This window comes from Hydrogenophaga sp. RWCD_12, assembly GCF_046604225.1.
GTDB lineage: Bacteria > Pseudomonadota > Gammaproteobacteria > Burkholderiales > Burkholderiaceae_C > Hydrogenophaga.
This window is the reverse complement of the sequence record NZ_JBKIXC010000004.1, coordinates 107,249-161,727: the sequence shown is the minus strand read 5'-3', so window position 1 is coordinate 161,727 and position 54,479 is coordinate 107,249. Positions and strand designations below refer to the sequence as shown.

The following is a 54,479-nucleotide window of genomic DNA, read 5'->3' as shown; positions in this document are numbered from 1 at the left end:
CAAGGCTGTGCTGATCACCATCGTGTGGTCTGGCGTGGTCTCCGTGATCGCCTACAAGATCGTCGACCTGACCATCGGCCTGCGTGTGACCGAAGAGCAGGAACGCGAAGGTCTGGACATCAGCAGCCACGGCGAAACCGCCTACAACCGCTGATCGGTCTACTGGTTCCCCGCGGCGTGATTCACTGAAACCATTCGCGAATCACGCCGCCGTTTTCGAGAGTCTCCTTTGGATGTTCGACCCGCGTGCCGCAAGGCCGCGGGTCTTTTTTCGTTTTGGTGAATGGATCACTGACAGGATTTCCCGCGTTGGCGAACATCCTCTCCGTCACACACCGGGGAGAAATTCATGTCTGTCCACACACGCACAGGCCCGATGCGGGTAGCGCTGATCCTGCTGGCCCTGGCCACTGCCGGGCTGGCCAACGCCGCGCAAGCCAGCACAGCCAAGCCCGGCAAGAAAGCGCCGTCGACCTCGGTCAGGTTCATCGACGCGCCTTCGTCCGAAAGCCCGGCCGCGCGGGAGAAGCGGCTGCGGCGCGAGTGCCAGGGCCGTGCCAACGCCGGCGCCTGTCTGGGCTACACGCGCTGACCGCCGTGCGGGCCAGGCGCCCGCCAGGATTGCAGGCGCCCGTGCAAAAAATTCAAAGTGCCCGGCGGGGCCGCCGCTACCATGGCGGCCATGCCAATCAGCCCCACCAACGACACCCCGACGGCCCTGATCGACCGGGTCCGGTCGGCCGCCGAATCTCGCACGCCGCTGCACATCCGTGGCGGTGACACCAAGGCCTTCTATGGCGAACCGGTGGGGGGGCAGCCGCTGGACATGCGCGACTGGCGTGGCATCGTGGCCCACGAACCCAGCGAGCTCGTGATCACCGTGCGCGCTGGCACCCCGCTGGCCGAAGTCGAGGCCGCACTCGCCGAGAAGGGGCAGCACCTGCCGTTTGACCCGCCGCATTTTGGTGACAGCGCCACCATTGGTGGTGTCGTGGCCGCCGGCCTGGCGGGCCCGGCGCGGGCCACCGCAGGCGGCGTGCGCGACTACGTGCTCGGTGCCCAATTCATCAACGGCAAAGGAGAGTGGCTGACCTTCGGCGGGCAGGTCATGAAGAACGTGGCTGGCTACGACGTCAGCCGCGCGCTTGCCGGCTCCATGGGCACGCTCGGCGTCATCACGCACCTCTCGCTCAAGGTCCTGCCGGTCGCGCCGGCCGAGGCCACCCTGGTGTTCCAACTGGGCCAGCACGGTGCGCTGGAGCAGCTGCACCGCTGGGGCGGCCAGCCCTTGCCACTGAACGCGAGTTGCTGGGTGAAAGACACAACCTCGCCCGACGCGCCTGAGTTGCTGTTCGTGCGCCTGCGCGGCGCCGTCGCGGCGGTCGAGTCGGCCTGTGATCGCATGGCGCGCGAGGCCGGCGGCCAACGCATGGACAACGCCCAGGCCGGTCCCGACTGGGCCGCCTGCCGCGACCAGACCCTGCCGTTTTTCGCGCCCCCGTCGGCAGACCATGGCCTGTGGCGTCTTTCGCTGCCGCAAACCGCGCCAGTGATCGACCTGCCGCACGCCCAGTTGATCGAGTGGCAGGGCGCGCAGCGCTGGCTGTGGGCGCCAGCGTCGGCGGCAGCGCAGATCCGCGCCGCCGCTGCTACGGTGCAGGGCCATGCGACCCTGTTCCGCGCCAGTGCCGACAGCGCACCGGGCGTGCGCCGCTTCGACGCCGAAAGCCCGGCGCTGCAAACCATCACCCGCCGCCTGCGCGAAGCGTTTGACCCGCACGGCATCTTCAATCCGGGACGGATGGGTTAAGCCATGCAGACCAACCTCTCCCCCGAATACCGGAACACCCTCGACGGCCAGGCCGCCGAGGCCATCCTGCGCAAGTGCGTGCACTGTGGTTTCTGCACCGCCACCTGCCCGACCTACCAGCTGCTGGGCGACGAGCTGGACGGCCCGCGTGGCCGCATCTATCTGATGAAGCAGGTGCTCGAGGGCGCCGAGCCCACGCGCGCCACGCAGATGCACCTGGACCGCTGCCTGACTTGCCGCAACTGTGAAAGCACCTGCCCCAGCGGCGTGGACTACGGCCACCTGGTCGACATCGGCCGCAAGATCGTCGACGCGAAAGTGCCGCGACCGGCCAGTGAAAAGGCGGTGCGCTGGTTGCTCAAGGAAGGGCTGACCTCACCGGCCTTCGGCCCCGCCATGAAGCTGGGCCAGCTGGTGCGCGACTTGCTGCCCGAGTCGCTGAAGAACAAGGTGCCGGCGAAGCAGGACGCCGGACTTTGGCCAACCGCGACCCATGCACGCAAGGTGCTGATGCTGGCGGGCTGCGTGCAGCCGGCCATGATGCCCAACATCAACAGCGCCACCGCGCGTGTGCTGGACGCCGCCGGCATCCAGACCGTGGTCGCGCCCGAGGCGGGCTGCTGCGGCGCGGTGAAGTTCCACCTCAACGACCAGGACGGTGGCACCGCCCAGATGCGCGGCAACATCGACGCCTGGTGGCCGCATGTCGAGGCGGGCGTGGAAGCGATCGTGATGAACGCATCGGGCTGCGGCGTCACGGTCAAGGAATACGGCCACATCCTGCAGCACGATCTGGCCTACGCCGCCAAGGCCGCGCGCATCAGCGCGCTCACGAAAGACCTGAGCGAGCTGCTGCCTGCGCTGGTGCCGGTGCTGCAGCCCAAACTCGCCGTGAAGCCCGACGCAAAGAAGGTCATCGGCTTCCACCCGCCCTGCACGCTGCAGCACGGACAGAAGCTCAAGGGCGGCGTCGAGACGCACCTCGCGGAACTCGGTTTCACGCTGCAGGTGGCAAAGAACGAGGCCCACCTGTGTTGTGGCTCGGCGGGCACGTATTCGGTGCTCAATCCCGAGCTGTCGTACCAGCTGCGCGACCGCAAGCTCGGACACCTGAACGAGCTGCAGCCGGCAGTGATCGCCAGCGCCAACATCGGTTGCATCACGCACCTGCAGAGCGGTACCGCGACGCCGGTGCGGCACTGGATCGAGTTGCTGGACGAGGCATTGGCCTGACACCAGCGGGCATTTCCGCACAGGCAGCGCGCCGGGCACCCCTGGCTTGGTACAAATAGGTAACGCTTTTGTCGTCAGGGGGCGCTAAGCTGGGGTCTCGGTGCCACCAGCGTCTGGCGCCGTGCCTTTTTGTTCATGACGCCATTGGAGATTTGACATGGGTTTCTTCAGCAACATCCTGGAAAAGTTGGGTATGAAAGAGGCCGCTGCTGCGCCCGTCATCACGCCGCCCCCGGTGGCAGCAGCCCCTGCCGCTGCGTCCACCCCCGTGGCAGCGGCTCCGGCCGCGCCGGTGGTCAACTCCATCTCCATGGTCGACGTGGTGGCCCTGTTGACGGAGAAGGCCGCCAACCACCCGGAAAAACTCAACTGGAAGACCTCCATCGTCGACCTGCTCAAGCTGCTGGGCCTGGACAGCAGCCTGGCCGCGCGCAAGGAACTGGCCAAGGAGCTGTATTGCCCCGACGAACTGATGGCCGACTCGGCCAAGATGAACATGTGGCTGCACAAGAACGTGCTGGGCCACATCGCGGCCAATGGCGGCAACATCCCCGAAGAGCTGCTCTGATGCGTTGACGCCACCACTGCCAGCCTGCTGACAACACGCTGGCAGGAGGGGGTCCGCAGACTCCAGGTTCTGTTCAACCACCACCTGGAGTTTTTTCATGGCACACACCCTCAACTGGTTCGAGATCCCCGTCACCGACATGGACCGCGCCGTCCGCTTTTACGAGGCGCTGACTCACCAGTCCCTCAAGCGCGAAGCCTTCGGCGGCCCCGGCCAGGAACTGGCCGTGTTTCCCGCCGAGCACGACACGGATGTGCACGGAGCCCTGTTCAAGAGCCCGGCCATGCAACCGTCCGCGCAGGGCACGCTGGTCTACCTCAACGCCGGCGAAACCCTCGAACCCTGGCTCTCGCGCGTCGAAGCTGCCGGCGGTCGCCTGGCGCTGCCCAAGGTGACCCTGCCCGACGGCATGGGCTGCTTTGCGCACATCATCGACAGCGAAGGCAACCGCGTGGGCATCCACGCAATGGCATGAGCGCTGCCACCGCCCCCACACCCCGGTGCTGGATCGCGGTGGCCTGCGCCGAACACGCGCAGCGCGGCCGCGACCACGCGCCGGTGGGGTTCATGCAGGTCTGCCACGGCAAGGGCGGGCCGCTGCGGCGGCTGACTCCTGGCGACGTGGTCGTCTACTACGCGCCCTCGACCACGATGGGCGGCAAGGACCGGCTGCAGAGCTTCGTCAGCCTGGGCGTGGTGCAGCCGGGCAGCCCTTATCAGGCCGACATGGGCGGCGGTTTCGTGCCCTTCCGGCGCGATGTGCGCTACGTGGCCGCCGAGCCGGCGCCGATCGCACCGCTGCTGGACGCGCTGGACTTCGTCGAAGACCGTTCGCACTGGGGTTACAAGTTCCGCTATGGCCTGTTCGAGGTGTCAGCGGGTGACATGGCGCTGATTGCGCAGGCGATGTGCGCTGAGCCGCAAGCGCTGGGGCTTGCGCCTGTCGCGATGACCGCACAATAGATTCCCACGTTTTCAGGGAACCTCTATGACCGTCGACACCCATCCCCTGCGCTGCCGTTGCGGGGCGCTGCAAGGCCAGATCGCGCTGGGCGGACCGACCAGCCGCATGGTGTGCTACTGCAAGGACTGTCAGGCGTTCGCCCGGTATCTCGGTCCGGCCGAGCGTGTGCTGGACGCGCAGGGCGGTTCGGATGTGGTGCAGCTGGCGCCGCACCGCATCCGGATCACCCAGGGCCAGGAGCATCTGGCGGTGATGCGCCTGTCGTCCAAGGGCATGCTGCGCTGGTACGCCGCGTGCTGCCGCACCCCGGTGGGCAACACCATGACCAGCCGCAACATGCCGTTCACCGGCCTGCTCGTGCAATGCCTGGACAGCGCTGCGGTGGAGCCGGCCTTCGGTCCCGTGCTGGCGACCGCCAACACGCAGAGTGCGCTGGGCGAGCCGAAGCCGAGAGCGTTCGGCCTGCCAGCGGCCTTGCTCCGGATTCTGCGGATCGTCGCGGGCAGCCGGTTGTCGGGCCAATACAAGACCAACCCCTTTTTCACCGCAGCGGGTGTTCCGGTGGCCCAACCCACGGTGCTGGCGGCGGACGAACGCGCCCGTCTCGACGCGGTGTCGGCGACGGCCTGACGCATTGCCATGCGCCGGGCAGACCGTCTCTTTGCACTGGTTCAGCTGATCCGTGGCCGCCGGCTTTCCACGGCGGCCTGGCTGGCCGAGCGGCTGGAGGTGTCGCTGCGCACGGTCTACCGCGACGTGGCCGACCTGCAGCTGCAGGGCGTGCCGATCGAGGGCGAGGCGGGCGTGGGTTACCGGCTGGGCCGGGGCTTCGAGCTGCCGCCGCTGATGTTCACCGTCGAAGAAGCGCGTGCGATGGCCCTGGCCATCCGGCTGGCGCAGCAGTGGCTTGACCCGGCGATGGCGCTGGCGGCGGCCGACGCGATGTCGCGGGTGATGTCGGTGCTGCCGTCGGGCGTTCGCGCCGAGGTCGAGAGCCAGCAGTTGCTGGTGGCGCCGGTGGGGCTGGAGCCCGCACTGGGCCGGCGCCTGCAGGTGCTGCGGGAGGCGGCGCAGGCACGTCGCTGGGTCGACCTGCGGTACCGGGACCTGAGCGAACGCCAGTCCGAGCGGCAGGTGCGCCCGCTGGGCTGCTTCTACTGGGGCAAGGTCTGGACGCTGGCGGCCTGGTGCGAGCAGCGCCAGGATTTCCGCAACTTCCGGCTCGACCGCATGGAGGCCGTGCAGGTGGGCGAGGCGGTGTTTCCCGCCGAACCGGGCAAGACCCTGGCCGACCTGCTGCGCCGCGAGACCGGACGCAGCTCGTTGGCCTGAAGGCCGGGACTTTGAATCCCGGCGGGCGTGCTCAGGCCAGCGCGACCTCGATGTCCTTGGCCAGCTTTTCCGGTGCGTCCTGCGGCGCGTAGCGCCGGATCACGCTGCCATCCTTGCCGATCAGGAACTTGGTGAAGTTCCACTTGATGCCTTTGCTGCCCAGCAGTCCGGGTGCTTCGGCGGTCAGCCAGCGGTACAGCGGGTGCGCATCGGCGCCGTTGACGTCGATCTTGCTCATCATCGGGAAGCTGACGCCGTAATTGCGCTGGCAAAAGGTCGCTATTTCTTCGTTGCTGCCCGGGTCCTGGCTGCCAAACTGGTTGCACGGGAAACCCAGCACGACCAGGCCGCGGTCGCCGTACGTCTCGTGCAGTTTCTCCAGGCCGGCAAACTGGGGGGTGAACCCGCAGGCGCTGGCGGTGTTCACGATCAGGATGGGGTGTCCCTGATACCGCGAAAGCGGTACGGACTTTCCCTCAATGGACTGGGCCTCGAAATCGTAGATGCTGGGCACTGTCGGTTCTCCTGGCTGGTAGGGAGCGGAGTATGTGGCGAATTTGTGGTGGAAACCACCGCAGCTGGCACTGTGTCACGGACACGCGATCCGTACGCGGATGGGAGAAGAGACCTTACGTATCCGAACGGGCATACTCGTTGCCCGAAGAAGACCTTTGTACTCAATTGGAGTGGTAGATGGCAGGCGCGTATTCGTTGGCACTGGTCGGTTTTGCTGAGAACGAGTCCGCAACGTTCGAATCGTTTTTCCGCATGGCGGCCCGCCGTCCGCCGTCCTACGCGGTGCAGGACGAGGTGATTGACGCCCAGGTCCTGGTGGTCAACGCCGACAACGCGCAGGCGGTCCATCTGGTGCGCTATGCCGAATTGCCCGGCAAGGTGCTGCTCATCGGGCACACCGACCAGGGCCTGTCCTGGCCTTTGCTGCGCAAGCCGATCAAGCTGGTCAACGTCCTGGCGGCACTGGACCAGCTGGTGGGTGCGAGCGTCAGTGCGCCGACCCAGCACAAGCCGCCGGTGACCCCCAAGAAGGGGGGGGACCCCAGCTTCGCAGCGACCGAGCCGCTGACCAGCGCCGCGATGCAGCTGATGAAGCCGGCGGTTCCCAAGCGCCGCAGCAGCCCCGACACCGAGTTCCCCCCGACCCGCCCCATGACCCGGGACGATGCGCTGCCCCGTGCCGCGCCGCCAGTTCTCAAGCAGGTTGCCATGCCGCCGCCGGCGGCCGCTGCGGCACCTGCACAGCGCGTGGGCGTCATGCGGGTGACGGATTTCGGCGCGCTGGAGGCCTTGCCCTCTCCGCCGCCGCCACCGTCCCGCGCGCCGGCTTCGCGCTCGCCGCGCTCGAAGCCGGCCCGGTCCGGCCATCCCTTGCCCGAGGTGCAGCGCGGCGAAGTCCTGCTCGTGGCAGAGAGTCTGGTCGAGGGGCGCATCCTGCACAAGCGGTTCAAGCGCTACGGTCTGAGCATCGACTGGTCGCGCGAGGCCCCGCAGGCCCTGGCGATGCTCAAGGCCCATCCCTACCGGCTGGTGGCGATCGACCGCCTCAAGGGCGAGCCCGACGCCTATTCGGTCTGCCGCAGCTCCAAACAGCGCAAGCTGCCCAACGGCAGTGCTCCGGTGGTGATGATGTTCGCGCCCACCGCCGGCAGCATGGACCGGATCAAGGCCGGTCTGGCCGGCTGCGACGCCTATCTCTCTCGCTCCGTGGCCGAGGCCGACTTCTACAAGGTGCTGGCGCAGCACCGCCTGGTCAGCCTCGACGGGTTTGAAAAGACCAATGTGAGTTTTTGACCCCCCCCGCGCCGCCCGCGGCGTAGGGGTGGGCTACCCGTGCAAATCGTCGCGGCGCGCGATCTCCAGCAGGCGGTCCAGCTCCACCTTGTGGTGCTCCTGGTTGTACCGGTGCCATTTCATGATCAGCCACATGAAGCCGGCCACGATGAGGCCGAAAGCGGTGATGGCCGCCACGGCGGGCAGGCCCAGTCCGGTGGAGAAGCTATAGAGCGCGCCCAGGCCCAGGATGCAGGCCTGTTCGTTGAAGTTCTGCACCGCGATCGAGCGGCCGGCGCCCATCAGGTTGTGGCCTCGGTGCTGCAGCAGGGCGTTCATCGGCACGACCAGGAAGCCGCCCAGGCCGCCCAGCAGCACCAGGAAGGGCGCTGCGACCCAGACGTTGTCGATGAAGTTCATGAAGATCACCAGCACGCCCATGCCGATGCCCAGCGGCATCACGCGCGTGGCCTGGTCAAGCTTCATGCGCATTGAGGCGACCACGGCGCCGACAGCCGTGCCCAGGGCGACCACGCCGACCAGGCTGGAAGCCTGCGAGGTGCTGTACCCCAGCGCCGCACCGGCCCAGGCCAGCACGATGTAGCGCAGGTTCCCGCTGACGCCCCAGAACAGCGTGGTGGTGGACAGCGAGATCTGGCCCAGGTGGTCTTTCCAGAGCCGCGCGTTGCAGCGCCAGAAGTCGGGCAGCAGCTGCAGCGGATTGCTGGGCATCGGGCGCGGGGTGACGCCGGTCAGCGGAATGCGCAGGTTGAAGCCGGAGGCGATCGCGTAGATGGCGACCAGCACCGCGATCGCGGCTTCGGCGGGGCGATCGATGCCGGTGGTGAGGCCGGGGAAGTCGAAGGCCAGCAACCGGTGCGACAGGTAAGGCGCGACCAGCTGGCCACCCAGCAGCACGCCCAGGATGATGGATGCAATGGTCAGACCTTCGATCCAGCCGTTGGCCTTGACCAGCTGGGAGGGTGGCAGCAGCTCGGTGAGGATGCCGTATTTGGCGGGCGAGTAGGCCGCGGCGCCCAGGCCGACCAGGGTGTAGGCCAGCAGCGGGTGCACACCCAGCAGCATCAGCAGGCAGCCGCCGACCTTGATCGCGTTGCTGATGAACATGACCGCGCCCTTGGGCCGCGCGTCGGCAAAGGCCCCCACGAACGGGGCCAGCACCACATAGAACAGGGCAAACAGCGGGACCAGTGCCGCGCTCTGCCATTCGGGAGCATGGCGGCTGCGCAGCAGCTCGATGGCGGCCACAAACAGCGCGTTGTCAGCTAGGGAGCTGAAGAACTGCGCCGTCATGATGGTGTAGAAGCCGCGCTTCATCGGTTGTCTTGTTGTGCCGGCGGTCGGGGTCCGGAAGGTAGGCGGCGGGGCGGATACCCCAGGCTGTCTCCAACGATGCGGGGTTATAGCACGCCACCCCGGACCGCCTGTCCGGTTGCCACAGCCAGTGTTGCGGGCAGTGGCATCGCGCGGTCGCCGGGTGCGAAAAAGGCCGCAGGGTGTGTCAGTTTGGCGCAAGAAAGGGCTGGAACGGCTCTTGCGGCCGGTCGCCGGCCGGCGACGCAAGCGCCAGGCACCGTGGCCAGACCACCTACAACGACGAGGAGACCACCCACATGATCAGCATCGACAAGGCACTGCTGCGGCAACTACTGTTGATAGAGCGCCCCTGGGAAGTTCGCGAGTACCGCCTGGACGTGCGCCGGCGCCGCTGCGATGTCTGGGTGTCCCAGGAGCCCGAGCGCGGCTGGTTCGGACGGGCCAAGCCGGCGCCGGCCGGGGAGACGGCGGTCTGGCAGCACCTGGCGATCGGGCCGGTGCGTTTCCACCTGCATGTGACCCTGCCGCTGGGTTTCGAGTCCAAGGGTGTCGGCTGGATGGGAGAGACCGGCATGCCGTTCACCCGGGCGCTGGCGGCGCGGGTGTTCGCGCTGTTCGGTGAGGGCGTGTCGCTGCAGTCGGTCTGCACCCTGCTGGACCTGAGCCTGCAGGACGTCTGGCGCTACCGCTACGCGCTGGACACGGGCCGCACGGGCGGCGGAGAGCCCGAGGCGTCGAACCGGCCGGCGGCGCAGGCTCCGGCCGCGCCCACCGCTGACCCGGTCCCTGTCAGCGTGCTGGTGCCCGACGTGACTGACCCGGTCTGGCTGCGCCTGCTGGACGGCGACATGAGCCTGGACATCAAGGTGCTCAGCCTCAAGCTGATGCTGACCCGGCTGCGTTCGCAGCTGGACCTGATCCACGACGAAGAGGTGCGCATGCTCAAGCTCAAGGAGCTGCACCGCTACTTCGTCAAGAACGAACGTGTCCTCACCCACGAACTGGACCAGCTGCGGCTGGGCTGAGCCTTCATGAACGAATCCCGATTTCCGACTCCCGGCCCGCTCAGCGGACAGCTGACCGACCTGCAGGGCGCGCTGACGGCGATCCGCAGCGGCGCCTTCCTGTCCATCGCGGCCGACGAATCGCTGCTGCGGCGCCTGCCCCCGGGCAACTGGATCGCCGGCAGCATTCCCTATTTCATGGCGCAGGACGGCGGCGAGACCTCGCGCGAGAAGCTGTTCCTGACCGAGCTCCCGACGCACGGCGGGCAGCTGCACCTGCGCTGGTACGACACCGGCAACCTGCACAAGGTGGCGCTGGAAGCGCCGGCGCACGGCCTGACGGTGCTGATCGTGCCAGCGTTCTCCGAGGTGCACTCGCTGTTTGCGCGTGAGGCGCCGGCCTTCGAAGACCTCTACATGAAGCCGTTGGTGGGCTGGATTGCGGGTGTGCACCTGGACGATCTGGGCAAGGCCGCGCCGGTGGTGGCCAACGGCCAGTCGCTGGTGTTCAGTGCCGACCGCGCGCTGGCTGTGCACATTCCGCTGCCCGAGTCGATCTACCCGCGCATCGAGATCCTCAACCTGTTCCGGCCCGGACCGGGCGACGTGATCCGCTTCCCGTCGACCGGCTTTTCCGCGCACGAGTGTTACGTCAATGGCGAGCTGGTGAACCTGGCGCAGTACCTGGGCGCCAAGGGCATCGACACCCGCCTGCCGCTGGTGGCCGACTACTCGGGCGCGATGATCAACGTCTCGTTCAAGGCGGTGGACGCCGCAGCGGGGCAGGTCGATTTCTACGCGCCGGTGTTCGACGACGTCGAATACCGCATCGCCGAGCCGGTGCCCGACTACGGCCAGGCCTTTGCCAAGGCGCTGCCCGGCGATGCGTTGGGCGCGCGCTGGAGCTGCAACTGCATCCTCAACTACCTCTACGGTGAGCTCGAAGGCCAGCGCACCGGTCCGATCACCGGCCCGATGACCTTCGGCGAGATCGCCTTCCAGCTGCTCAACCAGACCATGGTCTACGTCAACCTGGAGAAGCTCTAGAAGCGGCGCTGCAGGCACATGAATCGGCCTGCGGGGCGGCCCGGCGGAGGCAGGCTTTGTGCGACAGTCGGGCCTGCGTCCGTTCACAGCGCCACCCCGCCATGCCCCGTCCCATCCTCGCCACCGTCCACCCCGCCGCCCTCGAACACAACCTGAACCAGGCCCGCGTGCGGGCGCCCGACGCCCGCGTCTGGGCGGTGGTCAAGGCCAATGCCTACGGCCACGGCATCGAGCGCGTGTTCGACGCGCTGCGCGGCGCCGACGGTTTTGCGCTGATCGACCTGGCCGAGGCCCAGCGCGTGCGCGCGCTCGACTGGCGCGGCCCGATCCTGCTTCTGGAAGGTGTGTTCGAGCCGCGCGACCTGGAGCTCTGTTCGCGCCTGCACCTGTGGCACGCGGTGCATTGCACCGAGCAGATCGACTGGCTGGCCGCGCACAAGACCCAGGTTCCGCACCGCGTCTTCCTCAAGCTCAACAGCGGCATGAACCGGCTGGGCTTCCGGCCGGAGGCCTTCCGCGCCGCCTGGGCGCGGCTGAACGCGCTGCCGCAGGTCGACGAGATTTCGCTCATGACCCACTTCTCCGACGCCGACGGCCCGCGCGGCATCGCGCACCAGGTCGCCGTGTTCGAGGCCGCCACCGCTGACCTGCCCGGCGAGCGCACCCTGTGCAACAGCGCCGCCATCCTGCGCCACGCTCAGAGCCCATTGCGCGGCGAGGGCGTGAGCACGCTGGCGGCCGACTGGGTGCGCGAAGGCATCGCGCTCTACGGCGGCGCTCCCGACCACCCCGAACACACGGCCGCCGGCTGGGGGCTGCAGCCCACCATGAGCCTGACGACCAGGGTCATCGGCGTGCAGAGCCTGCAGCCGGGAGACACCGTGGGCTATGGCTCCAGCTTCACCGCCGACCGGCCCATGCGCATCGGCGTCATCGCCTGCGGCTACGCCGACGGCTATCCGCGCCACGCACCGTCGGGCACGCCGGTGCTGGTCAACGGCGTGAAGACCTGCACCGTCGGCCGCGTGAGCATGGACATGATCACTGTCGACCTGTCGCCGCTGGACGCGGCGGGCGTGCCGGCCGGCATTGGCAGCGAGGTGGTGCTCTGGGGTGTCTCGCCTTCGACCGGCGCGCAGCTGCCGGTGGACGAGGTGGCGCGTTCGGCCGGCACCATCAGCTACGAGCTGCTCTGCGCGGTGGCGCCCCGAGTTCCTTTCGCCGAACCGGTCCAGTAACCGGTTACCAGACGGGTTCATTTGCCGGGAAGTCCGTCAAACGGGGCAATAGTCGTCGGACAATCGATTGCATTCACGCGAACGATCCTTCGAAAGCCCGACTTGAATCCTGTCCCCGCCCTGCTGGCTGCGCCACTGAAAACCCTGCGCGGCCTGCCGTATGTCGCCTGGATCATCCTGTACTGCGCCCTGACCTGGGGCATCTTCGGCGCGCTGCTGGGGGCGGTGACGCCCAACCTGCGGGCACAGATGAACGTGTCGTTCCAGCAGATGGGCTGGCTGATGGCGATCTGGAGCGCCGGCGGCGCGGTCGGTTCGCTGCTGGGCGGCGCGATCGCCAAGCGGTTCCCGCCGCGGCGCCTGCTGCGCGCTTACACCGCCGCGGTCGTGGTTGCCTTGGCGGGCGTGCTGCTGGCACCCAGCTTCAGCTGGCTGGCCTTCTTCATGGTCACCATCGCCACCTTCGAGACCGCACTGTTCACCGTCGGCCATGGCCTGCTGGCCGAAATGAGCGACGACCCCGAGCAGCGGACCCGGATCATCAGCCTGGTCGACGTGGGCTACAGCCTGGGCACCATGTTCTCGCCGCTGATGGCTGCGGCGGTGCTGGCGGCGAACCCGAACTGGCGCGGCCCCTACGTGGTGTTCGGCCTGATGGCGCTGATGATGCTGGCGTTGACCCTGCAACGGCGCTACCTGCGGGAGGTGGCGTTCAAGACCCACCACGCGGGCGAGACGGGTGTCGCCCAGCCGCGCCAGCCACTGGACTATGGTGGCCTGCTGCGCCAGCCGGTGGTGCGATGGGTACTGTTCGCCGGCGTGTGCAGTGGCCTGTGTGAGTGGGGACAGTACTTCTGGTTCGTCAGCTTTGCGACCGAGGCGCTGGGCGAACATGAGCAGACCGCCCGCATGGCACTGGGTTTCCTGATGGCGGGCATGGTCACCGGCCGCATCTGGCAGGCCTTCGTGCACAGCCGCTGGGCGATGGAGCAGAAGATCCAGGGCCTGGGTGCGCTGGCGGCGCTGGCGATCACCGCAGTCTGGCTGACGCCAGCCGACGCGCCCTTTGTCTGGCTGGCGCTGTGCAACTACCTGACCGGGCTGGGCGTGTCGGTCGGCTTCCCGATCCTGCTGGGCATCGCGCTGCGCGGCTTTCCGCAGGAAGCGCCGCGCCTGTCGGCGCTGCTGATGATCGCCTTCACTGTTGGCGCCCAGATTGCGGCGCTGCTGATGGGCGAACTGGCGGAGAACTTCGGCCTGCGCGCGGCCTACGCCGTGCTGGTGGTTGCGGCCCTGGCGTTCTTTGGCGCTGCCTGGGTGCTGGGGCGCCGCCGACGCTGAGCTTCCGGAACCCGCCTGCGGGTGGAAAAGCCCCTGTTCTTTGTACTCCTGGGGGTATGTAGGTATACTTGGTCCGGTATAGGAGATTTCCATGCCCGACCGTCTGCCGTTCCCCCGTTGTTCCCATCTTTCGCCGATCCGGCCCCTGGCTGCGCTGCTGCTGGCGGGCCTGCTGGGCGCGGGTGTTGCCGTGGCGGCCGAACCCGCACCCGGGCCGCAGGTGCCCGTGGTCTCGCTGGGTTCGCAGACGGTGGGCGAGGGGGCCGAGTTCGACGGCAGCCTGCAGGCGGTGCGCCAGAGCGTGCTCTCGGCGCAGGCCAGCGGCCGCATCGCCTCCCTGTCGGTCAAGGCCGGTGACCGGGTCAAGGCCGGGCAGGTGCTGGCGGTGATCGACGACCGCGCTACGCAGGCGGGCGTGGCGCAGGCGCAGGCGGGCGTGGCCCAGGCCGATGCCCAGCTGGCCAACGCCAAGGCGGCCTACGAGCGCACCCGCGACCTGCGCGCCCAGGGCTTCATTGCCCAGGCGGCGCTGGACACTGCACTGGCGCAATACAAGGCCGCCCAGGCCGGCACTGCCGCCGCACGCGCCGGCCAGACGCAGGCGTCGGTGGCCCAGGGCTTCACGCGGCTGACCGCGCCGTGGGACGGCTGGGTGCTGGCCACGCACGCCGAAGCCGGCGCGCTGGCCATGCCCGGCGCACCCATCCTCACCGTCTACGCGCCCCAGCCCATCCGCGCCGTGGTGCATGTGCCCGCCTCGCAGCAGGCGCTGGCGCAGTCGGCGAAGAAAATCGAGGTGCAGCTGCCGGGAACCGGCAAGTGGGTGGTGCCCGCATCGACCTCGACCGTGCCCGCGGCCGATCCGGTGTCGCAGACGGTCGAATGGCGGCTGAACCTGAGCGAGTCCGATGGTGCAGGCCAGGTGCCGGGCCGACAGGTCAAGGTGCGCTTCGCCGGGGCCCCCGCCGCGAGCGACGGCCAGCGCCTGGTGGTGCCGGCGTCGGCCTTGCTGCGCCGCGGCGAGCTGACCGGTGTCTATGTCGTGATCGCCAAGGGGGACAGCGGCAAAGGCTTCGCGCTGCGCGCGGTGCGCACGGGCGCCTCGCACGGCGACGGCGTGGAAGTGCTGGCTGGCCTGAAGGCCGGTGACCAGGTCGCGCTGGACCCGGTGCGCGCTGGCCTCTCGGGCGCTCAACCCGCCGCGAAGTAAGGCGCCGCCATGAGCCAACCACACGATTCGTCCACACCCGAGAAGCTGGGCTTCTCCGGCTCCGTGGCGCGGGCCTTCCAGGCCAACGCCATCACGCCGCTGCTGGCGCTGGTCGCGCTGCTGCTGGGCCTGTTCGCCGTGCTGGTCACGCCGCGCGAGGAAGAGCCGCAGATCAACGTGACGATGGCCAACGTGATCATCCCGTTCCCGGGGGCGTCCAGCGCCGACGTGGAAAAGATGGTCGCGTCGCCGGCCGAACACGTGCTCTCGCAGATCCAGGGCATCGAACACAGCTATTCGGTCGCGCGCCCCGGTGTGGCGGTGCTGACGGTGCAGTTCAAGGTCGGCGTGCCACGCACCGAGGCGCTGGTGCGCCTGTACGACGTGCTCAACGCCAACCAGGACTGGCTGCCCCAGGGCCTGGGCGTGATGACGCCCATCGTCAAACCCAAGGGCATCGACGACGTGCCGGTGCTCGCCGCCACGCTGTGGACGAACGACGCCCAGAGCGCCCACGACCTCGAGCGCGTGGCCCATGCGGTGGAGACCGAGCTCAAGCGCGTGCCCGGCACGCGCGAGGTGGTGACCATCGGCGGCCCCGGCCGCGCGGTGCATGTGTGGCTCGATCCGGCGAAGCTGCGCGAGCGTGGCTTGAGCGTGCAGCAATTGCAGGGCGCGGTGGCGGCGGCCAACCAGGCGATGCCGTCGGGTTCGGTGGTCAACCCGAACCCGGCCAAGGGCGAACCCGGCATGCTGTCGGTCGAGACCGGCGAGTTCCTGCAGAACGCGCAGGACGTGGGCGACATCGTGGTGGCTGTCAGCGGCGGGCGGCCGGTCTACCTGCGCGAAGTGGCGCGGGTGGAAGCTGGCGCGCAGCTGCCTCAGCGCTATGTCTGGTTCACGCCCGGCGCTGCCGATGCGCAGCACGCCGGCCAGTCGGGCCAGAACCACCCGGCCGTGACCATCACCGTGACCAAGAAGCCCGGCGAGAACGCGGTCGACGTGGCGCGCGGTGCCGCCGAGCGGCTGGAGAACCTGAAGAACTCGGTGATTCCCGACGACGTGCAGGTCAGCATCACGCGCGACTACGGCGAGACCGCCGCCGCCAAGGCCAACAAGCTGATCCAGAAGCTGATCTTCGCCACCGCCAGCGTCATCGTGCTGGTGGGTCTGGCGCTGGGCCGGCGCGAGGCGGTCATCGTCGGCACGGCGGTGATCCTCACGCTCACGGCCACGCTGTTCGCCAGCTGGGCCTGGGGCTTCACGCTCAACCGGGTCTCGCTGTTCGCGCTGATCTTCTCGATCGGCATCCTGGTGGACGACGCGATCGTGGTGGTGGAAAACATCCACCGCCACCGCATGCTCACGCCCGACGAGCCGCTGTCGGTGATCATCCCGCGCGCGGTCGACGAGGTCGGCGGGCCGACCATCCTGGCCACCTTCACCGTGATCGCGGCCCTGCTGCCCATGGCCTTCGTCACCGGCCTGATGGGTCCGTACATGAGCCCGATCCCGATCAACGCCAGCATGGGCATGGCGATCTCGCTGGCGATTGCCTTCACGGTCACGCCCTGGCTCGCGCTGAAGCTGACCAAGACCGGCGATGGCCACGCCGCGCACGGTCCGGGCAAGATCACGCGCACGTTGCAGAACGTGTTCACCCGCACCCTCACACCGTTGCTGGAGAGCGCCAAGAAACGATGGCTGCTCGCTGCCGGCATCGGCGCGGCGCTGCTGCTCTCGGTGAGTCTGGCACTGGTGCCCAACTCATTCCTGGGCGTGGTGCTGAAGATGCTGCCGTTCGACAACAAGAGCGAATACCAGGTGGTGGTCGACATGCCGGCCGGCACGCCGCTCGAAGGCACCACCGCCGTGCTGCAGGACATGACGGCCTTCCTCGCGCAGCAGCCCGAAGTCATCAACGTGCAGGGCTACGCCGGCACCGCCAGTCCCATCACCTTCAATGGCCTGGTGCGCCAGTACTACCTGCGCGCCGAGGCCGAAGGCGGCGACCTGCAGGTCAACCTGATCGGCGCGCACGACCGCCACGAGAAGAGCCACGCCATCGCGCAGCGCCACCGCCCGGCGCTGGAAAAGATCGCGGCCGCACACGGCGCGCGCGTCAAGGTGGTGGAAGTGCCGCCCGGCCCGCCGGTGATGTCGCCCATCGTGGCCGAGGTCTACGGGCCTGACCAGGCCGGCCGCGCCGAACTGGCTCAGCGCGTGGCCAAGGCGTTCGCCGGCACGCCCGACATCGTGGGTGTCGACACTTCGCTCAAGGAGGCTGCGCCGCGTGCCTTTCTGCGCATCCAGCGCCAGCGCGCCGAGTCGCTGGGCATTCCGGTGCAGGTGATCGCGCAGACGGTACACGCCGCGCTCTCGGGCGCCGACGCTGCCTGGCTGCACGACGGCAATGCCAAGTTCGCGGTGCCGGTGCGCCTGCAACTGCCGCTCGACCTGCAGGTCGGTCTCGATGCGCTGCTGGCACTGCCCTTGAAGGCGGCCAATGGCGCCATGGTGCCGCTGTCCGAGCTGGTGATCGTCGAACGTGGCGTGATCGACCAGCCGCGTTACACCAAGGACATGCTGCCGGTGAGCTACGTGTTCGGCGACATGGCGGGCTCGCTCGATTCGCCGCTGTACGGCCTGTTCGGCATCCGCTCTTCGATGAAGGACACTGCCCTGCCCAACACCGGCGAGCTTGGCGAATACTGGATCTCACAACCCAAGGACCCGTACCGCCAGTACGCGGTGAAGTGGGACGGCGAGTGGCAGATCACCTACGAGACCTTCCGCGACATGGGTGCGGCCTACGGCGTCGGCCTGGTCCTGATCTACCTGCTGGTGGTGGCGCAGTTCAAGAGCTATGTCACGCCGCTGATCATCATGGCACCGATCCCGCTGACCATCATCGGCGTCATGCCCGGCCACGCACTGCTGCAGTCGCAGTACACCGCCACGTCCATGATCGGCATGATCGCGCTGGCCGGCATCATCGTACGCAACTCCATCCTGCTGGTGGACTTCATCGAGCTGGAAACCAAGCGCGGCGTGCCCTTTGTGCAGGCCGTTGTGCAGTCGGCTGCCGTGCGCGCGCAGCCGATCGCACTGACCGGCCTCGCCGCCATGATGGGCGCCTTCTTCATCCTTGACGACCCGATCTTCAACGGCCTGGCAATCTCGCTGATCTTCGGCATCGCAGTGTCCACGATGCTGACCCTCGTGGTCATTCCCGTTCTGTACTACGCGGTCTACCGGAAGCGGTACGAGGCCGTGGCCTGAGTGTTTCCTGAAGCTTTTCCAAGGAGTCTGCAATGACCGTCGAACGTCTCATCCGCATCATGGCCGGCACCGTCGTGCTGATCTCGCTCGCCCTGGGTTACCACGGCAGCCCCATCTTTGTCAGCGAGTGGTTCCTCGCGCTGACCGCCTTCGCCGGCTTCAACCTGGCGCAGTCCGGCATCACCGGCTTCTGCCCGCCGGCGATCCTGTTCAGGAAGATGGGCGTGCCCGACGGCGGGAGCGCCTGCTCGACCAAGTAAGCTGGCGGCATGAGCAGTCCCACCCCCCTCAAATTCCTCATGCCCGGCTGGTTCTCGCTGGTGATGGGCCTGTGCGGCCTGTCGCTGGCCTGGCACCGCGCCACGCCGCTGCTCGGCGAGATGGCCGATGGCCTGGCGCTGGTGGCGGGGCTGCTGGCGCTGGGGGTGTTCGTGGTGCTGCTGGTGGCGTCGTGGTTGCGGGTGTCTCGCTATCCCGCGGCGCTCGCCGAGGATCTGAAGCACCCGGTGCGCCACGCCTTCGTGGCCGCGTTTCCGGTGTCGCTGCTGCTGCTGGCGACCGTGGGTGTCGCGCTGGGTGGCGTGGCCAACGAACTGGTGGTGGTCTGGCGCACGCTGTGGTGGCTGGGTAGCCTGGGGCAGCTCTGGGTCACCCTGTGGGTGCTGGGTCGCTGGCTCGCACCTTCGGCGCCAGGCACCAGCGCCGGCAATACGGGGCTGTGGCCCGTGGTCACGCCGGTGCTGCTGATTCCGGTGGTGGGCAATGTGCTGGCGCCGCTGGCGGGCGTGCCGCTGGGCCATGGCGGCTGGGCGGCGGCGCAGTTCGGCATCGGGGCCTTCTTCTGGCCGGTCGCGCTGGCGCTGATCCTGGCGCGCCGCATCGCCCACAGCCCGCTGCCCGACCGCGTGCTGCCGGCCTGGTTCATCACGGTGGCGCCGCCGGCCGTGATCGGTCTGGTGCTGGCGCAGGCGGTCGAGCGTGGCCAGGCGCCTTTGTGGACGGCACAGGCTCTGTGGGGCGTCGCACTGTTCTTTGCGCTCTGGGTGTTGCCGGTGCTCAAGCGCGCCGTGACGCAACCTTTTGGGATTCCGTTCTGGGCCCTGTCGTTCCCGCTGGCGGCCTTCACGACCCTGACCCTGCGCCTGCTCGAACTGCAGGGCGGGCCGGGAGGGCTGATGCAGACCGCGGCGGTGCTGCTGCTGGCCGCGACCTCGATGGTGGTGCTGTGGCTGGGGTTTGCGACCGTGCGCGGCTTGCGCGACGGCTCGCTGCTGGCGCCTGAGCCGGTGGCCAGCATCACGCCGGTGGCGGGTTGAACAACTGGTTGCAGCGGGCTCCGGGGTGCGTTTGGTATCCTGCGTGACCCTTGAAAACGAATGCCCGCCCGATGAAAACCGCCGTCGCCTCCCTCCTTCTCCTGTCTCTGGTTGCCTGCGCTTCGGCGCCCCAGGCCGAGTGGGTCAAACCCCGCGCGAGCAAGGAAGAGACCTACACCCAGTTCTCCGACTGCAACTACCAGGTCGGCCTGGCCAAGGTGCCCGAGAGCGAACGCGAACAAATGGTGGCCCACTGCATGCGCGGCAAGGGCTACCGCTACGTGGCCATTCCCGCCGCGCCGGCCAAGTGAGTCCGGCCTGGACCTGCTGAGTTCCGCGCCGCTGCTGGCCGGTGCCGCGTTCGGTGCCGGCGTGCTCAACGCCATTGCCGGCGGCGGCAGTTTCCTGACCTTTCCCGCGCTGGTCTTCACCGGCGTGCCGCCCATCGTCGCCAACGCCACCAGCGCGCTGGCCGTGAGCCCGGGCTACCTGGGCAGCACCCTGGGCTTCAAACCCGAACTCCGCGAGTTGCCCCTGCAGCGCTTGCGGCGCGAGATGCTGATCGCCGCCGTCGGCGGCATCGCGGGCGCACTGCTCCTGCTGGTCACCCCGGCGAAGCTGTTTTCCGGCATCGTGCCCTGGCTGCTGCTGTTCGCCACGCTGCTGTTCGCGGCCGGACCGGCCATCGCCAAGCGGGCGCAGACCGCATCTGCCGAAGGCCACGGCCTGGCACGCTGGCGCGAGCCGGGGCTGCTCGCGGTCGCGATCTACGGCGGCTACTTCAACGGCGGCCTGGGCATCCTGCTGATGGCGCTCTACACCGTGGCCGGCGAGACGCGGCTGAATACGGTCAATGCGCTCAAGAACCTCAACTCGCTGGTGCTGTCGTGGTTGTCGGTGGCGGCGTTTGTCATCGCCGGTGCGATCGCCTGGAAAGAAGGGCTGCTGATGATGGTGGCGGCGACCGCCGGCGGCTATTTCGGTGCCCGCTGGTCCAAGCAGTTGCCGGTGGCCTGGGTGCGGCGCGGCGTGATCGTCACCGGGCTGGTGATGAGCGCCGTCTTTTTCTCCCGGCTCTAGCAAGGTAGCCCCCATGCTCCGCCGCGGTGCGGGTCGCTGCCCCCCATGGGGGCTGATTCGCCTTGGGGCGGCCCGGCGGCGAATCAAATGCCAAGCCACGCTCCCGCCTGCTGCCAGGCGGCGAAAGCCAGGTGGCCGACCGAGATCGCGTAGCCCACGCCGGCGGTGCCGGTGGCGGCCGACAGCAACAGGGCGATGCCGTCGCGGAACAGCCAGCCCAGGCTCAGCAGCATCAGGCTGGTGCCAGGCAGCAGATTGCCCAGCGGCAGCGGCAGGAAGATCAGGACCGCCATCAGCGCGATCCACAGCGCCCACCAGAACCGCGTGCGTGCGTGGCTCAGCGCCTGCCAGCGCGGACACAGCCAGCACTCGGCGCGTTCATAGGTCCATGCCAACCAGTGCAGGCAGCGGCGGGTCCAGGTTTCGTTGAGCGTCAGCGTCGCCAGCTTTTCCGGCAGTTGTAAGGTGTCGCGCCCGCGCAGCCAGGCCCAGGCGAGCGCGAGGATGCCGAGGCTGAGTACAGTGCCCGCCCCGGCAATCGGTACCGTGCTCAGCAGCGCCATCAGCATCAGCAGCACGGCGCCCGAACCCTCGCCGTGCAGATGCAGCAACTCGCGCAGGGTCAGGCGCAGCTCACCCGCGCCGTCGTGCGCGTCCCGCAGGCGCCGGGCAATGCCTTCGTTCATGCGTTGGCGATCCGCACGGCGGCTTGCTGAGCCGAGGCACGCCCGACCAGCCAGTGCAGCAAGGCGGCGATCGCCAGCAGCGGGACCAGCGCCAGCCCCCAGCCGACCCACAGCAACGGACCAACCCAGGCCATCAGTGCATCGCTCGAAGGCAGCACCACGCCCAGCCACTGCACGAACGACACGACCAGCGACTGCAGCGACGCCAGCGAGGCGGTGTCGAGCAAGGGCGCCAGCCAGTCGGGCAGCGGCGGCAGCGCCAGGCCACCGACCGTGCCAGCCGCGCCCTGCAGCGCTCCGGCACCGACGGCGCCCAGCAGCCAGCCGGTGAGCTGGTGGACGATGGCGATGAAGCCGGTCCAGGCCGCGACCAGCAGGGCGGTGAAGCTCCAGATCAGCGTTCTCATGGCGCTCACACCAGCACTGGCCGGCGCCAGGCGGCGCTCAACGCATCCAGCAACTCCACCTCGCCATCGGCAAGATGCCCGTCCGACAGCATCAGGGTTTCGCACTGCAGCAGGATCAGGTCCTGCAGTTCGCGGTCGGTGACTTCACCCATCAGCTGTTCCAGGGTGGCGGTGTCGACCGTGCCGGTCCACTGACCGCCGCCGGCCACCAGCAGGTCCTCGCAGAAGCTGTCCACGACCGACTTGAACGTTTCGGGCGTCAGACCCAGGCGGGCCGGCGCGTTCTGGCGGTCCAGAGAACGGATCTCGGTCATGGAGTACTGACCATCGGCCAGCATGGCCATGGCCAGCACGCGGGCAGCTGCTTCGGGGCTGTTGACGGAATAGGCTTTCATGCGATCTCCTTGGTTGGTGAGGGAAGCGGGATCAGTCGTTGCCGCCGATGCCGAACAGGCTCAGCAGGCTGGTGAACAGGTTGAAGGCCGAGACGAACAGGCCGACCGTGGCCAGCACGTAGTTGGTTTCGCCGCCGTTGACGATGCGGCTGGTCTCGAACAGGATCAGACCGACCGACAGCAGGGCCACCAGGCCGGAGACAGCCAGTGCCAGGGCGGGCATGGTGAAGAACACGGCGACGAGAGCCAGCACCAGCGCGATCACCATGCCGGCGAACAGGAAGCCACCCATGAAGCTGAAATCACGGCGCGTGGTCAGCACGTAGGCCGAGAGGGCGACGAAGGTCGCGCCGGTGGCGGCCAGGGCGGCCACGATGGTGCCGGCGCCGCCAGGCAGTTCCAGCGTGCGCGAGAGCAGCGGGCCGAGCGTGTAGCCCATGAAGCCGGTCAGCGCGAACACAGCGGGCAGCGCCCATCCGCTGTTCTGCAGCTTGTGCACCGCAAACAGCAGGCCGAAGTAGCCCACCAGCGTGATCACGAGACCCGGGGCAGGCCAGGCGTTGGCGACCGCCAGCGCGGCGATGCCGGCCGCAAACAGGATCGTCAGCGACAGCAGGGCGTAGGTGTTGCGCAGGACCTTCGCGGCCTGCGGGCGGTCCAGCGACAGCGAACTGCCGGTGGACAGGGAAGGGAAGCGTCGGACTTGTGCCATGAGGGTTCTCCTGAAAGGGAACAAAGGGAGGCTGGAAGATAGGGTTCCAGAACTCATCAAAAAAGCAGACAATCACGAAACATCGTTCCCATAAAGTCGAAGCATGAACCAGGAACTCAACTACAAGCACCTCTATTACTTCTGGGTCACGGCCAAAGAAGGCGGCATGTCGCACGCCGCGGCACGTCTGGGCATGGCCGTGCAGACCATCAGCGCGCAGGTCAAGCTGCTGGAGCAGTCACTGGGCCATGCGCTCTTCAAGCCGGCCGGCCGCGGCCTGGCGCTGACCGATGCGGGGCAGGCCGCGCTGCAGGTGGCCGAGCAGATCTTCCATCTCGGCGAAAACCTGCACACGGCGGTGCGCGACGCCACCAGCCAGACTTCGGTGCGTCTGGTGGTGGGCATTTCCGACGGGCTGGCCAAGCTGGCGGTGCGCGAGCTGCTGGCGCCCGCGCTGGAAGAGCCGCGGTTGCGGCTGGTGTGCCACGAAGACGAATTCGACCACCTGCTGGCCGACCTGGCGCTGCACCGGCTGGACGTGGTGCTGTCCGACCGGCCTGCGCCGGCCAACCCCAACCTCAAGCTCTACAGCCACGCCATGGGGTCGTCACCGCTGGGCTGGTACGCCCCCAAGGAATGGGCGGCTGCAGCACACAAGGACTTTCCGCGTTGTCTGGCGGAAGTGCCGGTGCTGTTGCCCAGTGCCCACGCGTCGGTGCGCATGCGCATCGACCAGTGGTTCGAGCAGCACGGCGTGTTGCCCAATGTGGTCGGCGAGTTCGAAGACAGCGCGCTGCTGGCGACCTTTGGCGCCTCGGGCATGGGCGTGTTCCCGGCGTCCGAGCGCATGCGCGAGACGCTTTCGCAGGGGTACGGCCTGCAGTGGATCGCCCCCTGCGAAGGCGTGCAGGAACACTTCTACGCCATCGGCACGGCGCGCAAGGTGCAGCACCCGCTGGTGCAGAAACTCCTTGCGGCCGGCTGAGGCGGGCGTGACAGCCGAAGATCAGGCGGCCGTGTCCTTCATCAAGGTCGTGAACCAGGTGCCCATGTCCTTGAAGTTTTCCTGGCTGACCGATGCAGCTTCTGTCGCGGTAGCTGCCACGCCGTTGACCATGATCTGACCACCGCTGTTGGCGACCTTCATGCGCCGGTCGGTCGGGTCATACTGGTACACGGCGGTGAGCCACGAGGCGCTGTTGGCGGTAATGGGCGAGTAGCACGCCGAGTTGGCGACCGGTTGCGCATCGGGTTGTGCACCCGTCATCAGCCGCACGATGGCGTCGGCGCAGATCTTGGCTTCCTGGTTGGCGACGTGGCCGGCCTTGGGCATGCCGCACGACGAGGCGTCGCCGATGATGTGGATGCCTTCGGCGCCAAGGAGCGTGGACTCGTAGCTCAACACATTGACCATGGCCCATCGGCCGTCGGCGCTGTTGTTCAGGCCGGCCTGCGCCAGCCAGCCGCCGGTTTCGCTGCCCACCGCGCGGTGCGGCACGATCGGGTTGACCACCTTGGCGTTGATCACCTGCGTGCCACCGACGGCGTCCACATACGTCACGACCTTGCTGGCCGGATCGATCTGGATCCCCGTCACGTTCGGGATGTAGCGGATCACGCTGGCGTGCAGCCCGGTGAACGCGGTTTCGAATGTGTGGCGCTCAGCCTGGACGTTGGGGTTCTCGTCGAGCACGATCACCTGGCAGTTGCCGCGGCCGCTGGTCTTGAGGTGATCGGCCACCACGCAGGCACGTTCGTACGGGCCGGGCGGGCAGCGGTACGGTGCCTTCGGGATCGTCATCACGAAGATCTCACCGTTCTGCATCGTGGTGATCTGCTGGCGCAGCAGCGTGGTCTGTGCGCCGCCGCGCCAGGCGTGCGGCGTGCGGGTGTTGTAGTCGGTCTGCGTGAGCCCGTAGGCGTTGTCGAAGCTCACGCCCGGGGCCAGCACCAGGCGGTCGTAGGGCAGGCTGCTGCCGTCGGCCAGGCCCACGGTCTTGGCGCTGCGGTTGACCGACACCACCGTGCCGGCCTTGCGCACCACACCGTAGCGTTGCGTGAGCGTGTCGCGGCTGAACTGCAGGCCGGCGATCGTGCGGCTGCCGTTGAGCACCAGGTTGCTCATGATGCTGGAGGTGTAGAGCGCATCGGGTTCGACCAGCGTCACCTCCAGACCCTTGCCGCCCCACATGCGCAGGTACTTGGCTGCCGTCATGCCGGCCATGCCGGCGCCCACGACGACGACCTTCTTGCCGGTGATGGCCGTGATCGCCAGCGGTGAGGTCACGGTCTGGCGGCGGTTGACCACGGTCATGTTGCGGTTGTCGGCCCAGCCGGCGAAAGGCACCAGCCCCGCCACCAGACCACCCGCAGCCACCCCCATCCATTGGCGGCGAGAGAGTTCGCCGGAGATTTGAATCTTCTTCATGTGATGTCCCCTGTCACTGTTGGAGGTAGGCGATGATTTTTTGCAGCTGGGCGGTCGTGTAGCCCTGTGCGTGCGCGGCCATGATTTCCTTGCTGGCCGGCTTGGTGAGGAACTCCATCACCTCCTTGGCTTCACCGCCCCGGATGCTTTCGAATCCGCCGGTGCCATTGGTGCCGTGGCACTGGAAACAATTGGATGCGAGCAGCCGTCCCTCGGCGTTCGCGGGAGGTGCCGCGACCGTGCCGGACGACGCCTTCTGCATGTCCGAAGCAAGTTCGGTGTCGGCGCTGGTCAGGCCGCTGGTGTCTGCGGTAACAGGGGTGGAGGCCGGTGTACTCAGCGCCACCGGCGTGCCGGCGCTGGCATTGCTGCCCGCGCCACTGGACGTGGTGTCGCTGCCGCTGCCGCCGCAACCGGTCAGCGCCCACACGCTGACCAAGGCGAGCAGTCCGCCGCTCCAACGGCCGGCTCGCGGTATTCTGATGTTCTTCATGGTTTTTCCTTTACTGCCAGGGGTATTTGGATGTCGCCCTGTGAGGCTAAGTCCGCTTCCCTTAAGAAACCTTATGAAACCTGTGGTTTTGTGTAACAAGTGTTGAAGAACGAAGGCCATACGCCCGCGGCCGATATGCCGTGGACCATCCAGAGCCCTTTCCGCATGCGGCCCGGGCTCGCACGCCTGCCGCACGTGGCCGACTCGCCGTCGCCTGCACTGTTCGTGCGCGATGCGCAGGCGGCCGCCTATGCGTCGCACAAGCGCCAGGTGTTGCAGGCGCAGCCCCGCCGCGCACCGGTCGGCGCTGCGGAGCCCGCGGTGCTGACCGAAATTGCTCAGGCCTACCTGGCGCAGACCGGCATCCACCTGGCGCCCGAAGCCGACGCGCTGGCCGAGGGCATGCAGGAGGACTTCGTGATCCTGCACGGCGAGAGTGACGGCGCTGGAGACACCATGCGCGCGCGTTTCCTCTCGGTGTGTTTCCCCTCGAACTGGGACCCGGCCGAGAAGCTGGGCCTGGACTTCGCGACCATCCATGCACCGGTCGCCGACAACGCGCTGTTGCAGGCTGGTGCGCGCGGCATCATCGACATGGCGTTCCGGCAGGCGCCGATGCTGCGCCACGTCTGGCTGCTCACGCCCGGTGGCGATCTGGCCCAGCATCCGGAAACCCGCCGCACCCGCTGGGACGACGCGGTGGGGGCCGCCGACACAGCGAACGGCCGCTTGATCGATCAGGTGTTCTTCCGCGTCGAGCGCCAGACCACCTTGCCCTTGCCCGCCCTGCGGCGCGGCGTGTTCTTCATCCGCGTGCTGGTCGCGCCACTGGCCGATGTGCTCGCCGCCGCCCCCGGCCGCTCTGCGGCACTGCGCGACGCATTGCTCTCCATGAGCGACGCCGTGGTCGCCTACCGTGGCATGGCGGCGGTGCGCGAGCGGCTGTGCGCCGAGCTGGCGCTGGCCACGTCGGGAGATTGACGCCGGGTGAGGCTGCGCCCGACACTGGGCGCATGGCCCGCCGTCGACCCAAGATACGCACACCACGCGCTGCCGAACCCATCCCCGTGCCGACAGCCGCGGCGCTGTCACCCGCCGAACGGCGGGCCATCCGGCGGCGCTGGGCGATCATCCTGGCGGTCCTGTGCTCACTCATCTTCCTGCCGCCCAGAACCGCGCCACTGGCGCCGTCTCCCGAACGGCCGGACACGGTATTCCTCGACCGGGCCAGCCTCGTGGCGCCTGCGTTTGCCGGGGACACCAGCCGGCGCCTGCACGCCATCCAGCTGTTCGAAGGCCTGGTCTACATCGACCACGACCTGCCCGCGGGCGACCTGTCGGCCTGGACCCAGCAGGCCGCGACCGACTGGAAGGTCGGTTCGCAACAGCAGGACCGCGGGCTGGTGTTGTTCATCTTCCCCGGATCGCGGACGGCGCGGGTCGAGGTCGGCTATGGCCTGGAAGGGCAGCTGCCGGATCTGCGGCTGCGGCAGCTGCTGGAGACCCATCTGTTGCCCGCAATGACGCGCGGCCAGCCCGAGCAGGGCATCGAAGCCTTCATCGAGGCGGTGTACACCGCGCTTGGCGGCGATCGGGCCTGGGCGGAGATGGCCCACGCCAATGCGGGCCGCGGAAAGGCGGGCTGGAGCGAACTCTGGGGCGACGCCTGGCGCAACGGTGCGGCGCTGCTGCCTGCGGTCTGGGGCGAGTACCAGCGCGGCTCACCGCTCGAGCGTTTCATCATGCTGGTGCTCGCGGCGCCGGTGACGGCGATGGCGCTGCTGGCGGCCGTGGCGCTCTATGCGCTGCAGGACACACTCCGCCAGCGCGTCGCCGGCTGGCGGCAGGGGCGGCCGCTGTTGCCTGCCACCGGGCGCGAATGGTTCGAGGTGGGGCTGGGGTTGGCGGTCGCCAGCCTCTGTGTGCCGATTCTTGTATTCGTGTTCGCGATGGGGCCCGAGTGGCTGACCCGGCTGGGCCGTTTCGGCGGGGCCGGTGTGTCGGTCACCTGGCCCCTGGGCTGAGACGGCCCGGCCAGCGTCAGACCGCCTTGACGGTCGTGCTCGGGCCGTTGGTCTTGACCGACTCGATGCCGCCGTCGCGCGCGGCCGCGGTCTTGTACATCTGGCTGGTGCCGATGACCTGGTGGTTGCCCGCCTTCAGGTTGAAAAACGGGCGACCGTCGGACGCTTCCTTGCGGTCGTAGCGGGCGTCCTGCGGGCTGTTGGTCTGCACCGACGCGATGCCGTTCTCTGCCGACGCCTTGCTCTCGTATTGCTCGCTGCGCAAGATGACTTCGCCGTTGCCCGCCTTGAGCACAAACGAATACTGACCCTTGTCGTTGGAACCGAGTTCGTACCAGCCTGCCATGTCTGCTCCTTGAAGTTGGAAGATGGGATGTGCCGAAGCAGCGCCATCCTAGGCCGGCAGGGAGGTGTTGTGAAGGCCATATGGGCGGCAGCGTGACTTCCGGCCGCCGGCTGTGGCGGCCCGTGCTCAACCGGCGCAGGCAATGGCGCTTTTCGCGCTCAGGCCTTGGCGTCCAGCAGCGAGCCGAGCATGTCCTGCTCGGTCTTCACCACCTTGAGGTTGGCGGCAAAGCTGTAGAGACTCATCTTGCCGTTGACCATGTCGTCGGCCAGTTGGTTCATGTCGCCACCTTCGCCCGACACGGCGGTCTCGCGCTCGACCTTCGCGTCCACGCCGCCGGTGCTGGCGTTGGCGGTCTGCGTGACCCGCTGGCGCTGGAAGCCCGGGGTTTGCGCATTGGCGACGTTGTGCGCGCCCACATCCAGCCGCAGCTGCGCGGCGCGCATGCCGCTCAGGCCGATGGCAGAAGCAGACGATCCGATGGGCGAGGTCATGGTGGGGGTCCGAAGTGTCCGGGCGCAGTGTCCCAAAGGAGCTATCGGCGGCGCGCGAGAAAACTGTAGGCCCCCGAAAGGCGAGATGCCTGTCACGTGGATTGGCCGTACCGCCCCTGTACCGCCGCCAGCTCCTCGAGCACCCGCTGCCGCAGGACCGGTGGCGCCAGCACCTCGGCCTCGCCGCCGTAGGACAGCAGCCGCCGCGCACCATGTTCGATTGACTCGACGGGCAGGTGCACCGTGGTCCAGCCCGGCCGTGACGCCGTTCCCGCCGGCGCGGTGTCCGGCACAAAGGGGTGGCGCTCGTTGCGCAGCCAGCCGAGCGCCCGCGGCGAGACGCTGACCACCGCCTGCAGCTGCCGCAGATCGGTCTCGAAGCGATCGATCGAGGCTTGCCAGTGCGCCGCCAGGTCGAACTGGCGCGGGCGGCGGAAGCGGGCGGGCAACGGGCGCAGGGCCTGCACGGCGGAGATCCGGTAGGTGCGGACCGTTTCTTGCCCGGCGGTGCGTGCCGCGAGGTACCAGGTGCCGGCCTTCATTACCAGGCCCAGCGGCTCCAGTTCGCGTTCGGCCGTGCCGCGCCAGCTCTCGTAGCGCACCGCGACGCGGCGCGAGTTCCAGACCGCCTCGGCCAGCCCGCGCAGGTGTTCGGGCATTTCGCTGCTGCGGTACCAGTCCACCGGATCGATGTGCAGCCGCTCGCCCACGCGGTCGGCCTGCTGCCGCCACTCGGCGGGCAGGGACGCGACCATCTTCAGGCGGGCCGACGCGGCGGCCGTGCCCAGACCCAGATCAGTGGCCGCGGCCGGCAGCCCCGCCAGCAGCAGCGCCTGCGACTCGGGCTCGGTCAGGCCGGTGAGCGTGGTGCTCCAGCCCTCGCGCAACTGGAAGCCGCCCGCGCGCCCCGGCTCGCCCCAGACCGGCACCCCGGCGGCCGAGAGCTGGTCGATGTCGCGCAGGATGGTGCGGGTGGACACCTCCAGCGTGCGCGCCAGCGCCGGCGCCGTCAGCCGGCCGTGCGACTGCAGCAGCATCAGGATCGAGAGCAGTCGGCTGGCTTGCATGGTGTCTGTCGATGGTGCCCGGTAAAACATGACATGAGGTGACATGGTATGTGGCGCAGCATGCGCCTGTCATCCCTCACCACGTTGCTCCATGGAAAACCTGCTCTTCTCCGATCTGTCGCACCTCTGGCTGTTCTTCGTCCTGGTGCTGGGGATCATTGCCCTGCCTGGCATGGACATGGCCTTCGTGCTCGGCAGCACGCTGGTCGACGGCCGTCGTGGTGGGGCGGCGGCGCTGGCGGGGATCGTGGCCGGCGGTGTGGCGCACACGGTGATGGCTGCGCTGGGCGTGGGGCTGATGCTGCAGGCCGTCCCGGCGCTGTTCACGCTGATGCTGGTTGGCGGCGCGCTCTATCTGGGCTGGATCGGCTGGTCGCTGGTGCGGGGCGCGTCGGCGCTGGGGGAGGTCGGTGCCAGCCGGTCGCGACCGTTGGCGGCAACTTTCCAGCAGGGCTTGTTCACCTGCCTGCTCAATCCCAAGGCCTACCTGTTCATGGTCGCGGTCTTCCCGCAGTTCGCGCGCCCCGAGCATGGCCCGATGCTGGCGCAGGCGGTGGCCATGGGAACCATCATCGCGGCCACGCAGGTGGCGGTGTACGGCGCGGTCGTGTTCGGCGCAGACCGGGCGCGGGCGTTCCTGCACGGCAGCGGTCGTGCACAGGTGTTCGCCGGCCGGACGGTGGGGCTTGTGCTGATGGGTGGTGCGGCGTGGATGCTGTGGCAGGGGTTGCGCGCACCCTGAGGCGCAGGCATCCGCTTCAGCTTCCGGTGGGTGGCGGGAGCCGCTCCGTGCGCGTGATCTGTCCCAGGGCGTTGTAGTGCTCCCGGGTGTCGATGACGCCATCGAGGTCGGTGTCGCGGTCGGAATGTTCCAGCTGCCCGCCCAGCCGGTAGAAGTCGATCCGTGCAGGGCGGCCCGAGCGGGGTTCGAGGTATTGCGTGGTGGCCAGAACCCCATATGCGAACGTGCTCACCACATCGATCAGACCATCGCCGTCGGTGTCGGCTTCCTCGGTCTGTGCCTGGCCGGCCCGGAACCGGGTCCGGGTTTCAAACACGCCATCGAAGTTGTTGTCGCCTTCTGCGGAGCCCAGCTCACCCTGCCCGTCGTACCGGTAGCGCAGATCCACCCTGCCGTCGAAATTGCGGTCGAACTCGGCGCTGAGGGGGGTGTCGGCCGCCGATGTTTCCCAGTGTTCGTCGGCCCGGCCATCGCGGTTGTGATCGAACCCGTTCTGGTGCACCGGTACCCGCACCCAGGCCCAGCAAAGCCCCGCGCCGAGCAGCAGTCCGCCGAGCCCCCAGAGCCAGGGCACCCGGGGCGCGGCCGGTGCCGATGGCCGCCGCGAAAGATCGTCCTGGGTGGACTCCCAGCGCTCGATCACCGCCCTTGCACGATCAAAGTCTTCGTCGTCGACCATCAGCCGCACCAGCCCGGCCGCCGGCAGTTCCCCCACCGCTCCGGTCAGGAAGCTGCCCAAGACCTGTGCGGTAATCCCCTCCTGTTTCAGCACATCGGCCAGCATGTGGGCCTCGAGGGCGTTCGCGGCTTCGTAGACGGTTTTCATGCCCTCACTCTAGCGAAGCTTCCCGCCCTTGCCAGCCAACTGGCAGCTTCGCTTGGCACGATGGCTGCTTCGTCACCGCATCCCCGCCACCGGACCCGCCATGGAACTTCCTTCGCACCAGCTGAGCATGACCGTGCTCATGACGCCCGACACCGCCAACTTCTCCGGCAACGTGCACGGCGGCACCATCCTCAAGCTGCTCGACCAGGTCGCCTATGCCTGCGCCAGCCGCTACGCGGGCACCTATGTCGTCACGCTCAGCGTCGATCAGGTGATGTTCCGCCAGCCGATCCACGTCGGCGAGCTGGTGACGTTCCTCGCTTCGGTCAACCACACCGGCAGCTCGTCGATGGAGATCGGCATCAAGGTGATCGCCGAGAACATCCGCACCCAGGCCAAGCGCCACGTCAACAGCTGCTTCTTCACCATGGTCGCGGTCGACGAAGACCGCAAGCCGACCACGGTCAAGCCGCTGCAGCCGTCCACCCCCGACGAACGCCGCCGCCACGCGGGCGCCGAGCTGCGCAAGGCCATGCGGCGCGAGATGGAGCAGCGCTTTGCCGCCGTGCGCGCGGCGACGGAGGGCGACAGCAGCGATCCGCCGACGGGCCGCCCCTAGCCGGATCAGCCCCCTCGGGGGGCAGAGGCGGAGCGTGGGGGCTCCAGCTCTCGGCGCACATGGTCAAGCAGCCCCGCACTGCCGTCCTCCACCAGATCCAGCACATGCTCGAAACCCCGTGATCCGCCCTGGTAGGGGTCGGGCACGACCGGGCTGTCGTGGTGCTGGAAGAACTCGGCAAAGCGGCGCAGCTTCTTCGCGTGTTGCGGCGGGCAGAGCTCTTCGGCCAGGGCGAGGTTGTCCCAGTCCATCACCAGCACCAGGTCGAAGGTCTCGAAGTCGCGCGCCGTGAGCTGGCGTGCGCGCTGGGTCGAGAGGTCGTAGCCGCGCCGGATCGCGTGCGCCTGGCTGCGCGGGTCGGGCGGGGCACCGACGTGGTAGCTGTGGGTGCCCGCCGAATCCACCTCGACACGGTCGGACAGACCGGCCTCGCGCACCTTGGCCTCGAACACGCCGTGGGCGGTCGGGCTGCGGCAGATGTTGCCCATGCAGACGAACAGGACGCGGAAACGGAGTGGGGTCGGGTGATTCATGGCTTCAATTTGAACCGCAAACACGTGACTTTTCCGGGTATTCAACCCCAGGGGGGCAAGGCTATGCTGTCCACTGGGCACGGTTCGCCGCTCTGGCGCGCCGGGCGTGGGTTTTCATTTCCCTTTTTCTGACCCCGGAACCGACATGGCCAGCGATCTGGATACGGTACGCGTGCTGCGAGCACTGTTCAACGACATGCCGCGTGCGCCGCAGGGCCTCTCGCACGAGGCGACGATGGACTGGATCCGTCGCACCATGACCGACTACCCCGGCGGCGACCTGGCCTACACGCTCGAACACATCACCCGCAACTCGCTGCTCGATATCGTGCTGCGCCTGCGCGAAGATGGCTACCTCAAGGACGACAAGGCCTTCGACCAGGCGGTCAAGCAGCTCGAAACCCCCGAGGGCCGCAAGACCTTCATGGACTGGATCATCAACGCGCAGAAGAGCGTCGATGCGACCGCGCGCCTGCTCAACCGCGCCAAGCGCGCCTGGAGCGAGCCCGACCCGCTGTACGTCGCCGACCCGGTCGCGATCAACCGCTTCATCGACGACCGGCCGACCGGCGCCGGTGCCATGTTCACCGAGTTCGCGATGCGCGACGATGTGCGTGAAGTTGGCGTGTTTGACACCGAACCCGACGCGATCCACGAGTTCGACTGGGGCTTCATCGCCGAGGAGCCTGGCGCCTGGAACTTCTACGTCGCCGAAGTCTGGCGCCGCGGCTCCGTCGGGCACTTTGACCGCATGCTTGGCGCCTGGCGGCTGGAAACCACGCACGCCCTGCCCGAAGGTCAGCTGCGCGCGCCGCACGTGCCGCTGGGCGTGACCGAAGACATCGGCATCTCTCGCTTCTGCGCCTTCACCCTGCACGCCAAAACCGGCCCGGCCGACCCGGCCGTGCGCCGCTGGGTCGGCGAGGTCTTCCTCACCCACATGCTGCCGGTGATGGCGGCGCGGGCATTGGACGAGAACTACGACTTTCCGGCGCAGGTGATGGAGCTGAACTAGGCCCCCACGCTCCGCCGCTGCGCGGGTCGCTGCCCCCCAAGGGGGCGCGAATCCAGCTTGGGGCGGCCCGGCGCTGGATTCATGGCCCCCGCGCTCCGTCGTGACGACCTCGCCGCTCAGCCCGCTTCGTACAGCTCCAGCGGCAGCCCATCCGGGTCGCTGAAGAAGGTGAAGCGCCGCCCGGTGTATTCGTCCACGCGCACCGGTTCTACCGCCACGCCCAGCGCCTCCAGCCGCGCCTTGCAGGCCGGTACATCCTCGACCACGAATGCCAGATGCCGCAGGCCTTGCGCTTCGGGGTAAGACGGGCGCAACGGTGCGCCGGGGAAGGAGAACAGCTCGACCTGCGAACCATCCGGGAGGCCGAGGTCCAGCTTCCAGGAATTGCGCGCTTCGCGGAAGTGCTCCGCGATCACTGTCAGGCCCAGGACCTCGGTGTAGAAGCGCTTCGAGCGATCGTAGTCGGCGCAGATGATGGCGGCGTGGTGGATGCGTTGGAGCATGGGAAGAGATGGGTTAGGGCTGGCGGCAGAATTCATCGGAGCGGCAAGCCCTGCTCCGCCAGAAACCGTTCCAGCGGCTCGGCAAGCAGCGCGGCACCCGCGGTGTTGAGATGGTCGCGGTCGCGGTACAGCATCGTGCTCTCCCGGATTGGCGAGCACCGCTCCCTACCGGGCGGACACAGCACGTCGAAACTGCGGAACACGTGCGCGTTGGCTTGATGCGCCAGTGCGCTCTCCAGGATCTGGTGCACCCGGCCGGCCAGTTGTGCCATGCGTTCGCGATCCTGTGTGCAGGCGCTGTTGGAAAAGGCAGGGCGCAGGCACACCGTGGCGTCCACAAACTCGAACATGGGCGGCGGTCCGATCACCAGCAGGTGCATCTGTTTCTTGTCCAGTTCGCGCGCGAGCTGGAGCAGCGCGTTCGACCATTGTTCGAGGTCGGCAAACAGTTGCATGGTTTCCCGCTTGAAATACAGGCGCGACACGACAAAGACGTCGCCGGGGCGGGCGCGTTCGTGGACCGACTGGAGGATGGGTTCTCTCGGTTCGAACACCGGACCTTTGTACGGGTACGGCTGGTTGGGGGTTTCGATCAGGTGCACGCCGACGCCGGTGGTGTCGTGCAGGCGGTAGAGCAGGCCTTGGAGGTGGCCTGCGTGACTGTCCCCCATGGCCCACAGTGTCCGGCCTGCCGGCGGGCGTGGCGGGAAGGTGCAAAGCTCCACGGTGTCGGCCAGAAACCGGCGCTCGCGGCCGTCGACCACACAGCGGGGGTTGAAGGCTTGGTCCTTGACCGGCAGGAACGCGGGTGGATTCACCAGGCCCGGGTCCACGGGCAGGAGCAGGCCCCGGTGCTGGGTGGCGAGCAAGAGGAGCGCCGCTGCTCCGGCCAGCGATGCGCCGAGACCGAAGGTCACCGGCAGGCGCCAGGGCCGATGCCGCAACGGAGACTCCACCCACCGGTAGGAGGCTTCGGCCAGCAGGAACATGGCGACCAGCAGCCAGACGGTGTTGGCTGGCGTGATGCCGACCGACCAGCGCGCCAGCAGCAGCACGCTCCAGTGCCATAGGTAGAGCGAATAGGAAATCAGCCCAACGTGGCGCAGCGGCGGCCAGGTCAGCGCCTTCATGCCCAGGCCCGCGGGGGCCACGAGCAGCAGACCGGTCAGCAACACCGCGACGGTGCTCGCAAGCACCAGTTGATCGGCTGAAATCCAGAGACAGGCGATCAGACCCAGCAGCGGAAGTGCGCCCAGGTGTGTCACAGCGCGCTGCATCCACGTCACCGCGGTGCTGTCCCGGCCCGCACACAGCAGGCAGCCCAGTCCGAGCTCCCAGAAGCGCAGCGGCGAAAAGAAATAGGCCGCCGCCGGGCGCGAGGCAAACACGTTCACGAAGGCCACATAGGACACCAGACTCAGCGCACCGACCACCACCGGCAGCACCCAGGCAGGCCGGCGCCCGCGGCCACCCGCCAGCAGCCAGAACAGCGACGGGTACAACAGATAGAACTGCTCTTCCACGCCCAAGGACCAGGTGTGCGTGAAGGCATTGGCCTGTGCAGCCGTGGCGAAATAGTCGATCGACTGCTGGTAAAGATAGAGGTTGGCGACACCAAAGAGGGCGCTGATGCCGGTCATCAGGCTGCTGCGCGGCTGCGGGTTCAGCACGCAGATGCACACGGCCGTGACGAGCACGCAGGCGAGCAGGGCCGGCAACAGCCGCTGGATGCGGCGCTGGAAAAAGCTCAGCAGGAAGCCGCCGAAGGCATCGCGCGGTCTGGAGAGCAGCGAGGCCGTGATCACGAAGCCGGAAATCACGAAGAAGACATCCACCCCCAGGAAACCCGAGGGCAGCCACGACGGGCTGAAGTGGTTGGCGATGACGGCCAGGACCGCGATCGCGCGCAGGCCGTCGATGTGGGCCTGGTAGGCGGCGGACTTCTGGTCGTGGGTGGGGCTGGTCATGCGGCCGCGGAGGAAGTGGCGGGGGCGATTGTCACCCCCACACCGCATCCAGCGCCCCCAGCGCCGCCGCGATGACCGGTTCCCCCACCCGCTCCGCGAGGCAGACAAACCCCAGATCGCATTCCAGCGCCACCTGGTCTGCGACGACCAGCCCATGCGCCTGCGCCTCGCGCATCGCGATCGCGTCGCGCACCAGGCTCAGGCCGACACCGCTCTTCACCAGATCGAGCATGGATGCCTCCTGATCCACCAGCGCGACGCGTCGGGGCTCCACGCCGGTGAGCGAGCCGGGGCCGAAGACGCGGCGCTGCAGGCGGTGGTGGGCGCTGGCCGGCGGGGTGGCGAGCCAGGGCAGGGCGGCGAGTGCCTTCCAGTCCTTGCCCTTGACCTGTGGCCCCCAGCCGGCGGGCGCCAGCACGCGGTAGGTGAAGCGGGTCAGGGCGCGCAGGTGGTAGGGCGGGCCGAGCGTGTCCTGCGGCAGATCGAGGAAGAAGCCGACGTCGAGTTCGCCGCGCGCGATGCGCGCCAGCACGTCGCCGCTCATGCCCTGTCCCAGTTCGGTGTGCACCTGCGGCGCGGTCTCGACCAGCTGCTTGAGGAAGGCGCCCAGGCGGGTGAACTCGGGGTCGAGGATGGTGCCGATGCGCAGCGTGCCGCGCACGGTCTGGTGCAGCGCGGCAGCGGCCTGGCCGAAATCGGAAAGAGCGGCGAGCGCGCGGTCGGCCAGCGGCAGCAGGGCAGCGCCGTCGCGCGTGAGCGCCATGCCCTGCGGCGTGCGGGTGAACAGTTGCAGGCCGGTCGCTTCGGCGAGGGTCTTGAGTTGCAGGCTGACCGCCGGCTGGCTCAGGTGCAGACGTTGCGCCGCGCGCGAGACATTGCCTTCGCGGGCGACGGCGACGAAGGCGCGCAGGGTCTGCGGGTCGGTGGCGGGAAGACGGGTGGGCGGGTGGGCGGCCATGCAGGTCGCATTATTGAGCCGGCTTATAAAGTGCCTTGGCCGATTTCATTGGGAAAACCACCTAGGTTCGGGCACAGTTTCGCGTCAGCCGGTCGGTCCATCATGAGCCCGGCCAATGAACCCGGCCCGAACAAGAACCGACGAGGAGACGCCCGCATGAGCGAGCACAACGCGACTTTCGACTACGTGATCATCGGCGGCGGCACGGCCGGCTGCCTGCTCGCCAACCGCCTCTCGGCCGACGCCAGCAAGCGCGTGCTGCTGATCGAGGCCGGCCGCAAGGACGACTACCACTGGATCCACATTCCGGTCGGTTACCTGTATTGCATCGGCAACCCGCGCACCGACTGGCTGTACCAGACCGAGGCAGACCCGGGCCTGAACGGACGGAAGCTGCGCTACCCGCGCGGCAAGACGCTGGGCGGGTGCTCCAGCATCAACGGGATGATCTACATGCGCGGCCAGGCGCGCGACTACGACCAGTGGGCGCAGCTGACCGGCAACGGAGAGTGGGCCTGGGACAACGCGCTGCCCTACTTCAAGTTGCACGAAGACCACTACAAGGGCGCAAGCGCGCTGCACGGTGCCAAGGGCAGCCCGTCCGAGCTGCTCGCCCATCCTGCGACGGCAGAGGAAGACCTGTGGCGGCACACGCTGCGGCACCACCAGGCCGGGGGCGAATGGCGCATCGAGAAGCAGCGCCTGCGCTGGGACATCCTCGACGCGTTCGCTCAGGCGGCGGTGCAGGCCGGCATTCCGGCGACCGACGATTTCAACCGCGGCAACAACGAGGGTGTGGGCTACTTCGAGGTGAACCAGAAGGCCGGCTGGCGCTGGAACGCCGCCAAGGCGTTCGTGCGGCCGACCTGTTACGCGCGGCCCAACTTCGAGCTGTGGACCTCGGCACAGGTGGCGAAGCTGGTCACCGAGCCGCAGGCCGACGGCACGCTGCGCTGCACCGGAGTGCAGGTCTGGAGCGGGCAGGAGATGGTGACCGCGACCGCGGCGCAGGAGGTGATCCTGAGCGCGGGCAGCATCGGCTCGGTGCAGATCCTGCAGCTCTCGGGCATCGGCCCGGGCGCGCTGTTGCAGCAGCACGGCATCGACGTGGCCAAAGACCTGCCCGGCGTGGGCGAGAACCTGCAGGACCACCTGCAGATCCGCTCGGTCTACAAGGTGCAGGGCGCGAAGACCCTGAACACGCTGGCGAACTCGCTCTGGGGCAAGGCGGCGATCGGACTGGAGTACGCGCTCAAGCGGAGCGGGCCGATGAGCATGTCGCCCAGCCAGCTCGGTGCGTTCACGAAAAGCGATCCGTCGCAGCCGCACGCCAACATCGAGTACCACGTCCAGCCGCTCTCGCTCGACGCCTTCGGCGAACCGCTGCACGGCTTCCCCGCGTTCACGGCCAGCGTCTGCAACCTCAACCCGACCAGCCGCGGCCATGTGCGCATCCGCAGCCCGCGCTTCGAGGACGCGCCGGCCATCGCGCCCAACTACCTGAGCACCGCAGAAGACCGCCAGGTCGCGGCCGACAGCCTGCGCGTCACGCGGCGCATCGTCGACCAGCCCGCGATGGCCAAGTACAAGCCGCAGGAGTTCAAGCCGGGTGTGCAGTACCAGAGCGACGAAGACCTCGCGCGCCTGGCCGGCGACATCGCCAGCACCATCTTCCACCCGGTGGGGACGACGAAGATGGGGCAGGACGACGACCCGATGGCGGTGGTGGACAGCCACCTGCGTGTGCGCGGCGTCGCCGGGTTGCGGGTGGTCGATGCCGGCGTGATGCCGACCATCACCAGCGGCAACACCAACTCGCCGACGCTGATGATCGCGGAGAAGGCGGCGCGCTGGATCATTGCCGAGCGCCGGTGATACCCTCGCGATCGTTCACGCCGAACGGTTGCCCAGGGATCACCACCATGCGTCTCACCCGCCATCTGCTGCCTGGCCTCTGTCTCGCGCTGGCCGCTGTTGCGGCACCCGCCGCGGACGTCGACTGGCCCACGCACGGGCTCGACGCCCAGTCGACGCGCCATTCGCCGCTGGCCGACATCGACCAGGGCAACGTGTCTCGGCTCACCGAAGCCTGGACCTTCCGCTCGGGTGTGAAGGGCACCTTCCAGGCCACGCCGGTGGTGGTCGACGGACGCATGTTCGTCGGTCTGCCGTCGAGCCACGTGGTGGCGCTCGATGCGCGCACCGGGCAGGAACTCTGGCGCTACCGCCACCAGACCCGACCCGGCTTCAAGCCCTGCTGCGGGCCGGCCAACCGCGGCGTTGCGGTGGCCGAAGGCAAGGTGTTTCTCGGCGCGCTGGATGCCCGGCTGATCGCACTCGACGCCGCGACCGGCCAGGTGCTGTGGGACACCGATGTCGCGCGCCAGGCCGACAGCGACGTGGACACCACCGCGATGGCGACCTCGATGAGCGACGTGGTGCGCGCGGGCGATGCGCTGGCGCGCCAGTCGGTCACCGGCGGCCAGGGCATCGGCATCGGCATGGCGCCGCTGGTGGCGGGCAAGCGCGTCATCGTCGGCACCAACGGCGCGGGCTATGGCGTGCACACCGAAGGCGCAGTCATCGGTGCGGAAGACCAGCGCGCGCCCAGCGCCGTGATGGCGGCGTTCGACATCGACACCGGCAAGCCTCTGTGGCGCTTCCGGGTCACCGGGCCGGGCTGGGAAGGCCCGATGCGCGCCACCACGGCCGACCACCTGCCGGTGTACCGCGAGATTGCGCAGGAGCGCCGCGCGCTGCCGAAGCACAAAGAGGCCTGGCGCCACGGTGGCGGCTCGCTGTACAGCACGCCGGCCTGGGACCCGGCGCGCGACTGGATCTTCTTTGGCACTGGCAACCCGGCGCCGAACATGGAAGGCGACACCCGCCCCGGCGACAACCTGCACACCTCGTCGCTGGTCGCGCTGGACGCGCGCACCGGCCGCCTGGTCTGGTACCACCAGCAGGTGCCGCACGACCTCTGGGGCTACGACGTGGCCAGCACGCCGGTGCTCTTCGATCTGAAGCAGGGCGGACGCACGCGGCCGGCTGTGGCGCAGCCGAGCAAGCTGGGCTGGGTCTATGTGTACGACCGGGCCAGCGGCCGACTGCTGTTCCGCTCCGACCGCTTCGTGCCGCAGTCCAACTTCATGGCCCGTGCGAACGAGAGCGGCGTGGTGCTGGCGCCGGGCATCGCTGGCGGCGCCAACTGGTCGCCCTCGGCCTACGACGCCGCCAGCGGTCAGCTGGTGGTGCCGGGCATCGACATGCCCACGCGCTACCGCCGCGGCACCTCGCCCTCGGGCATCGCCTTCGTCGCGACCGAGTTCGCCGAGAAGCGGCGCGGCACCCTGACCGCGCTCGACCTGCAGCACGGCGGCCGCCTGCGGTGGCAGCGCCAGCTGGACGAACCGGCCATTGGGGGCCTGCTCAGCACCGCGGGTGGTCTGCTGTTCACCGGCATCGGCGACCGCACGTTTGCCGCGCTGGACGCGCGCACTGGCGACACGCTGTGGCAATCGAAGCGCAGCGCCGGTGTCAATGCGCCGCCCATCACCTACCGCGTCGGGGCACAGCAGTTCATCGCGGTGGCCGTTGGCGGCAATTCGCTGTTCGGCATGCCCACGGGCGACGAGCTGGCGGTGTTCCGGCTGCCGGACTGAGCCGGCGCGCGGGCGGGTCTGTGTCGCCCAGGTAAAGATCCGGAAAGATGCCGACACAGCGGCGCCGGCCGGTGCCGCCCTGCCTACACTGACGCCCTGCGGTCGCCTTCCGGGGCGCCGCCTTGCCTGCGCCACCATGTCCGAATCTGCCGCTTCCCCCTTTCCTGTGCGCTGCCTGCTGGTCGACGACGACCCCGGCATCCGCGAACTGCTCACCGGTTTCCTGCAACCCTTCGGCATGCGGCTGGAAGCTGTGGCCGACGGCGACGGCATGCGCCGGCGCCTGCCGGCCTCGGACATCGATGTGCTGCTGCTGGACGTGATGCTGCCCGGCGAGAGCGGGCTGGACCTGTGCCAGTGGGTCAAGCGCGAACAGCCCGGCCTGCCGGTGATCATGCTGACCGCGCAGGGCGACACGCTTTCGCGCGTGCTGGGTCTGGAGCTGGGCGCCGACGACTACCTGCCCAAGCCTTTCGAGCCGCGCGAGCTGGTGGCGCGCATCCGCGCCGTGCTGCGCAGCGTGGGCACCAGTGCGGCGCCTGCGCAGGCGGTGGGCCGGGTGCGAATCGGGGCCTGGAGCTTCGACCGCGTGCAGCGCCGGCTCTACGACCCCGAGGGCGTGATGGTGCCGCTGTCGGCGGCCGAGTACCGGCTGCTGGTCGCCTTCGTCGACCACCCGGACGTTGCCCTGTCGCGCGACCGCCTGCTGGAGCTGACACGGGCGCCCGGCGTCGACGCCAACGAGCGCAGCATCGACCTCGCGGTCTCGCGGCTGCGCGGCAAGCTCGGTGAACCCGACGCGCAGAACGGCATGATCCGCACGCTGCGCGGCACCGGCTACCTGTTTGCACCCCGGAGGGCCGCATGAGCCTGGCCGCACTGCGCGAGCGGCTGCGCCGCATCGACACCCTGTTCCTGCGCCTGTTCCTGCTGATGTGGGTGACGCTGGTGATCAGCAACCTGGTGGCGTTTTCGGTGGCTTCGCCGTTCGGCACCAGCTGGATGGGCCGCCTGTCGACCGAGGGCGCCGCCGCCCTGCCGCCGCTGCCGTCGTTGCCGCCCGATGGCCTGGTGGACATGCCGCACGGACCACCGGCGAAACCGGGTCATGACCACCGGCCGAACCTTGCCGGCTGGCCAGCGCCGGACGGACGCAGCAGCGACGGCGTGCGAGACAGCGACGGCTGGCCGGTGATGCCCGCGCGCAGCCTGTGGCTGGACTACCTGCTGCGCGCCCTGCTGATCGGCGTCGGTGCGGCGATCGGCGCGCGCTGGCTGTCGGCGCCGATGCGGCGTCTGGCGCTGGCCTCGGGCACGCTTTCCCAAGGGCTGGCCGAGGGGCGCGATCCGCCGGCGCTGGACGAGCGGCTCGGCACGGTCGAGGTGCGCGACTCGGCGCACGCCTTCAACACCATGGCCCGTGCGCTCAAGCACCAGTTCGAGCAGCACGGCCTGCACATGGCAGCGGTCTCGCACGACCTGCGCACGCCGCTGACACGCCTGCGCCTGAGGCTGGAGCAGCTGCCGCCGGAGACCGCGCAGGCGGCGGCGCAGGACATCCGCGCCATGGACGAACTGATCGACGCTTCGCTGGCGGTGGTGCGCGAACAGGCGACCGCGATGCCGCCGGCGCTGATGGACCTGGGCGCGATGCTGCAGTCGCTGACCGACGACCGCGCCGAGCTGGGGCAGCCGGTATCGCTGGCAGATCGCCTCGAAGGAGCCGCTCCGCTGCGGGTGTGCGCGCGCCCGGCCTCGCTGCGCCGCATCGTGGGCAACCTGGTCGACAACGCGCTGCGCTACGGGCATTGCGCGCGGCTGTCCGCGCAGGAGGGCGAGGGCGGCGTGGTGGTGTCGGTCGAGGACGAAGGGCCGGGCATTGCGCCTGGACAGTTGCAGCGGGTGATGCAGCCCTGGGTGCGACTGCAGGCGGAAGGAGCACCCGGCGAGCCCGATGGAAGGCCAACCGGCAGCGGCCTGGGTCTGGCGATCGCGCTCGACCTGGCGCAGCGCGAGGGCGGCCGCCTGAGCCTGGAGAACCGGGCCGAAGGCGGGCTGCGCGCCAGGCTCTGGCTGCCGCTGGCCTGAGGACCTGAGCGGCGGGGTGCCGGCCGCGTCTGTGTCGGTGCAGAAACAATCTGCCGACGGCGGATTCACACGCGCGGCCCAGCATCCGGGGCATGAAACTCGCACCGCTGAACTTTGCCGTCCGCTCCCACCTTCCGCTGCCGCTGCCGCACGAACCGGTGCTGCTGCAGGTTCAGCGAACGCCGCGGCCCTATCCACTCAAGGAGTTCGTCCAGGCCTCGCCCGCGCGGGACAGCGATCTCGCCCGCGAAAGCCCCGGTGTGCCGCTGACGCTGGCGCTGCGCCTGCAGGACGCGCAGGGCCAGGCGATCCGGCGCGCCGCCGTCTATGTCTGGCACTACGACCCCTGCTGCTGGACGCTGGACGTGCAGGACGATGACCTGCGCACTGTCGCGCTCATGCGCGGCGTGCAGGTCAGCGACGAACACGGTGACCTGGTGTTCCACACCGTCTACCCGGGCCGCTACCTGGACAACAGCGTGCCGGTCTACCTGCGGGTCTATTTCAACGACGGGCGCCATGTGCTGGCCCGTGCCGAAGGCTGCCTGCTGCTGCCCGCGCAGCCGGCCGATGTCGCCAGCGAACTGCAGATCGCCCCCGCTGTGCTGCCGACCCTGCGCAAGCCGCTCCCGCTCGATGCGCAGTCGGCGCTGAGCCTGCGGCCCGACCGCGTGGTGGCCGACCCGCAGGGCGGCGGCCTGCGCGCCGAGCTGACGCTGCGCATCGACCTCGACAGCACGCCCAGAACCCATTGATCCGCCACGCAGAGGAGACACCCATGCACGAACACGGTCTGAGACACGACATGAACGTCCTGATGCAGCAGACGCTGGACCGCCGCCGCGGCCTGCGCTGGCTCGGGGGTGCGGCGCTGGGCGCGGTGGCCCCGCTGTCGCTGCTGGCCTGTGGCGGCGGCTCGGACGACGATGGTTCGACCGCATCGACCGACGGCGGCAGCTGCAGCGTGATTCCGACCGAGACCGCCGGTCCGTACCCGGCCGACGGCAGCGTCGCGTCGGGCCAGCGGCAGAACGCACTCACGCTTTCGGGCATCGTGCGCAGCGACATCCGCTCCAGCATCGGCAACGCCAGCGGCACCGCGCTCGGCGTGCCGCTGACCGTGGTGCTCACACTGGTCAACGCGGGTTCGGCCTGCGAGGCCCTGGCCGGCCGTGCGGTCTACCTGTGGCATTGCACGCGTGACGGAGGCTACTCGATGTATTCGGGAGGCCACACGCAGGAAAACTACCTGCGCGGCATCCAGGTCAGCGACAGCAACGGCCAGGTCACGTTCACCACCATCTTCCCGGGCTGCTACAGCGGCCGCTGGCCGCACATCCACTTCGAGGTCTACCAGTCGCTGGACATCGCGACCGACGATTCGGTCGTGAGCGACCACGGCAAGGTGTCGCAGCTGGCCCTGCCGGCAATTGCGTGCGACCAGATCTACGGCGTGGCTGCCGGCTATTCGGCGAGCGTGGCGAACTACGCCAATATCTCGCTGGCCAGCGACGGTGTGTTCGGCAACGACAGTGCCGCGCACCAGGTCGCGACCATGACCGGCAGCGTGGATGCGGGCTACACCGCCCGCCTCACGGTCGGGTTGGCGATCTGAAGCGGATGTTTCGACGCCGGGCCGCCCCAAGGCGAAACGCGCCCCCTCGGGGGGCAGCGACCCGCGTAGCGGCGGAGCGCGGGGGCCGACCTACCCCCTCAGTCTTCCGATGTAGCGGGTGCTGAGGTCGACCGATGTGGATGCGGTCAATGGTGCTGGGGCAGACACTGGAACGGCCTTGCGCACCGGGATCACCAGCGACTCGAGCCGGTCGGCCAGAGGCAGCAGGTCTGCATGACCGTCTTCGCTCGCGCGCTCGCGTGCAAACGCGACGATGGCCTGTGCGTACTCCGCGTTGTGCACCATCCATTCCGTGTCCGTCACGCGGCCGGTCTTGCGCCGCAACAGCACGTGCAGATGCGCGGCCGCGGCGAATGCATCGTTTTGCGACATGGGTTCTTTCTTTTCCAACGACGCACAGGACTCAGCATTTCCCGTGCCACGCTGCTGCGCAGGGTCCGCGGGCCCAGCCTGCACCAGCGGGGGGATGCGCGGCCTGTCACGACACGTTTTCGGTGCAGGCGCGGCGCAACAGGGCCTCGAAGTCGCGCGCGAACCGCGCGGCGTCGAACAGCGGGCTGCTGCGCGCCGTGTCGCGCAGCGAGCGCCGCAGATGGCGCAGCGTGGCGAGCGTGCCGGCGCGGTCGTTGGCGAGTGCGATCGCGCGTTCGACGTACGCGTCATCGCTGTGGGTCACCCAGGCGTCAAGGCCGACCTGGTGCAGCATGGCCTGGCCCTGGCGGCCGAGCATGCCCGGCGTCGCCAGGGCCAGCGTGGGCACGCCCATCCAGATCGCCTCGGCGGTGGTGGTGCCACCGGGGTAGGGGAAGGTGTCGAGCAGCACGTCGATGTCGCCATAGCCCGCGAGGTAGTCGGCGCGCGAACGCGGCAGGCCCAGCGTGAGGCGCGAGCGGTCGATGCCGCTGGCGTCCAGCCGCGCCTCGAACACCGCGCGCACCTCGGGCTGTGACAGCTGCCGGCCCTGGATCAGCAGTGTGGCGTGCGGTGCGCCATCGAGGATGCGTTTCCAGGCGGCGAGCACGCGCACGTTGATCTTGTTCAGATCCTGAAGGCAGGCGAAGCGCAGGCCGTTGCCTTTGGACAGCGGCGGCTCTGCGGTTGGCAGGGGCGCATCGGCCGGCGCCGTCAGACACAGCCGGGTGTGCGGCATGCGCAGCACGCGCTCGGAGAAGAAACGTTGCTCACCCTCTGGCACGCAGTGCGGGTCGGCGATCACGCCGTCGACCTCGGGCAGTCCGAGGCTGCCGAAGTAACCCAGCCACTGCAACTGCAACGGCGCGGGACGCATCAGGTGCAGGCCCGGGCGGCCGTGGCTGGTGAAGCCCGAGAGGTCCAGCAGCACGTCGAGCCGGTCGTCCGCGATGCGCTGCGCCAACGCCGCGTCGCTCAGGCCGTGCACTTTGCGCCAGGTGTGCGTGTGCTGTTGAAGGCGCTGACTGACCGCGTCGTGGCGCGGATCGCCCGAGTAGGCGAAGAGCTGCACGCCGCGGGCGTGCAGGGCCACCACCACCGACTCCAGAAAGTAGGCGACTGGGTGGTTGCGCAGGTCGCCCGAGACCAGGCCGACGCGCAGGTGTTCGCCCGGCGCGCGCGCGGCGGCCGCAGGGCGGGTCAGCTTCGTGCGGCGCAGGCCGCTCTGGTGCACCGCCTGCCAGGCGCGCAACGCATCGAGGTCGGGCGCTGGCAGGTAATGGCTGCAGAAAGCGTAGGCGCCGAACGAGGTCATGTGCGCCGGGTCGCGCGCGATCGCCTGCCGGTAAGAGCTCAGCGCGCCTTCGGTGTCGAGCAGGTCCTGCTGCATCAGCGCGATCTCGCTGTGCAGCAGCGCCGATGTGTCGTGGTCTTTGAGTGCGGGCGTGAGCACGGCCAGCGCCTGCCGCGGCAGCTGGAACGGGCGCTGCAGCAGCTTGGCCAGCGTCAGGCGCGGCTGCAGCTGTTCGGGCCAGCGCCGCACCACCGTCTCCAGCACCGTGCGCGCTTCGGCGAACTTCTCCTGGTGGCGCAGCACGGCGCCCAGCCGGTACTGCTGGGTCGCGTCGTCCGGGTGGTCGCGCACCAGTTCCGCCATCAGCGGCGCGGCTTCGTTCCAGCGTTCGCGGTGGTAGAGCAGGGCGGCCATGGCCTGGCGCAGGCCGTCGGCCTTGGGGTCGCGCGCCAGCAGGCTGCGCAGCGTCTGTTCGGCCGCGTCCATCTGGCCGTCGGCGACCAGCTGGTTGAAGCGACGGATGCCGTCGACCGTGCTCTCGCCCGCGCCGACGCCGCACTCGCGCCGCAGCAGCGCGGCGAAGTCGCGCGCGAAGCCGTCGGCGTCGAACAGCGGGCTCACGCGTGCGGTCTGGCGCAGCGTGCGCCGCAGATGGCGCAGCGCGTCCAGGGTGCCGTTGCGGTCGTTGGCCAGCGAGATCGCGCGTTGCACGTAGGCGTCGTCGCTGTGGGTGATCCAGCCTCCCAGCCCGACCAGATGCAGCATCGCCTGGCCCTGGCGGCCGAGCATGCCGGGTGTGGCCAGCGTGAGCGTGGGCACACCCATCCAGATCGCTTCGGCGGTGGTGGTGCCCCCCGGGTAGGGGAAGGTGTCGAGCAGCACGTCGACCTCGGCGTGGCCGGCGAGGAAGCGGGCGCGCGAACGCGGGCGATCGAGCGTGACGCGCGCGAGGTCGATACCGCTGTCTTTGAGCCGCGCCTCGAACACCGCGCGCACCTCGGGCTGGGCCAGCTGGCGGCCGCGCAGCAACAGGGTGGCGTGTGGCGCGCCGTCGAGAATGCGCTTCCAGGCGGTGAGCACGCGGGCGTTGATTTTCCGCAGGTCCTGGAAGCAGGCAAAACGCAGGCCATCGCCCGAGGCCAGTGGCGGCTCGGGTGCGACCTCGGGCGCATCCACCGGTGGGCTCATGCACAGCCGGGTGTGTGGCATCGGGATCACGCGCTCGCTGAAGAAGCGCCGCTCACCCTCGGGGACGCAGTGCGGGTCGGTGATCACGCCGTCGATCTCGGGCACGCCCAGCGTGCCGAAGTAGCCCAGCCACGACAGCTGCAGCGGCGCGGGGCGCATCAGCAGCGTGCCCAGCCGGCTGTGCTGCGTGAAGCCGGCGAGGTCCAGCAGCACGTCCAGCCGGTCGTCGGCGATGCGGCGCGCGAGCGCGAGGTCGGTCAGAGGCGCGGCGTCGCACCAGTGGCCGATCAGGGCACGCACGCGGGCGGTGGCGGCGTCGTGGTCGCTGCCGGTCGCGTAGGCGAACAGTTCCACGCCCTGGCGGGGCAGTGCGGCCAGCACCGACTCCAGGAAGTAGGTGACCGGGTGGTCCTTGAAATCGCCCGACAGCAGCCCGACCCGCAGCGGCCGGTCGGCGCTGGCCGCGCGCGGCGTGGCCAGCGGCGCGACCGGCCTCGGCAACGCGGGCGCATGGTCCTGCAGCCACTGGCGCAGGGCGTCGAGGTCGGGCGCGGGCACGTGGTGCGCGCAGAAGCCGTAGGTGCAATAGGCCTCGATCGAGGCCGGGTCGAGCGTGATGGCGCGCTCGCAGGCGGCCAGCGCGCCCTCGGAATCGAGCAGGTCGTGGCGCGCGCGGCCGATGGCGAACTGCAGCGGGGCGTGGTTCGGGTGGGCGGGCAGCGCCGGGGTCAGCAGGGCCAGCGCGGACTGGGGCTGGTGGGCGTGGTGCTGCAGCAGCGTGGCCAGCGGCAGTCGGGCGGCCAGAAAGTCGGGCCAGCCGGCGACCAGCCGTTCGAGCAGCGCGCGGGCTTCGCCGTGGCGCTGCAGGGCGAGCAGCGACAGCGCGTGGCCGTGCAGGCAGCCGGGGTCGTTGGGCATTTCCTGCACCAGCGTGCGCCAGAGCGTTTCGGCCTCGGCGTGGCGGCGCTGGCCGGCGCGCAGCGCGGCCAGCGCCTGGCGCAGTGGCGGCACGCCCGGGTCCAGCGCCAGCAGCGCCATCAGCACCGGTTCGGCCGCGGCCAGGTCGCCGGCCTGCATCAGGGCATTGAAGTGCGCGACGCGCGCGGCCTTGTCGCCGGGCGCGGTCGCCGTGGTCCGTGGCACGGGCGGGTGGGGTGACGGGATCTGCCCGGCGATGGCGGCCACGCCTTCGGTGCAGGCGCGGCGCAGCAGGGCCTCGAAGTCGCGCGCGAAGGTCTCGGCGTCGAACAGCGGGCTCACGCGCGCGGTCTCGCGCAGCGTGGTGCGCAGGCGGCGCAGTGTGGCCAGGGTGCCTTCGCGGTCGTTGGCCAGCGAGATCGCGCGCTGCACATAGGCGTCGTCGCTGTGGGTGATCCAGTCGCCCAGGCCGACGTTGTGCAGCAGGGCCTGGCCCTGGCGGCCGAGCATGCCGGGGGTGGCCAGGGTCAGCGTGGGCACCCCCATCCAGATCGCCTCGGCGGTGGTGGTGCCGCCGGGGTAGGGGAAGGTGTCGAGCAGCACGTCGACGCCGCCGTAGCCCGCGAGGTATTCGGCGCGGCTACTGGGATTGCCCAGTTCGATGCGCGAGCGCGGGATGCCGCTGGCCTGCAGCCGGGCCTCGAAGGCTTCGCGCACGTCGGGCTGCGACAGCTGCCGCCCCTGGACCCGCAGCGTGGCGTGGGGCGCGCCGTCGAGGATGCGTTTCCAGGCGGCCAGCACCCGCTCATTGATCTTGTTGAGGTTCTGCAGGCAGGCGAAACGCAGCCCGGTGCCGGTCGCCAGCGGCGGCTCGGGCACCGGTTCCGGCGCGCCGACCGGTGGGCTCATGCACAGGCGGGTGTGCGGCAGGTAGAGCACGCGTTCGGTGAAGAAGCGCTGTTCGTCGGGCGGCACGCAGTGCGGGTCGGCGATCACGCCGTCCATCTCGGGCACGCCCTGGGTCCCGAAATAGCCCAGCCACGAGAGCTGCACGGGCGCCGGTTTCATCAGGAGCGTGGCCAGCCGGTGGTGGTTGGTGAAACCCGCGAGATCCAGCAGCACGTCCAGCCGGTCGTCGGCGATGCGCTGGGCCAGTTCGGGCTCGGACAGGGCCGCGACCGGGCGCCAGGTCGCGAACAGCGCAGCCAGCCGCTGGGTGGTGGCGTCGGCCTTGTCGCCGGTCGAGTAGGCGACCAGCTCGACCCCGCGCCGCTGCAGCGCCGTCAGCACCGATTCCAGAAAGTAGGCGACCGGGTGGTCGGACAGGTCGCCCGAGAGCAGTCCCACGCGCAGGCGCGCGCCGGGCGTGTGCGTGGCCGGGTGGGCCGGGGCGGGCGGGCGCTTGAGCCTCCTGGCGTGCGACTCGGTCCAGGCGCGCAGCGCGTCCAGGTCGGGCCGCGGCAGGTAGTGGGTGCAGAACGGGTAGGCGCTGAAGGCCTTGATGTGGCCCGGGTCGAGGTCGATCGCCTTCTGGTATGAGACCATCGCGCCCGCGGTGTCCAGCAGGTCCTGGCGCGCGCGCCCCATATTGAAATGCAGCGTGGCGTTGCCGCCGTGCCGTTCCAGGGCCGGTTCGAGCACCGCCAGCGCCTCGCGCGGGCGGCGGAACTCCTGGCGCAGCATGCCGGCCAGGTTCAGGCGCGCCAGCAGGTAGTCCGGCCAGCGCTCCACCACCGCGGTCAGGGCTTCGCGCGCCTGGCGGAAGCGCCGCAGCCGCGCCAGCGTGGCCGCGTGGCCGTGGGCGATGTCGGCATCGTCGGGCCGCAGGCGCCGCAGCTCGTCCCACAGCGCCTCGGCCTCTTTCCACTGCTGGCGGTGGAACAGCAGCTTGCCGCGCACGTGCCGCAGCTCGACCGACGCCGGGTCCTCGGCCGCCAGGGCGTCCAGTGCCTGTTCGGCGGCCACGAAGTCGCGCGCGTCGAGCAGGGCATCGGCCCGGGCCAGGCGGCTGGCGAAGCTCGATGGCAGGGAGATCCGGCCATTGAACGTGCCCTGGGCGGCCGAAATCACCGGCCCATCCTGCGCCACCTGCCGGCGCACGGGCGGACGGACCTGTCCGGTGATGACACGGACCGGCGGGGCGGCACGGGAGGTTGGGTCGTCGTTCATGGGCACAGGAGCTGGGATTGTCGGCGAACCGCCCGCCGGCCCCGCAGGGGCGCCCCATCCAAGGGAAAGCACCGATGCCCAAGTCTGGTGCGGGCCGTTACATTCCTGTCACTCGCAAACGGCGCCTGACGCCGCGACCGCGGGGGACCGAGGAGACAACCCAGTCCTATCAGAACAATCTCTCAGCGTCCCAAGAGATGCACCGAATCATCAGCCGACCCCTGCGGGTCGGCTTTTTTTTTGCCCTGACGGCCGGGACGGAGCTGTTTTTGTGGTGAAAGAATAACTTCCACTTTGTTCTGAAAAACGGAAGGTCATCTGGTACTCCCATCGGGGGATGGCCGCGGGTGGTGACGCTGCCTTGAAAAAAACTGTTACCTGACAGGGACTTGTAACGGTGTCTTGGTAGTTTCCCTTGGTGCTCCTGCGGTGGCCCGCGTATTGCAAACGGTCAAACACCTGCCTGTCCGGCGGGCCCCGGATCCGCCCCACCCCAGTCCAACGGAGACACCACAAGATGGAAACCTTCTACGAGGTCATGCGCCGCAAAGGCATCTCGCGCCGCAGTTTCATGAAGTACTGCTCGCTCACTGCCACCTCGCTGGGGCTGGCACCCTCCTTTGTGCCGCAGATTGCGCACGCGATGGAAAACAAGCCGCGCACCCCGGTGCTCTGGCTGCACGGTCTGGAATGCACCTGCTGCACCGAATCCTTCATCCGCTCGGCCCACCCGCTGGCCAAGGACGTGGTGCTCTCCATGATCTCGCTGGACTACGACGACACCCTGATGGCCGCTGCCGGTCACCAGGCCGAGGCGATCCTTGAAGAGATCATGACCAAGTACAAGGGTCAGTACATCCTCGCCGTCGAAGGCAATCCGCCGCTCAACGAAGACGGCATGTTCTGTATCCAGGGCGGCAAACCCTTCCTGGACAAGCTCAAGCACGTGGCGAAAGACGCCAAGGCCATCATCGCCTGGGGTTCCTGTGCTTCCTGGGGCTGCGTGCAGGCCGCCAAGCCCAACCCGACCCAGGCCACCCCGATCCACAAGGTCATCACCGACAAGCCCATCATCAAGGTGCCCGGCTGCCCGCCGATCCCCGAAGTGATGACCGGCGTGATCACCTACATGCTGACCTTCGACAAGATCCCCGAGCTGGACCGCCAGGGCCGCCCGAAGATGTTCTACAGCCAGCGCATCCACGACAAGTGCTACCGCCGTCCGCACTTCGACGCCGGCCAGTTCGTCGAAGCCTGGGACGACGAGTCCGCGCGCAAGGGCTACTGCCTCTACAAGGTCGGCTGCAAGGGCCCGACCACCTACAACGCCTGCTCGACCGTCATGTGGAACGAGGGCACCAGCTTCCCGATCAAGGCCGGCCACGGCTGCATCGGCTGCTCGGAAGACGGCTTCTGGGACAAGGGCTCGTTCTACGACCGCCTGACCACGATCCACCAGTTCGGCATCGAAGGCAACGCTGACCAGATCGGTGGCAAGGCCGCCGGTGTGGTGGGTGCCGCCGTCGCCGCCCACGCCGCCATCTCGGTGGCCAAGCGTGTGCGCGACACCTCGCGCGACAAAGCCAAAGCCGGCACCTCTCACAACGCCTGAAGCTAGAAGGACAAGACCATGGGTGCTTACGAAACACAGGGCTTCAAGCTCGACAACTCCGGCCGCCGAGTGGTGGTCGATCCGGTGTGCCGCATCGAGGGCCACATGCGCTGCGAGGTCAACCTCGACAGCAACAACGTGATCCGCAACGCGGTCTCGACCGGCACGATGTGGCGCGGTCTCGAAGTGATCCTCAAGGGCCGCGATCCGCGCGACGCCTGGGCCTTCGTGGAGCGCATCTGCGGCGTCTGCACGGGTTGCCACGCACTGACCTCGGTGCGTGCGGTGGAAGATGCCCTGGGCATCAAGATCCCGCTGAACGCCCACCTGATCCGCGAGATGATGGCCAAGACGCTGCAGGTTCACGACCATGCGGTGCACTTCTACCACCTGCATGCGCTCGACTGGGTCGACGTGGTGTCTGCCCTCAAGGCCGACCCGAAGAAGACCTCCGAGCTGCAACAGATGGTCTCGCCATCCCACCCGCTCTCGAGCCCCGGCTACTTCCGCGACGTGCAGAACCGTCTCAAGAAGTTCGTCGAGTCCGGCCAGCTGGGCCCGTTCTCCAACGGTTACTGGGGCTCCAAGGCCTATGTGCTGCCGCCCGAGGCCAACCTGATGGCCGTGACCCACTACCTGGAAGCGCTGGACCTGCAGAAGGAATGGGTCAAGGTGCACACCATCTTCGGTGGCAAGAACCCGCACCCGAACTACATGGTCGGCGGCGTGCCCTGCGCGATCAACCTCGACGGCGTCGGCGCCGCCGGAGCGCCCATCAACATGGAGCGCCTGAACTTCGTCGAAGCCCGCATCAAGGAGATGATCGAGTTCAACAACAACGTCTACATCCCGGACGTGCTGGCCATCGGCACCATCTACAAGCAGGCTGGCTGGCTCTACGGCGGCGGCCTGTCGGCCACCAACGTGGCCGACTACGGCACCTACGAGAAGGTGCCCTACGACCACAGCACCCAGCAGCTGCCTGGCGGCGTCATCCTCGGCGGCAACTGGGACAAGATCGAGCCGATCGACCCGCGCGACCCCGAGCAGGTGCAGGAGTTCGTGACCCACAGCTGGTACACCTACGGCAACGACGCCAAGGGCCTGCACCCCTGGGACGGCATCACCGAGCCGAACTACAAGCCCGAAGGCCCGAACTTCAAGGGCACGCGGACCAACATCGAGCAGCTCGACGAGTCGGCCAAGTACTCCTGGATCAAGTCGCCCCGCTGGCGCGGCCACGCGGTCGAGGTCGGTCCCCTCTCGCGCTACATCCTGGGCTATGCCCACGCGCTCAAGGGCAACAAGTACTGCCAGCGCGTCAAGGAGCAGCTGGAGAGCTCGGCCGTGGCCATCAACAGCGCCATTCCCAAGGCGCTGGGCCTGCCCGAGACCAACTACACGCTCAAGCAGATGCTGCCTTCGACCATCGGCCGCACGCTCGCCCGCGCCCTGGAAAGCCAGTACGCCGCCGAAATGATGATGGACGACTTCAAGCAGCTGGTCGCCAACATCAAGGCCGGCGACACCTCGACCGCCAACACCGAGAAGTGGGATCCCGCCACCTGGCCCAAGGAAGCCAAGGGCGTGGGCACGGTGGCCGCACCGCGCGGCATGCTGGGCCACTGGATCAAGATCAAGGACGGCAAGATTGAGAACTACCAGTGCGTGGTGCCCACGACCTGGAACGGTTCGCCGCGCGACGCCAAGGGCCAGATCGGTGCCTTCGAGGCTTCGCTGATGAACACCCCGATGGTCAATCCTGAGCAGCCGCTGGAAATCCTGCGCACCCTGCACAGCTTCGACCCCTGCCTGGCCTGCTCCACCCACGTGATGAGCGAAGAGGGTCAGGAAATGGCCCGCGTCACCGTGCGCTAAAGCCCCACCCCACAACGGACGAGGAGAAACACATGCAAGAGAAAAACATCCGTCGCGTCGCCGCGGCTGCGCTGCTGGCCAGTCTGGCCGGCGCCGCGCAGGCCCACCCGGGCCACGGTGCGACCAGCCTGATGGAGGGCCTGGCCCATCCGTTCGGTCTGGACCACCTGCTGGCCATGGTGGCCGTCGGCGTCTGGTCGGTCACGGCCCTGCCGCAAGGCAAGACCTGGCAAGGCCCGGCGGCCTTCCTGGCCGCTCTGGTGGCCAGCGCTGCGCTGGGCGCCGCCGGCGTGACGCTGCCGTTCCTGGAACACGGCGTGGCGCTGTCGGTGATGCTGTTCGGCGCCATGCTGGTGCTGGCCCGCCGCCCGATGCCGGCATCGCTCGGGCTGGGTCTGGTGGCCGCGGCCGCCTCGCTGCACGGCCTGGCCCACGGCGCGGAAACGCCGGCCTCCGGCTTTGCCGGCTACGCGATCGGCTTCCTGGCCACCACCGCGCTGATGCACGTCAGTGGCGTGGGCGCCGGCCTGGCGATCCGCCGCTGGCTGGCCGGGCGCAGCGGTGTCGCCCTGGGCGGCCTGGGCGCGCTGCTGGGTGGCGCCGGTCTGTACCTGTTCGGCCAGCTGGCCGCCTGACGGCCCCACCCTCGCACAGGAGATCACCATGTCCTCCCTGTCTGCACAAGAACTGGCCCAGCAGCGTCTGGCCGATGTCACCGGCATCGACGAAAGCGCTGTCTCGCACGGCCAGAGCACCAAGTCGGTCTACGTCTACGAAGCGCCCGTGCGCGTCTGGCACTGGATCAACGTGGCGGCCATCACCGTGCTGTGCCTCTCCGGCTATTTCATCGGCAGCCC

General features: G+C 68.8%; 54 protein-coding genes (2 of these 54 running past the window's edge). 36 read left to right on the top strand and 18 right to left on the bottom strand.

The annotated features are described in order from the left end of the window. The 9 genes from ACLIJ1_RS16180 to ACLIJ1_RS16140 form a co-directional block, all read left to right on the top strand. Positions 1 to 154, top strand: the end of a protein-coding gene (locus tag ACLIJ1_RS16180; protein WP_411366569.1) for an ammonium transporter. The gene continues 1,454 nt to the left of window position 1, outside the view; only the last 154 of its 1,608 coding nucleotides appear in the window; the start codon falls outside the window, past its left edge; the stop codon is at positions 152 to 154. Between the two features lie 195 nt (positions 155 to 349). After that, positions 350 to 592 (top strand): hypothetical protein, encoded by a 243-nt coding sequence (locus ACLIJ1_RS16175; RefSeq protein WP_411366568.1) that lies wholly within the window; start codon positions 350 to 352, stop codon positions 590 to 592. Positions 593 to 682: 90 nt separating this feature from the next. After that, the gene (gene glcE, locus ACLIJ1_RS16170) at positions 683 to 1,810 is read left to right on the top strand and encodes a glycolate oxidase subunit GlcE (protein WP_411366567.1); all 1,128 of its coding nucleotides are present in this window, start codon (positions 683 to 685) and stop codon (positions 1,808 to 1,810) included. Positions 1,811 to 1,813: 3 nt separating this feature from the next. Continuing rightward, a complete protein-coding gene (gene glcF / locus ACLIJ1_RS16165; protein ID WP_411366566.1) occupies positions 1,814 to 3,043 on the top strand; it encodes a glycolate oxidase subunit GlcF in 1,230 nt (409 codons plus the stop codon). Between the two features lie 157 nt (positions 3,044 to 3,200). Next, positions 3,201 to 3,611, top strand: a complete 411-nt coding sequence (locus tag ACLIJ1_RS16160) for a DUF3597 domain-containing protein (protein ID WP_411366565.1) — start codon at positions 3,201 to 3,203, stop codon at positions 3,609 to 3,611. 97 nt (positions 3,612 to 3,708) lie between these two features. Then, complete coding sequence (locus tag ACLIJ1_RS16155; protein WP_411366564.1) at positions 3,709 to 4,086, top strand: VOC family protein; 378 nt, start codon at positions 3,709 to 3,711, stop codon at positions 4,084 to 4,086. Further along, positions 4,083 to 4,574 (top strand): EVE domain-containing protein, encoded by a 492-nt coding sequence (locus ACLIJ1_RS16150; protein ID WP_411366563.1) that lies wholly within the window; start codon positions 4,083 to 4,085, stop codon positions 4,572 to 4,574. The genes ACLIJ1_RS16155 and ACLIJ1_RS16150 overlap by 4 nt, the downstream gene beginning before the upstream one ends. Positions 4,575 to 4,599: 25 nt before the next feature. After that, positions 4,600 to 5,205, top strand: a complete 606-nt coding sequence (locus ACLIJ1_RS16145) for a DUF6151 family protein (RefSeq protein ID WP_411366562.1) — start codon at positions 4,600 to 4,602, stop codon at positions 5,203 to 5,205. A 9-nt stretch (positions 5,206 to 5,214) separates the two neighbouring features. Further along, the gene (locus tag ACLIJ1_RS16140; RefSeq protein ID WP_411366561.1) at positions 5,215 to 5,907 is read left to right on the top strand and encodes a helix-turn-helix transcriptional regulator; all 693 of its coding nucleotides are present in this window, start codon (positions 5,215 to 5,217) and stop codon (positions 5,905 to 5,907) included. A gap of 31 nt (positions 5,908 to 5,938) precedes the next feature. On the opposite strand, the gene ACLIJ1_RS16135 is transcribed toward ACLIJ1_RS16140, so the two are convergent. Continuing rightward, entirely contained in the window at positions 5,939 to 6,421 is a 483-nt protein-coding gene (locus ACLIJ1_RS16135) for a glutathione peroxidase (protein WP_411366560.1), read from the bottom strand. A 179-nt stretch (positions 6,422 to 6,600) separates the two neighbouring features. Here ACLIJ1_RS16135 and ACLIJ1_RS16130 point away from each other — a divergent pair, with 179 nt between their 5' ends. Then, entirely contained in the window at positions 6,601 to 7,716 is a 1,116-nt protein-coding gene (locus tag ACLIJ1_RS16130; RefSeq protein WP_411366559.1) for a hypothetical protein, read from the top strand. A 33-nt stretch (positions 7,717 to 7,749) separates the two neighbouring features. Here ACLIJ1_RS16130 and lplT read toward each other — a convergent pair whose 3' ends face one another. After that, a complete protein-coding gene (lplT, locus tag ACLIJ1_RS16125; protein ID WP_411366558.1) occupies positions 7,750 to 9,033 on the bottom strand; it encodes a lysophospholipid transporter LplT in 1,284 nt (427 codons plus the stop codon). A gap of 296 nt (positions 9,034 to 9,329) precedes the next feature. Between lplT and ACLIJ1_RS16120 the strand changes: the two genes are divergently transcribed. The 10 genes from ACLIJ1_RS16120 (at position 9,330) to ACLIJ1_RS16075 (ending at position 20,551) form a co-directional block, all read left to right on the top strand. After that, complete coding sequence (locus ACLIJ1_RS16120; RefSeq protein WP_411366557.1) at positions 9,330 to 10,058, top strand: hypothetical protein; 729 nt, start codon at positions 9,330 to 9,332, stop codon at positions 10,056 to 10,058. Between the two features lie 6 nt (positions 10,059 to 10,064). Beyond that, on the top strand, positions 10,065 to 11,084 hold the full coding sequence (locus tag ACLIJ1_RS16115) for a DUF6976 family protein (RefSeq protein ID WP_411366556.1): 1,020 nt from the start codon (positions 10,065 to 10,067) through the stop codon (positions 11,082 to 11,084). Positions 11,085 to 11,185: 101 nt separating this feature from the next. Then, positions 11,186 to 12,322 carry an alanine racemase gene (gene alr, locus ACLIJ1_RS16110; RefSeq protein WP_411366555.1) on the top strand — a complete coding sequence of 379 codons (1,137 nt, stop codon included), beginning with the start codon at positions 11,186 to 11,188 and terminating at the stop codon, positions 12,320 to 12,322. Positions 12,323 to 12,424: 102 nt separating this feature from the next. After that, entirely contained in the window at positions 12,425 to 13,663 is a 1,239-nt protein-coding gene (locus ACLIJ1_RS16105) for an MFS transporter (protein ID WP_411366554.1), read from the top strand. Positions 13,664 to 13,754: 91 nt separating this feature from the next. Then, entirely contained in the window at positions 13,755 to 14,873 is a 1,119-nt protein-coding gene (locus ACLIJ1_RS16100; protein WP_411366553.1) for an efflux RND transporter periplasmic adaptor subunit, read from the top strand. A gap of 9 nt (positions 14,874 to 14,882) precedes the next feature. Continuing rightward, positions 14,883 to 18,155: an efflux RND transporter permease subunit gene (locus ACLIJ1_RS16095; protein WP_411366552.1), complete on the top strand. Its 3,273-nt coding sequence runs from the start codon at positions 14,883 to 14,885 to the stop codon at positions 18,153 to 18,155. A 32-nt stretch (positions 18,156 to 18,187) separates the two neighbouring features. After that, complete coding sequence (locus ACLIJ1_RS16090; RefSeq protein WP_411366551.1) at positions 18,188 to 18,415, top strand: DUF2892 domain-containing protein; 228 nt, start codon at positions 18,188 to 18,190, stop codon at positions 18,413 to 18,415. Positions 18,416 to 18,424: 9 nt separating this feature from the next. Then, positions 18,425 to 19,471, top strand: coding sequence for a C4-dicarboxylate ABC transporter (locus ACLIJ1_RS16085; RefSeq protein ID WP_411366550.1), 1,047 nt, complete (start codon positions 18,425 to 18,427; stop codon positions 19,469 to 19,471). Between the two features lie 71 nt (positions 19,472 to 19,542). Then, positions 19,543 to 19,782, top strand: coding sequence for a hypothetical protein (locus ACLIJ1_RS16080; RefSeq protein WP_411367037.1), 240 nt, complete (start codon positions 19,543 to 19,545; stop codon positions 19,780 to 19,782). A gap of 16 nt (positions 19,783 to 19,798) precedes the next feature. Beyond that, positions 19,799 to 20,551 (top strand): sulfite exporter TauE/SafE family protein, encoded by a 753-nt coding sequence (locus ACLIJ1_RS16075; protein WP_411367022.1) that lies wholly within the window; start codon positions 19,799 to 19,801, stop codon positions 20,549 to 20,551. A gap of 83 nt (positions 20,552 to 20,634) precedes the next feature. On the opposite strand, the gene ACLIJ1_RS16070 is transcribed toward ACLIJ1_RS16075, so the two are convergent. Genes ACLIJ1_RS16070 through ACLIJ1_RS16055 form a run of 4 tightly spaced genes read right to left on the bottom strand, consistent with a single transcriptional unit; the run spans position 20,635 to position 22,751 of the window. Next, on the bottom strand, positions 20,635 to 21,237 hold the full coding sequence (locus ACLIJ1_RS16070; protein WP_411366549.1) for an exopolysaccharide biosynthesis protein: 603 nt from the start codon (positions 21,235 to 21,237) through the stop codon (positions 20,635 to 20,637). Next, the gene (locus ACLIJ1_RS16065) at positions 21,234 to 21,644 is read right to left on the bottom strand and encodes a hypothetical protein (protein WP_411366548.1); all 411 of its coding nucleotides are present in this window, start codon (positions 21,642 to 21,644) and stop codon (positions 21,234 to 21,236) included. The genes ACLIJ1_RS16070 and ACLIJ1_RS16065 overlap by 4 nt, the downstream gene beginning before the upstream one ends. 5 nt (positions 21,645 to 21,649) lie before the next feature. Next, the gene (locus tag ACLIJ1_RS16060; RefSeq protein WP_411366547.1) at positions 21,650 to 22,039 is read right to left on the bottom strand and encodes a TerB family tellurite resistance protein; all 390 of its coding nucleotides are present in this window, start codon (positions 22,037 to 22,039) and stop codon (positions 21,650 to 21,652) included. 31 nt (positions 22,040 to 22,070) lie between these two features. Further along, positions 22,071 to 22,751, bottom strand: coding sequence for a Bax inhibitor-1/YccA family protein (locus ACLIJ1_RS16055; protein ID WP_411366546.1), 681 nt, complete (start codon positions 22,749 to 22,751; stop codon positions 22,071 to 22,073). A gap of 103 nt (positions 22,752 to 22,854) precedes the next feature. Here ACLIJ1_RS16055 and ACLIJ1_RS16050 point away from each other — a divergent pair, with 103 nt between their 5' ends. Continuing rightward, entirely contained in the window at positions 22,855 to 23,736 is an 882-nt protein-coding gene (locus tag ACLIJ1_RS16050; protein ID WP_411366545.1) for a LysR family transcriptional regulator, read from the top strand. 21 nt (positions 23,737 to 23,757) lie between these two features. Here ACLIJ1_RS16050 and ACLIJ1_RS16045 read toward each other — a convergent pair whose 3' ends face one another. Then, the gene (locus ACLIJ1_RS16045) at positions 23,758 to 25,179 is read right to left on the bottom strand and encodes an FAD-dependent oxidoreductase (RefSeq protein ID WP_411366544.1); all 1,422 of its coding nucleotides are present in this window, start codon (positions 25,177 to 25,179) and stop codon (positions 23,758 to 23,760) included. Between the two features lie 13 nt (positions 25,180 to 25,192). After that, positions 25,193 to 25,672, bottom strand: coding sequence for a hypothetical protein (locus ACLIJ1_RS16040; RefSeq protein ID WP_411366543.1), 480 nt, complete (start codon positions 25,670 to 25,672; stop codon positions 25,193 to 25,195). A 165-nt stretch (positions 25,673 to 25,837) separates the two neighbouring features. Between ACLIJ1_RS16040 and ACLIJ1_RS16035 the strand changes: the two genes are divergently transcribed. Both ACLIJ1_RS16035 and ACLIJ1_RS16030 read left to right on the top strand, forming a co-directional pair. After that, the gene (locus ACLIJ1_RS16035; RefSeq protein WP_411366542.1) at positions 25,838 to 26,653 is read left to right on the top strand and encodes a heme-dependent oxidative N-demethylase subunit alpha family protein; all 816 of its coding nucleotides are present in this window, start codon (positions 25,838 to 25,840) and stop codon (positions 26,651 to 26,653) included. 32 nt (positions 26,654 to 26,685) lie between these two features. Further along, positions 26,686 to 27,696: a TPM domain-containing protein gene (locus ACLIJ1_RS16030; RefSeq protein ID WP_411366541.1), complete on the top strand. Its 1,011-nt coding sequence runs from the start codon at positions 26,686 to 26,688 to the stop codon at positions 27,694 to 27,696. A gap of 16 nt (positions 27,697 to 27,712) precedes the next feature. On the opposite strand, the gene ACLIJ1_RS16025 is transcribed toward ACLIJ1_RS16030, so the two are convergent. From ACLIJ1_RS16025 to ACLIJ1_RS16015, 3 genes are all read right to left on the bottom strand, one after another. After that, positions 27,713 to 28,042, bottom strand: a complete 330-nt coding sequence (locus ACLIJ1_RS16025; protein WP_411366540.1) for a YegP family protein — start codon at positions 28,040 to 28,042, stop codon at positions 27,713 to 27,715. A gap of 158 nt (positions 28,043 to 28,200) precedes the next feature. Next, a complete protein-coding gene (locus ACLIJ1_RS16020; RefSeq protein WP_411366539.1) occupies positions 28,201 to 28,536 on the bottom strand; it encodes a flagellar basal body protein in 336 nt (111 codons plus the stop codon). Positions 28,537 to 28,628: 92 nt separating this feature from the next. Then, the gene (locus ACLIJ1_RS16015; protein WP_411366538.1) at positions 28,629 to 29,603 is read right to left on the bottom strand and encodes a helix-turn-helix transcriptional regulator; all 975 of its coding nucleotides are present in this window, start codon (positions 29,601 to 29,603) and stop codon (positions 28,629 to 28,631) included. 91 nt (positions 29,604 to 29,694) lie between these two features. Between ACLIJ1_RS16015 and ACLIJ1_RS16010 the strand changes: the two genes are divergently transcribed. After that, entirely contained in the window at positions 29,695 to 30,345 is a 651-nt protein-coding gene (locus ACLIJ1_RS16010; RefSeq protein WP_411366537.1) for a LysE family translocator, read from the top strand. Positions 30,346 to 30,361: 16 nt separating this feature from the next. On the opposite strand, the gene ACLIJ1_RS16005 is transcribed toward ACLIJ1_RS16010, so the two are convergent. Next, the gene (locus tag ACLIJ1_RS16005; RefSeq protein ID WP_411366536.1) at positions 30,362 to 31,171 is read right to left on the bottom strand and encodes a DUF2007 domain-containing protein; all 810 of its coding nucleotides are present in this window, start codon (positions 31,169 to 31,171) and stop codon (positions 30,362 to 30,364) included. 100 nt (positions 31,172 to 31,271) lie between these two features. Between ACLIJ1_RS16005 and ACLIJ1_RS16000 the strand changes: the two genes are divergently transcribed. Continuing rightward, on the top strand, positions 31,272 to 31,790 hold the full coding sequence (locus ACLIJ1_RS16000) for an acyl-CoA thioesterase (RefSeq protein ID WP_411366535.1): 519 nt from the start codon (positions 31,272 to 31,274) through the stop codon (positions 31,788 to 31,790). Positions 31,791 to 31,795: 5 nt separating this feature from the next. Here the strand turns inward: ACLIJ1_RS16000 and ACLIJ1_RS15995 are convergent, their stop codons facing one another. Continuing rightward, a complete protein-coding gene (locus tag ACLIJ1_RS15995) occupies positions 31,796 to 32,323 on the bottom strand; it encodes a low molecular weight protein-tyrosine-phosphatase (RefSeq protein ID WP_411366534.1) in 528 nt (175 codons plus the stop codon). A gap of 145 nt (positions 32,324 to 32,468) precedes the next feature. On the opposite strand from ACLIJ1_RS15995, the gene ACLIJ1_RS15990 reads away from it, so the two are divergent. Further along, a complete protein-coding gene (locus ACLIJ1_RS15990) occupies positions 32,469 to 33,338 on the top strand; it encodes a hypothetical protein (protein ID WP_411366533.1) in 870 nt (289 codons plus the stop codon). Between the two features lie 116 nt (positions 33,339 to 33,454). On the opposite strand, the gene ACLIJ1_RS15985 is transcribed toward ACLIJ1_RS15990, so the two are convergent. The 3 genes from ACLIJ1_RS15985 to ACLIJ1_RS15975 are packed head-to-tail and all read right to left on the bottom strand — an operon-like array spanning position 33,455 to position 36,766. Further along, the gene (locus ACLIJ1_RS15985; protein ID WP_411366532.1) at positions 33,455 to 33,841 is read right to left on the bottom strand and encodes a VOC family protein; all 387 of its coding nucleotides are present in this window, start codon (positions 33,839 to 33,841) and stop codon (positions 33,455 to 33,457) included. A 32-nt stretch (positions 33,842 to 33,873) separates the two neighbouring features. After that, positions 33,874 to 35,808: an acyltransferase family protein gene (locus ACLIJ1_RS15980; RefSeq protein ID WP_411366531.1), complete on the bottom strand. Its 1,935-nt coding sequence runs from the start codon at positions 35,806 to 35,808 to the stop codon at positions 33,874 to 33,876. 31 nt (positions 35,809 to 35,839) lie between these two features. After that, on the bottom strand, positions 35,840 to 36,766 hold the full coding sequence (locus ACLIJ1_RS15975; RefSeq protein WP_411366530.1) for a LysR family transcriptional regulator: 927 nt from the start codon (positions 36,764 to 36,766) through the stop codon (positions 35,840 to 35,842). A gap of 156 nt (positions 36,767 to 36,922) precedes the next feature. On the opposite strand from ACLIJ1_RS15975, the gene ACLIJ1_RS15970 reads away from it, so the two are divergent. The 6 genes from ACLIJ1_RS15970 to ACLIJ1_RS15945 all read left to right on the top strand — a co-directional run bounded on the left by ACLIJ1_RS15970 (position 36,923) and on the right by ACLIJ1_RS15945 (position 44,131). Further along, the gene (locus ACLIJ1_RS15970; protein ID WP_411366529.1) at positions 36,923 to 38,641 is read left to right on the top strand and encodes a GMC family oxidoreductase; all 1,719 of its coding nucleotides are present in this window, start codon (positions 36,923 to 36,925) and stop codon (positions 38,639 to 38,641) included. Positions 38,642 to 38,688: 47 nt separating this feature from the next. Beyond that, positions 38,689 to 40,428, top strand: a complete 1,740-nt coding sequence (locus tag ACLIJ1_RS15965; RefSeq protein ID WP_411366528.1) for a pyrroloquinoline quinone-dependent dehydrogenase — start codon at positions 38,689 to 38,691, stop codon at positions 40,426 to 40,428. Positions 40,429 to 40,564: 136 nt separating this feature from the next. Further along, the gene (locus ACLIJ1_RS15960; RefSeq protein WP_411366527.1) at positions 40,565 to 41,296 is read left to right on the top strand and encodes a response regulator; all 732 of its coding nucleotides are present in this window, start codon (positions 40,565 to 40,567) and stop codon (positions 41,294 to 41,296) included. Beyond that, on the top strand, positions 41,293 to 42,516 hold the full coding sequence (locus ACLIJ1_RS15955; protein ID WP_411366526.1) for an ATP-binding protein: 1,224 nt from the start codon (positions 41,293 to 41,295) through the stop codon (positions 42,514 to 42,516). Before ACLIJ1_RS15960 ends, ACLIJ1_RS15955 begins: the two co-directional genes overlap by 4 nt. Before the next feature lie 92 nt (positions 42,517 to 42,608). Further along, positions 42,609 to 43,271: a hypothetical protein gene (locus ACLIJ1_RS15950; RefSeq protein WP_411366525.1), complete on the top strand. Its 663-nt coding sequence runs from the start codon at positions 42,609 to 42,611 to the stop codon at positions 43,269 to 43,271. A gap of 23 nt (positions 43,272 to 43,294) precedes the next feature. Beyond that, the gene (locus tag ACLIJ1_RS15945) at positions 43,295 to 44,131 is read left to right on the top strand and encodes an intradiol ring-cleavage dioxygenase (RefSeq protein WP_411366524.1); all 837 of its coding nucleotides are present in this window, start codon (positions 43,295 to 43,297) and stop codon (positions 44,129 to 44,131) included. Between the two features lie 90 nt (positions 44,132 to 44,221). Here ACLIJ1_RS15945 and ACLIJ1_RS15940 read toward each other — a convergent pair whose 3' ends face one another. Both ACLIJ1_RS15940 and ACLIJ1_RS15935 read right to left on the bottom strand, forming a co-directional pair. Continuing rightward, entirely contained in the window at positions 44,222 to 44,524 is a 303-nt protein-coding gene (locus tag ACLIJ1_RS15940; protein ID WP_411366523.1) for a hypothetical protein, read from the bottom strand. A gap of 106 nt (positions 44,525 to 44,630) precedes the next feature. After that, positions 44,631 to 50,132, bottom strand: coding sequence for a tetratricopeptide repeat protein (locus tag ACLIJ1_RS15935; protein ID WP_411366522.1), 5,502 nt, complete (start codon positions 50,130 to 50,132; stop codon positions 44,631 to 44,633). Positions 50,133 to 50,649: 517 nt separating this feature from the next. Here ACLIJ1_RS15935 and ACLIJ1_RS15930 point away from each other — a divergent pair. The 4 genes in view from ACLIJ1_RS15930 to cybH are tightly spaced (at most 32 nt apart) and all read left to right on the top strand, a layout consistent with a single transcriptional unit that may run on beyond the window. After that, positions 50,650 to 51,744 (top strand): hydrogenase small subunit, encoded by a 1,095-nt coding sequence (locus ACLIJ1_RS15930; RefSeq protein ID WP_411366521.1) that lies wholly within the window; start codon positions 50,650 to 50,652, stop codon positions 51,742 to 51,744. An 18-nt stretch (positions 51,745 to 51,762) separates the two neighbouring features. After that, positions 51,763 to 53,622 carry a nickel-dependent hydrogenase large subunit gene (locus ACLIJ1_RS15925; protein WP_411366520.1) on the top strand — a complete coding sequence of 620 codons (1,860 nt, stop codon included), beginning with the start codon at positions 51,763 to 51,765 and terminating at the stop codon, positions 53,620 to 53,622. Positions 53,623 to 53,654: 32 nt separating this feature from the next. Continuing rightward, the gene (locus ACLIJ1_RS15920; protein ID WP_411366519.1) at positions 53,655 to 54,257 is read left to right on the top strand and encodes a HupE/UreJ family protein; all 603 of its coding nucleotides are present in this window, start codon (positions 53,655 to 53,657) and stop codon (positions 54,255 to 54,257) included. Between the two features lie 28 nt (positions 54,258 to 54,285). Continuing rightward, positions 54,286 to 54,479, top strand: partial view of a Ni/Fe-hydrogenase, b-type cytochrome subunit gene (cybH, locus tag ACLIJ1_RS15915; protein WP_411366518.1) — the start only. The gene runs 553 nt beyond the window's last position; only the first 194 of its 747 coding nucleotides appear in the window; it begins with the start codon at positions 54,286 to 54,288; its stop codon lies beyond the right edge, outside the window.

Excerpts from the sequence above, each read along its gene's own strand:
- ACLIJ1_RS16175 (WP_411366568.1), top strand. The coding sequence starts at position 350 with ATGTCTGTCCACACACGCACAGGCCCGATGCGGGTAGCGCTGATCCTG.
- glcE (WP_411366567.1), top strand. The coding sequence starts at position 683 with ATGCCAATCAGCCCCACCAACGACACCCCGACGGCCCTGATCGACCGG.
- glcF (WP_411366566.1), top strand. The coding sequence starts at position 1,814 with ATGCAGACCAACCTCTCCCCCGAATACCGGAACACCCTCGACGGCCAG.
- ACLIJ1_RS16160 (WP_411366565.1), top strand. The coding sequence starts at position 3,201 with ATGGGTTTCTTCAGCAACATCCTGGAAAAGTTGGGTATGAAAGAGGCC.
- ACLIJ1_RS16155 (WP_411366564.1), top strand. The coding sequence starts at position 3,709 with ATGGCACACACCCTCAACTGGTTCGAGATCCCCGTCACCGACATGGAC.
- ACLIJ1_RS16150 (WP_411366563.1), top strand. The coding sequence starts at position 4,083 with ATGAGCGCTGCCACCGCCCCCACACCCCGGTGCTGGATCGCGGTGGCC.
- ACLIJ1_RS16145 (WP_411366562.1), top strand. The coding sequence starts at position 4,600 with ATGACCGTCGACACCCATCCCCTGCGCTGCCGTTGCGGGGCGCTGCAA.
- ACLIJ1_RS16140 (WP_411366561.1), top strand. The coding sequence starts at position 5,215 with ATGCGCCGGGCAGACCGTCTCTTTGCACTGGTTCAGCTGATCCGTGGC.
- ACLIJ1_RS16130 (WP_411366559.1), top strand. The coding sequence starts at position 6,601 with ATGGCAGGCGCGTATTCGTTGGCACTGGTCGGTTTTGCTGAGAACGAG.
- lplT (WP_411366558.1), bottom strand. The coding sequence starts at position 9,033 with ATGAAGCGCGGCTTCTACACCATCATGACGGCGCAGTTCTTCAGCTCC.
- ACLIJ1_RS16120 (WP_411366557.1), top strand. The coding sequence starts at position 9,330 with ATGATCAGCATCGACAAGGCACTGCTGCGGCAACTACTGTTGATAGAG.
- ACLIJ1_RS16115 (WP_411366556.1), top strand. The coding sequence starts at position 10,065 with ATGAACGAATCCCGATTTCCGACTCCCGGCCCGCTCAGCGGACAGCTG.
- alr (WP_411366555.1), top strand. The coding sequence starts at position 11,186 with ATGCCCCGTCCCATCCTCGCCACCGTCCACCCCGCCGCCCTCGAACAC.
- ACLIJ1_RS16100 (WP_411366553.1), top strand. The coding sequence starts at position 13,755 with ATGCCCGACCGTCTGCCGTTCCCCCGTTGTTCCCATCTTTCGCCGATC.
- ACLIJ1_RS16095 (WP_411366552.1), top strand. The coding sequence starts at position 14,883 with ATGAGCCAACCACACGATTCGTCCACACCCGAGAAGCTGGGCTTCTCC.
- ACLIJ1_RS16090 (WP_411366551.1), top strand. The coding sequence starts at position 18,188 with ATGACCGTCGAACGTCTCATCCGCATCATGGCCGGCACCGTCGTGCTG.
- ACLIJ1_RS16085 (WP_411366550.1), top strand. The coding sequence starts at position 18,425 with ATGAGCAGTCCCACCCCCCTCAAATTCCTCATGCCCGGCTGGTTCTCG.
- ACLIJ1_RS16080 (WP_411367037.1), top strand. The coding sequence starts at position 19,543 with ATGAAAACCGCCGTCGCCTCCCTCCTTCTCCTGTCTCTGGTTGCCTGC.
- ACLIJ1_RS16070 (WP_411366549.1), bottom strand. The coding sequence starts at position 21,237 with ATGAACGAAGGCATTGCCCGGCGCCTGCGGGACGCGCACGACGGCGCG.
- ACLIJ1_RS16065 (WP_411366548.1), bottom strand. The coding sequence starts at position 21,644 with ATGAGAACGCTGATCTGGAGCTTCACCGCCCTGCTGGTCGCGGCCTGG.
- ACLIJ1_RS16060 (WP_411366547.1), bottom strand. The coding sequence starts at position 22,039 with ATGAAAGCCTATTCCGTCAACAGCCCCGAAGCAGCTGCCCGCGTGCTG.
- ACLIJ1_RS16055 (WP_411366546.1), bottom strand. The coding sequence starts at position 22,751 with ATGGCACAAGTCCGACGCTTCCCTTCCCTGTCCACCGGCAGTTCGCTG.
- ACLIJ1_RS16050 (WP_411366545.1), top strand. The coding sequence starts at position 22,855 with ATGAACCAGGAACTCAACTACAAGCACCTCTATTACTTCTGGGTCACG.
- ACLIJ1_RS16045 (WP_411366544.1), bottom strand. The coding sequence starts at position 25,179 with ATGAAGAAGATTCAAATCTCCGGCGAACTCTCTCGCCGCCAATGGATG.
- ACLIJ1_RS16040 (WP_411366543.1), bottom strand. The coding sequence starts at position 25,672 with ATGAAGAACATCAGAATACCGCGAGCCGGCCGTTGGAGCGGCGGACTG.
- ACLIJ1_RS16035 (WP_411366542.1), top strand. The coding sequence starts at position 25,838 with ATGCGGCCCGGGCTCGCACGCCTGCCGCACGTGGCCGACTCGCCGTCG.
- ACLIJ1_RS16030 (WP_411366541.1), top strand. The coding sequence starts at position 26,686 with ATGGCCCGCCGTCGACCCAAGATACGCACACCACGCGCTGCCGAACCC.
- ACLIJ1_RS16025 (WP_411366540.1), bottom strand. The coding sequence starts at position 28,042 with ATGGCAGGCTGGTACGAACTCGGTTCCAACGACAAGGGTCAGTATTCG.
- ACLIJ1_RS16020 (WP_411366539.1), bottom strand. The coding sequence starts at position 28,536 with ATGACCTCGCCCATCGGATCGTCTGCTTCTGCCATCGGCCTGAGCGGC.
- ACLIJ1_RS16015 (WP_411366538.1), bottom strand. The coding sequence starts at position 29,603 with ATGCAAGCCAGCCGACTGCTCTCGATCCTGATGCTGCTGCAGTCGCAC.
- ACLIJ1_RS16010 (WP_411366537.1), top strand. The coding sequence starts at position 29,695 with ATGGAAAACCTGCTCTTCTCCGATCTGTCGCACCTCTGGCTGTTCTTC.
- ACLIJ1_RS16005 (WP_411366536.1), bottom strand. The coding sequence starts at position 31,171 with ATGAAAACCGTCTACGAAGCCGCGAACGCCCTCGAGGCCCACATGCTG.
- ACLIJ1_RS16000 (WP_411366535.1), top strand. The coding sequence starts at position 31,272 with ATGGAACTTCCTTCGCACCAGCTGAGCATGACCGTGCTCATGACGCCC.
- ACLIJ1_RS15995 (WP_411366534.1), bottom strand. The coding sequence starts at position 32,323 with ATGAATCACCCGACCCCACTCCGTTTCCGCGTCCTGTTCGTCTGCATG.
- ACLIJ1_RS15990 (WP_411366533.1), top strand. The coding sequence starts at position 32,469 with ATGGCCAGCGATCTGGATACGGTACGCGTGCTGCGAGCACTGTTCAAC.
- ACLIJ1_RS15985 (WP_411366532.1), bottom strand. The coding sequence starts at position 33,841 with ATGCTCCAACGCATCCACCACGCCGCCATCATCTGCGCCGACTACGAT.
- ACLIJ1_RS15980 (WP_411366531.1), bottom strand. The coding sequence starts at position 35,808 with ATGACCAGCCCCACCCACGACCAGAAGTCCGCCGCCTACCAGGCCCAC.
- ACLIJ1_RS15975 (WP_411366530.1), bottom strand. The coding sequence starts at position 36,766 with ATGGCCGCCCACCCGCCCACCCGTCTTCCCGCCACCGACCCGCAGACC.
- ACLIJ1_RS15970 (WP_411366529.1), top strand. The coding sequence starts at position 36,923 with ATGAGCGAGCACAACGCGACTTTCGACTACGTGATCATCGGCGGCGGC.
- ACLIJ1_RS15965 (WP_411366528.1), top strand. The coding sequence starts at position 38,689 with ATGCGTCTCACCCGCCATCTGCTGCCTGGCCTCTGTCTCGCGCTGGCC.
- ACLIJ1_RS15960 (WP_411366527.1), top strand. The coding sequence starts at position 40,565 with ATGTCCGAATCTGCCGCTTCCCCCTTTCCTGTGCGCTGCCTGCTGGTC.
- ACLIJ1_RS15955 (WP_411366526.1), top strand. The coding sequence starts at position 41,293 with ATGAGCCTGGCCGCACTGCGCGAGCGGCTGCGCCGCATCGACACCCTG.
- ACLIJ1_RS15950 (WP_411366525.1), top strand. The coding sequence starts at position 42,609 with ATGAAACTCGCACCGCTGAACTTTGCCGTCCGCTCCCACCTTCCGCTG.
- ACLIJ1_RS15945 (WP_411366524.1), top strand. The coding sequence starts at position 43,295 with ATGCACGAACACGGTCTGAGACACGACATGAACGTCCTGATGCAGCAG.
- ACLIJ1_RS15940 (WP_411366523.1), bottom strand. The coding sequence starts at position 44,524 with ATGTCGCAAAACGATGCATTCGCCGCGGCCGCGCATCTGCACGTGCTG.
- ACLIJ1_RS15935 (WP_411366522.1), bottom strand. The coding sequence starts at position 50,132 with ATGAACGACGACCCAACCTCCCGTGCCGCCCCGCCGGTCCGTGTCATC.
- ACLIJ1_RS15930 (WP_411366521.1), top strand. The coding sequence starts at position 50,650 with ATGGAAACCTTCTACGAGGTCATGCGCCGCAAAGGCATCTCGCGCCGC.
- ACLIJ1_RS15925 (WP_411366520.1), top strand. The coding sequence starts at position 51,763 with ATGGGTGCTTACGAAACACAGGGCTTCAAGCTCGACAACTCCGGCCGC.
- ACLIJ1_RS15920 (WP_411366519.1), top strand. The coding sequence starts at position 53,655 with ATGCAAGAGAAAAACATCCGTCGCGTCGCCGCGGCTGCGCTGCTGGCC.